Annotated in this window: 44 protein-coding genes, 1 other RNA gene and 1 pseudogene (1 of these 46 running past the window's edge); 34 read left to right on the forward strand and 12 right to left on the reverse strand. The window is 44.7% G+C overall.

Annotated features, from left to right (window positions below; genetic code table 11):
* Positions 1–286, forward strand: a 286-nt coding sequence (locus ABDW33_RS00005) for a hypothetical protein (protein WP_343688009.1), incomplete at its 5' end; no start/stop codon positions are given.
* A 63-nt stretch (positions 287–349) separates the two neighbouring features.
* Here ABDW33_RS00005 and rpmA read toward each other — a convergent pair.
* Both rpmA and rplU read right to left on the reverse strand, forming a co-directional pair.
* Complete coding sequence (gene rpmA / locus ABDW33_RS00010) at positions 350–622, reverse strand: 50S ribosomal protein L27 (protein WP_116851816.1); 273 nt, start codon at positions 620–622, stop codon at positions 350–352.
* Between the two features lie 29 nt (positions 623–651).
* On the reverse strand, positions 652–954 hold the full coding sequence (gene rplU / locus ABDW33_RS00015; protein WP_072359712.1) for a 50S ribosomal protein L21: 303 nt from the start codon (positions 952–954) through the stop codon (positions 652–654).
* A gap of 345 nt (positions 955–1,299) precedes the next feature.
* On the opposite strand from rplU, the gene ABDW33_RS00020 reads away from it, so the two are divergent.
* From ABDW33_RS00020 to rseP, 3 genes are all read left to right on the forward strand, one after another.
* Positions 1,300–2,796, forward strand: a complete 1,497-nt coding sequence (locus ABDW33_RS00020; RefSeq protein WP_343688010.1) for a GH3 auxin-responsive promoter family protein — start codon at positions 1,300–1,302, stop codon at positions 2,794–2,796.
* A gap of 62 nt (positions 2,797–2,858) precedes the next feature.
* Positions 2,859–4,025, forward strand: coding sequence for a 1-deoxy-D-xylulose-5-phosphate reductoisomerase (locus ABDW33_RS00025; RefSeq protein WP_343688011.1), 1,167 nt, complete (start codon positions 2,859–2,861; stop codon positions 4,023–4,025).
* A 97-nt stretch (positions 4,026–4,122) separates the two neighbouring features.
* Positions 4,123–5,457 (forward strand): RIP metalloprotease RseP, encoded by a 1,335-nt coding sequence (gene rseP / locus ABDW33_RS00030; protein ID WP_343688012.1) that lies wholly within the window; start codon positions 4,123–4,125, stop codon positions 5,455–5,457.
* 119 nt (positions 5,458–5,576) lie between these two features.
* On the opposite strand, the gene ABDW33_RS00035 is transcribed toward rseP, so the two are convergent.
* A complete protein-coding gene (locus ABDW33_RS00035) occupies positions 5,577–5,717 on the reverse strand; it encodes a hypothetical protein (RefSeq protein WP_343688013.1) in 141 nt (46 codons plus the stop codon).
* A 170-nt stretch (positions 5,718–5,887) separates the two neighbouring features.
* Between ABDW33_RS00035 and ssrA the strand changes: the two genes are divergently transcribed.
* Both ssrA and ABDW33_RS00045 read left to right on the forward strand, forming a co-directional pair.
* Positions 5,888–6,261: a transfer-messenger RNA gene (ssrA, locus tag ABDW33_RS00040) on the forward strand.
* A gap of 161 nt (positions 6,262–6,422) precedes the next feature.
* Positions 6,423–6,902 (forward strand): IS1595 family transposase, encoded by a 480-nt coding sequence (locus ABDW33_RS00045; RefSeq protein WP_343688373.1) that lies wholly within the window; start codon positions 6,423–6,425, stop codon positions 6,900–6,902.
* A 154-nt stretch (positions 6,903–7,056) separates the two neighbouring features.
* Here ABDW33_RS00045 and ABDW33_RS00050 read toward each other — a convergent pair whose 3' ends face one another.
* Positions 7,057–8,361 (reverse strand): S41 family peptidase, encoded by a 1,305-nt coding sequence (locus ABDW33_RS00050; protein ID WP_343688014.1) that lies wholly within the window; start codon positions 8,359–8,361, stop codon positions 7,057–7,059.
* Positions 8,362–8,883: 522 nt separating this feature from the next.
* On the opposite strand from ABDW33_RS00050, the pseudogene ABDW33_RS00055 reads away from it, so the two are divergent.
* From ABDW33_RS00055 to ABDW33_RS00100, 10 genes and pseudogenes are all read left to right on the forward strand, one after another.
* Positions 8,884–10,206, forward strand: a pseudogene (locus ABDW33_RS00055) (ISNCY family transposase).
* Between the two features lie 692 nt (positions 10,207–10,898).
* Positions 10,899–13,334 carry a TonB-dependent receptor gene (locus ABDW33_RS00060; protein WP_343688015.1) on the forward strand — a complete coding sequence of 812 codons (2,436 nt, stop codon included), beginning with the start codon at positions 10,899–10,901 and terminating at the stop codon, positions 13,332–13,334.
* Positions 13,335–13,499: 165 nt separating this feature from the next.
* Positions 13,500–13,691 carry a hypothetical protein gene (locus ABDW33_RS00065; RefSeq protein ID WP_343688016.1) on the forward strand — a complete coding sequence of 64 codons (192 nt, stop codon included), beginning with the start codon at positions 13,500–13,502 and terminating at the stop codon, positions 13,689–13,691.
* 76 nt (positions 13,692–13,767) lie between these two features.
* The gene (locus ABDW33_RS00070; protein ID WP_343688017.1) at positions 13,768–15,144 is read left to right on the forward strand and encodes a radical SAM protein; all 1,377 of its coding nucleotides are present in this window, start codon (positions 13,768–13,770) and stop codon (positions 15,142–15,144) included.
* A 4-nt stretch (positions 15,145–15,148) separates the two neighbouring features.
* Positions 15,149–17,410: a peptidase domain-containing ABC transporter gene (locus ABDW33_RS00075; RefSeq protein ID WP_343688018.1), complete on the forward strand. Its 2,262-nt coding sequence runs from the start codon at positions 15,149–15,151 to the stop codon at positions 17,408–17,410.
* Positions 17,411–17,416: 6 nt separating this feature from the next.
* The gene (locus ABDW33_RS00080; RefSeq protein WP_343688019.1) at positions 17,417–17,899 is read left to right on the forward strand and encodes a hypothetical protein; all 483 of its coding nucleotides are present in this window, start codon (positions 17,417–17,419) and stop codon (positions 17,897–17,899) included.
* Positions 17,896–18,768, forward strand: a complete 873-nt coding sequence (locus ABDW33_RS00085; RefSeq protein WP_343688020.1) for a beta-1,6-N-acetylglucosaminyltransferase — start codon at positions 17,896–17,898, stop codon at positions 18,766–18,768. The genes ABDW33_RS00080 and ABDW33_RS00085 overlap by 4 nt, the downstream gene beginning before the upstream one ends.
* A gap of 2 nt (positions 18,769–18,770) precedes the next feature.
* Positions 18,771–20,495, forward strand: a complete 1,725-nt coding sequence (locus tag ABDW33_RS00090) for a galactosyltransferase-related protein (protein ID WP_343688021.1) — start codon at positions 18,771–18,773, stop codon at positions 20,493–20,495.
* An 18-nt stretch (positions 20,496–20,513) separates the two neighbouring features.
* Positions 20,514–21,641 (forward strand): hypothetical protein, encoded by a 1,128-nt coding sequence (locus tag ABDW33_RS00095; RefSeq protein ID WP_343688022.1) that lies wholly within the window; start codon positions 20,514–20,516, stop codon positions 21,639–21,641.
* Positions 21,642–22,312: 671 nt separating this feature from the next.
* Positions 22,313–22,456 carry a hypothetical protein gene (locus ABDW33_RS00100; RefSeq protein WP_343688023.1) on the forward strand — a complete coding sequence of 48 codons (144 nt, stop codon included), beginning with the start codon at positions 22,313–22,315 and terminating at the stop codon, positions 22,454–22,456.
* 279 nt (positions 22,457–22,735) lie between these two features.
* On the opposite strand, the gene ABDW33_RS00105 is transcribed toward ABDW33_RS00100, so the two are convergent.
* Positions 22,736–25,132 (reverse strand): ABC transporter permease, encoded by a 2,397-nt coding sequence (locus tag ABDW33_RS00105; protein WP_343688024.1) that lies wholly within the window; start codon positions 25,130–25,132, stop codon positions 22,736–22,738.
* A gap of 889 nt (positions 25,133–26,021) precedes the next feature.
* Between ABDW33_RS00105 and ABDW33_RS00110 the strand changes: the two genes are divergently transcribed.
* Both ABDW33_RS00110 and ABDW33_RS00115 read left to right on the forward strand, forming a co-directional pair.
* The gene (locus ABDW33_RS00110) at positions 26,022–26,375 is read left to right on the forward strand and encodes a BON domain-containing protein (protein WP_343688025.1); all 354 of its coding nucleotides are present in this window, start codon (positions 26,022–26,024) and stop codon (positions 26,373–26,375) included.
* Positions 26,376–26,381: 6 nt separating this feature from the next.
* On the forward strand, positions 26,382–26,798 hold the full coding sequence (locus tag ABDW33_RS00115; RefSeq protein WP_343688026.1) for an SH3 domain-containing protein: 417 nt from the start codon (positions 26,382–26,384) through the stop codon (positions 26,796–26,798).
* A 68-nt stretch (positions 26,799–26,866) separates the two neighbouring features.
* Here ABDW33_RS00115 and ABDW33_RS00120 read toward each other — a convergent pair whose 3' ends face one another.
* Positions 26,867–27,961: a WD40 repeat domain-containing protein gene (locus ABDW33_RS00120; protein WP_343688027.1), complete on the reverse strand. Its 1,095-nt coding sequence runs from the start codon at positions 27,959–27,961 to the stop codon at positions 26,867–26,869.
* A 49-nt stretch (positions 27,962–28,010) separates the two neighbouring features.
* Here ABDW33_RS00120 and ABDW33_RS00125 point away from each other — a divergent pair, with 49 nt between their 5' ends.
* Entirely contained in the window at positions 28,011–28,610 is a 600-nt protein-coding gene (locus ABDW33_RS00125) for a hypothetical protein (RefSeq protein ID WP_343688028.1), read from the forward strand.
* 6 nt (positions 28,611–28,616) lie between these two features.
* The gene (locus ABDW33_RS00130; RefSeq protein ID WP_343688029.1) at positions 28,617–29,699 is read left to right on the forward strand and encodes an erythromycin esterase family protein; all 1,083 of its coding nucleotides are present in this window, start codon (positions 28,617–28,619) and stop codon (positions 29,697–29,699) included.
* Between the two features lie 34 nt (positions 29,700–29,733).
* Here the strand turns inward: ABDW33_RS00130 and ABDW33_RS00135 are convergent, their stop codons facing one another.
* Positions 29,734–30,222 (reverse strand): hypothetical protein, encoded by a 489-nt coding sequence (locus tag ABDW33_RS00135; RefSeq protein WP_343688030.1) that lies wholly within the window; start codon positions 30,220–30,222, stop codon positions 29,734–29,736.
* A 78-nt stretch (positions 30,223–30,300) separates the two neighbouring features.
* Between ABDW33_RS00135 and ABDW33_RS00140 the strand changes: the two genes are divergently transcribed.
* The 4 genes from ABDW33_RS00140 to ABDW33_RS00155 all read left to right on the forward strand — a co-directional run bounded on the left by ABDW33_RS00140 (position 30,301) and on the right by ABDW33_RS00155 (position 38,847).
* Positions 30,301–31,335 (forward strand): chemotaxis protein CheB, encoded by a 1,035-nt coding sequence (locus ABDW33_RS00140; protein WP_343688031.1) that lies wholly within the window; start codon positions 30,301–30,303, stop codon positions 31,333–31,335.
* 53 nt (positions 31,336–31,388) lie between these two features.
* On the forward strand, positions 31,389–35,585 hold the full coding sequence (locus ABDW33_RS00145; protein ID WP_343688032.1) for a CheR family methyltransferase: 4,197 nt from the start codon (positions 31,389–31,391) through the stop codon (positions 35,583–35,585).
* Between the two features lie 87 nt (positions 35,586–35,672).
* Positions 35,673–38,228 (forward strand): TIM-barrel domain-containing protein, encoded by a 2,556-nt coding sequence (locus ABDW33_RS00150; protein ID WP_343688033.1) that lies wholly within the window; start codon positions 35,673–35,675, stop codon positions 38,226–38,228.
* 121 nt (positions 38,229–38,349) lie between these two features.
* Complete coding sequence (locus tag ABDW33_RS00155) at positions 38,350–38,847, forward strand: DUF2004 domain-containing protein (RefSeq protein WP_343688034.1); 498 nt, start codon at positions 38,350–38,352, stop codon at positions 38,845–38,847.
* Between the two features lie 142 nt (positions 38,848–38,989).
* Here the strand turns inward: ABDW33_RS00155 and ABDW33_RS00160 are convergent, their stop codons facing one another.
* Positions 38,990–39,322 (reverse strand): HopJ type III effector protein, encoded by a 333-nt coding sequence (locus ABDW33_RS00160; RefSeq protein ID WP_343688035.1) that lies wholly within the window; start codon positions 39,320–39,322, stop codon positions 38,990–38,992.
* Positions 39,323–39,418: 96 nt separating this feature from the next.
* On the opposite strand from ABDW33_RS00160, the gene ABDW33_RS00165 reads away from it, so the two are divergent.
* Both ABDW33_RS00165 and ABDW33_RS00170 read left to right on the forward strand, forming a co-directional pair.
* Complete coding sequence (locus tag ABDW33_RS00165; RefSeq protein WP_343688036.1) at positions 39,419–42,517, forward strand: glycoside hydrolase family 2 TIM barrel-domain containing protein; 3,099 nt, start codon at positions 39,419–39,421, stop codon at positions 42,515–42,517.
* Between the two features lie 256 nt (positions 42,518–42,773).
* Positions 42,774–44,909, forward strand: a complete 2,136-nt coding sequence (locus ABDW33_RS00170) for a S9 family peptidase (protein ID WP_343688037.1) — start codon at positions 42,774–42,776, stop codon at positions 44,907–44,909.
* Between the two features lie 54 nt (positions 44,910–44,963).
* Here ABDW33_RS00170 and ABDW33_RS00175 read toward each other — a convergent pair whose 3' ends face one another.
* Positions 44,964–45,140, reverse strand: a complete 177-nt coding sequence (locus ABDW33_RS00175; RefSeq protein ID WP_343688038.1) for a hypothetical protein — start codon at positions 45,138–45,140, stop codon at positions 44,964–44,966.
* Positions 45,141–45,167: 27 nt separating this feature from the next.
* Positions 45,168–45,620, reverse strand: coding sequence for a hypothetical protein (locus ABDW33_RS00180; RefSeq protein WP_343688039.1), 453 nt, complete (start codon positions 45,618–45,620; stop codon positions 45,168–45,170).
* Positions 45,621–45,785: 165 nt separating this feature from the next.
* Here ABDW33_RS00180 and ABDW33_RS00185 point away from each other — a divergent pair, with 165 nt between their 5' ends.
* On the forward strand, positions 45,786–46,163 hold the full coding sequence (locus ABDW33_RS00185; protein ID WP_343688040.1) for a hypothetical protein: 378 nt from the start codon (positions 45,786–45,788) through the stop codon (positions 46,161–46,163).
* Positions 46,160–46,540, forward strand: coding sequence for a DUF202 domain-containing protein (locus ABDW33_RS00190; protein WP_343688041.1), 381 nt, complete (start codon positions 46,160–46,162; stop codon positions 46,538–46,540). Before ABDW33_RS00185 ends, ABDW33_RS00190 begins: the two co-directional genes overlap by 4 nt.
* A gap of 60 nt (positions 46,541–46,600) precedes the next feature.
* On the opposite strand, the gene ABDW33_RS00195 is transcribed toward ABDW33_RS00190, so the two are convergent.
* Positions 46,601–49,033 (reverse strand): TonB-dependent receptor, encoded by a 2,433-nt coding sequence (locus ABDW33_RS00195; protein ID WP_343688042.1) that lies wholly within the window; start codon positions 49,031–49,033, stop codon positions 46,601–46,603.
* Between the two features lie 282 nt (positions 49,034–49,315).
* Here ABDW33_RS00195 and ABDW33_RS00200 point away from each other — a divergent pair, with 282 nt between their 5' ends.
* The 6 genes from ABDW33_RS00200 to ABDW33_RS00225 all read left to right on the forward strand — a co-directional run bounded on the left by ABDW33_RS00200 (position 49,316) and on the right by ABDW33_RS00225 (position 57,457).
* Positions 49,316–49,705: a hypothetical protein gene (locus ABDW33_RS00200; protein WP_343688043.1), complete on the forward strand. Its 390-nt coding sequence runs from the start codon at positions 49,316–49,318 to the stop codon at positions 49,703–49,705.
* Positions 49,706–49,817: 112 nt separating this feature from the next.
* Complete coding sequence (locus tag ABDW33_RS00205) at positions 49,818–50,912, forward strand: efflux RND transporter periplasmic adaptor subunit (protein ID WP_343688044.1); 1,095 nt, start codon at positions 49,818–49,820, stop codon at positions 50,910–50,912.
* 24 nt (positions 50,913–50,936) lie between these two features.
* The gene (locus ABDW33_RS00210; RefSeq protein WP_343688045.1) at positions 50,937–54,104 is read left to right on the forward strand and encodes an efflux RND transporter permease subunit; all 3,168 of its coding nucleotides are present in this window, start codon (positions 50,937–50,939) and stop codon (positions 54,102–54,104) included.
* The gene (locus ABDW33_RS00215) at positions 54,097–55,530 is read left to right on the forward strand and encodes a TolC family protein (protein WP_343688046.1); all 1,434 of its coding nucleotides are present in this window, start codon (positions 54,097–54,099) and stop codon (positions 55,528–55,530) included. The genes ABDW33_RS00210 and ABDW33_RS00215 overlap by 8 nt, the downstream gene beginning before the upstream one ends.
* A gap of 147 nt (positions 55,531–55,677) precedes the next feature.
* The gene (locus ABDW33_RS00220; protein ID WP_343688047.1) at positions 55,678–56,649 is read left to right on the forward strand and encodes an aldo/keto reductase; all 972 of its coding nucleotides are present in this window, start codon (positions 55,678–55,680) and stop codon (positions 56,647–56,649) included.
* A gap of 4 nt (positions 56,650–56,653) precedes the next feature.
* Entirely contained in the window at positions 56,654–57,457 is an 804-nt protein-coding gene (locus tag ABDW33_RS00225; RefSeq protein WP_343688048.1) for an AraC family transcriptional regulator, read from the forward strand.
* Positions 57,458–57,503: 46 nt separating this feature from the next.
* Here ABDW33_RS00225 and ABDW33_RS00230 read toward each other — a convergent pair whose 3' ends face one another.
* A protein-coding gene (locus tag ABDW33_RS00230) for a hypothetical protein (RefSeq protein ID WP_343688049.1) crosses the window boundary here: on the reverse strand, positions 57,504–57,671 show its 3' portion. 375 nt of this gene lie beyond the right edge of the window; the window shows 168 of its 543 coding nt (coding positions 376–543); its start codon lies beyond the right edge, outside the window; it ends in the stop codon at positions 57,504–57,506.

Raw genomic sequence — 57,671 nt, forward strand, 5'->3', positions numbered from 1 at the left:
AGCAGCTTTCTTAGCAGCAGCCTTTTTAGGAGCAGCTTTCTTAGCGGTTGCTTTTTTAGCAGCAGCTTTTTTAGGAGCAGCTTTCTTAGCGGTTGCTTTTTTAGCAGCAGCTTTCTTAGGAGCAGCTTTCTTAGCAGCAGCCTTTTTAGGAGCAGCTTTCTTAGCGGTTGCTTTTTTAGCAGCAGCTTTTTTAGGAGCAGCTTTCTTAGCGGTTGCTTTCTTAGCAGCAGCCTTTTTAGGAGCAGCTTTTTTAGCCGCTTTTTTAATTGTTGCCATTGTTTTTTGAATTTTGGGTTAGTAATTAAAATTGGGTATTAAAAAAAACTTTATGGCAAACACTGCGCCAAGCTTACGCCTGGGCAGTGGTGTCAAATGATTTTACAGAAACGATGGTTCTGTTCTCGCGTCCTTTTCTGAACTCAACAACACCATCAGCTACCGCAAAAATGGTAAAATCTCTACCAATTCCTACGTTAGCACCTGGATGATAAACGGTACCGCGCTGACGAACGATGATGTTGCCAGATACAGCAGGTTGACCACCAAATATTTTTACTCCCAGCCTTTTGCTTTGGGAGTCACGGCCATTCTTTACACTACCTTCACCTTTTTTATGTGCCATTTCTATGTAAGTTTTAAAACTTTAATTAATTAAGCAATTTCTGAAATACGGATCTTCGTAAAGTGAGTACGGTGACCAACTTTCTTCCTGAAACCTTTTCTACGTTTCATTTTGAAAGCAATAACCTTATCTCCCTGAACGTGACTCAGGATTTCTGCTTTAACTACTGATTTTACATCAGTACCAACGGTCAGCGCGCCGCCATTATCTATTAACAGCACTTCAGAGAACTGCACTTTATCTCCGATATTTCCCTGCAACTGCTGTACAAAGATTTCTTGGTCTTTTTGTACTTTGAATTGCTGACCTGCGATTTTTACAACTGCAAACATAGTGATCCAAAAATAATTTCCTGCAAAAGTAGGATTTGTTTTTAAATTGACAAAGTTTTCTCCATATTTAAAATGTGTTTGCCTCTGAGACACACGTTTTAAAGGAGAATACCATACATTTTCAAAGATACGTAGTTTATTTTAATATAGTTTGTTATTATATGTAAGTTCCACAACTATCTATGCACAACAATACCTTAAAAGCCACGTTCACTGCTGATCCGCCAATTATTCTGCAAGACTACTCAGCCACAAAAAAACTGCTCGCACACAGTTCATTCCATTCCTTTTATAACAATTTTTATTTTATACATTTGTTCTTTCACATATTCTAAAATAATGGGCATGAAGCTTAAATCACTGCTTGCCAAACCATTTGCTTCCATAGTAGCCAACAGGATCAGGAAGGAGATGCAGAGGGCGGTAGAAGACCAGGAAGCTATCCTGGAGGAGTTGATTAAAACAGGCAGGAAGACCGAATTTGGAAAAGACCACCACTTTGACAATATCCATTCCTATAATGATTTCAGACAGGCAGTACCTATCAGAGATTATGAACAGTTTAAGCCTTATATTAATAAAATAAAAGAAGGCAAACAGAACATCCTCTGGAAAGGCTTGCCGATCTACCTTGCCAAAACATCTGGTACGACCAGTGGCGTAAAGTATATTCCAATCACCAAGGAATCTATCTCTAATCATATAGATACTGCCAGGAATGCCCTGCTCAACTACATGGCAGAAACCGGCCATACTGATTTTGCCGATGGTAAACTCATCTTCCTTTCCGGTTCTCCCGTGCTGGAAAGAGTGGGAGGTATTCCCTATGGCCGCCTCAGTGGTATCGTGAACCACCACGTACCCCGCTACCTGCGTACCAATCAGCTACCCACTTACGAAACAAACTGCATCGAAGACTGGGAAACCAAGCTGGATAAAATAGTAGATGAAACCATCAATCAGGATATGACGCTCATCTCTGGTATTCCACCATGGATGCAGATGTATTTCGACAGATTGATAGAGCGCAGCGGAAAACCTGTAGGTGAACTATTCAAAAATCTGAATGTACTCGTATATGGTGGTGTGAATTTCGAACCTTATCGTGCAAAACTCATGGCATCTGTAGGCCGTCCTATTAATACCATCGAGACTTTTCCTGCATCCGAAGGTTTCTTTGCCTTCCAGGATACACAGGAGCACAAAGGGCTTTTGCTCAATACCAATTCCGGTATTTTCTATGAGTTTATACCTGCCAACGAAATTTTTAACGAACATCCAACCCGTCTTTCTCTGAAAGATGTGGAAGTAGGTGTCAATTATGCGCTTGTTGTAAGTACCAATGCAGGTCTCTGGGGTTATAACATCGGGGACACTGTAAAATTCGTATCTACCAGTCCATATCGCCTGCTGGTAACCGGCCGTATCAAACATTTTATCTCTGCTTTCGGTGAACACGTGATCGGAGAAGAAGTAGAGCATAGTCTGATGACCGTAGCGAAAGAAGATAACATACAGATCACAGAGTTTACCGTAGCACCTATGGTTAGTCCTGCAGCTGGCGAGTTGCCTTACCACGAATGGTTTGTGGAGTTCGAAACTCCGCCGGCAGACCTCAGCGCCTTTGCAAAAAAGGTGGACGATAAGCTCCGTAAAAAGAATATTTATTATGATGACCTGCTCACCGGCAACATTCTGCAGCCACTAAAGATCAGAACCGTGAAGAAGCAGGGCTTCATAGATTACATGAAATCTGTTGGCAAGCTTGGCGGCCAGAATAAGGTACCAAGATTGAGCAACGACAGAGCATTAGCCGACGAGCTGATGAATTATCTGGCATAAAGCAGGATCAATGTCGGACGACTCATGTCCGCATTTCTTGTAATTCCCTTATTATTGCAACAATGAGTAAGAAAAATATAGCCATTTTTGGCTCCACAGGATCTATTGGTATACAGGCGCTGGAAGTCATTGAGGCGCATCCTGACAAGTTCAGTGTTGAAGTATTGACCGCTGGTGTCAATGCTGATCTGCTCATTGAACAGGCCCTCAAATTCAGACCCAACGCAGTAGTCATCGCGGACGAATCCAAATATGAAAGCGTAAAGGAAGTGCTCTTTGACAAAGGCATCAAGGTATTTGCCGGTGCTAAAGCCATGGTAGAAGTTGCTTCCTGGAGCTCTATCGATATGATGCTGGCTGCCATTATGGGCTTTGCCGGTCTGGCACCCACCCTGGCTGCCATTGAACAAGGTACCCCTATCGCGCTGGCCAACAAGGAAACCCTGGTCGTAGCGGGGGATATTGTTATGGGCGCCGCCAGAAAAAGGAACGTACCCGTAATCCCTGTAGATTCTGAACATTCAGCCATCTTCCAGTGTATGATGGGCGAATCTTCTGCCAAAGTGGAAAAGATGATCCTTACTGCCTCAGGCGGACCTTTCCTGGGCAAGAAAACAAACTTCCTTATCAATGTGAAAAAAGACCATGCCCTCCAGCATCCTAACTGGCGCATGGGGCCGAAAATCACCATTGATAGCGCTACCCTGATGAACAAAGGACTTGAAATGATCGAAGCCCGCTGGTTGTTCAATATTGATCCCGATAAGATCGAAGTCGTAATCCACCCGCAATCCATCATTCACTCCCTGGTTCAATTCGTAGACGGCAGTATGAAAGCCCAGATGGGATTACCTGATATGAAACTGCCGATCCAGTTTGCACTGGGATATCCTGAAAGACTGGTGAACGATTTCCCTCGTTTCTCTTTCAGGAATTATTCTAACCTGACATTCGAACAACCCGACACCAAAACTTTCCGCAACCTGGGTATCGCAATGGAGGCGATGATGAAAGGCGGAAATGCGGCCTGTGTCATGAATGCCGCAAATGAAGAAGTAGTACATGCATTCCTGAAGAACCGCATCGGCTTCCTGCAGATGACAGATGTAATAGAAGAAATCATGGGCAAGGTGCCATTTATTGAAAAGCCTACCCTGCATGACTATTATGAAAGTGACCTGGCAGCAAGAGAATATGCGAACAATATGATCAATGCTATCATAATTTAAGAACTTTATAACATGTAATAGCTGCAATATCGCAGTAATACAGGCTATCTTTGCCCTTCCTGTTATAGAGAAAAAACAACATATATTTACTGTATACATGACAACAGCACAAATATTGATAAAAGCCGCTCAGTTAATACTGTCATTATCTATCCTGGTAGTATTACATGAGCTTGGACACTTTATCCCTGCAAAACTGTTTAAGACACGCGTAGAGAAATTTTATCTCTTTTTTGACCCCTGGTTTTCATTATTCAAATTCAGGAAAGGTGAAACAGAGTATGGTATAGGCTGGTTACCACTGGGTGGTTATGTAAAAATCTCCGGTATGGTGGACGAGAGCATGGACCGGGAACAGCTGGCTAAGCCGCCGGAAGCATGGGAGTTCCGCTCTAAGAAAGCATGGCAGCGTCTTATCATCATGATTGGTGGTGTGACTGTGAACCTGATTTTAGGTTTCCTGATCTATTCCATGATGTTATGGCATTGGGGAGAAACCTACCTGCCTACAGCCAATGCTGCCTATGGTATTGCAACTGATTCCCTGGCACAGTCAATTGGGTTAAGAGACGGAGATATGATCCTGGCAGTGGAAGGCAAACCTGTAGAAAACTTCAAGGCCATCCCTGGCCAGATCGTTCTGCGTGAGGCAAAAACGATCCAGATTTCCCGCGACGGACAAAAGATGGATATCGCAATACCTGAAGGTGTTGTGGGAAAGATGATCAAACATAAGAACTCACTAGTAGATATAAGGATACCTTTCCTGGTAGATACCGTGGTAGCTAAGACACCGGCAGACAGTGCCGGGATCCGTAAGGGTGACCAGATTCTTACCATGAACGGTCAGCCCGCCTATTACTATCATGAATACAAACGGGAGATAGAAAAGGATAAAAATCAGACAGTGCCACTGCAGGTTTTGCGCAATGGAGATACTGTGAACTTAACAGTTCATGTTCCTGAAAAAGCCGTGTTAGGTTTGAATGTGAATCCTGAGAAAATGTTCAAATTCTCTGTGAAGCACTTCACTTTCTTTGAAGCAATTCCGGCTGGCTTTAATAAATGTATTAATACACTGGTAGGATATGTTCAGCAGTTGCGTTTGATCTTTGTATCTAAAGAGGTGAAAGCAAGTGAATCCCTGGGTGGTTTTATGACGATCGCGAACCTCTTTCCAGGTGCATGGGATTGGATGGCCTTTTGGGAAATGACGGCGCTATTGTCTATTATCCTGGCGTTTATGAATATCCTGCCGATTCCGGCGTTAGATGGCGGACATGTGTTGTTTTTGATTTATGAGATGGTGACCGGGCGTAAGCCGAGTGAGAAGTTCCTGGAGTATGCACAGATCGTGGGTATGGTGATATTGTTTGGCTTGCTGTTGTATGCGAATGGACTGGATGTGTACAGACGTATATTTGGGAAGTAAGTATAAATTTAAATGTTAAAGAAGGAAGAGGTCGAAAGGCTTCTTCCTTCTTTTTTTATGCTAATTATTTTCTTTGGGATAGGTCTGTGCCGGATGATTTTTGAATTTCGTAGTGCGTTTCAGGCTATCTTTTTTTCGATTTCCTGAATGCGTAGTTCCAGCTTATCCATCTGGTTTTTAATAGCCAGGAATCGCAAGGCAAGTTTTTCCTCCATTGACCGGAGAGCGCCCAAAACTATTGTGAATTGTGAGTCTGACATGGTTCTCTCTTTTCCAGTAATTTACTCCCCTTCCCTTATCTTTCCAAATAATAAACCTCTTAAGTGAATGATAATCATTTGGTTATTATGTTGATTCGCTCACAATCACATGCTGATATTTTATTTATATCCAAATGTTCCTTATCTTTGTAAGCTGCGAAAGCAAACCTGGGGCTGCCCGGTTTTGACAGCATAGGTCTTTGAAAGTGTAAGCATGTCGTGCGTTGGATAATTAGCACGTAAATCTGAATACCCAAACTCTAAATGGCGAATCTAACTACGCCATGGCTGCCTAATCAGAGATTAGACACCCATTATAGCCGCCGCACGCAGGCCGTTTACTCCTGCAGCCGCCGCCGAATCAAAACTATGTAAAATAGGTACTCATGGTTTCTGTGAGTGAGTGCTGAAACAACAACGGATAAGGACAAGGTTGGTTAGTTATGCCCCTGCCGTGTCTCGAAAAAATAATGCATAAATAAGCATGTAGAAGCCTTTCGGAGGATGTGTTTGGACGCGGGTTCGATTCCCGCCAGCTCCACAAATCGTTGTAAATTATCTGTTTGCAGCTTTTATTTCATTACTAAAAGGTTCATAATCAATGATTGTGAGCCTTTTTTGTTTATTATACCCCCGTGAATTAATAGGAACTAAAAACACCAATCTGGTTACCTACGCTTCAAATTTTAGTTGCCTATTAATTTATTGATAACGAATGTTTTAAATACAAGATATAATTTCTGTCAAACAAGTGCATGGTATTTTAAGCGCAAAGTGCAGGAGGCCATGCAAAGTAGTGAACAGTTTCCATTACAAGGTCGTGTAGAGGTAGATGAATTTGTGATTGGCGGCAAGGAAGAAGGGAATCAAGGTCGGGCTAAAGGAGATCGAAAAATTATCCTGATAGCAGTTGAAAAAGTATGCCGTAATAGAAAGACAGGCAGAGCTTATGCCCAATGTATAGAGGATTACAGCTCTACATCATTTCAGCCATTTAAGGAAAAACACATTGATAAAAAATCACGGGTAGTGACGGATGGCTGGACAGCTTACGCTCCACTAAAGAATATATTTCCACGGTTGGAGCAGATAGAATCTGGGAATGGCAAAAATTTTCCTCATTTACATACTCATATCATGAATTTTAAAGGTTGGTTAAGAGGGGATTCATCATCGTGTTTCTGAAAATCATATGCAGGCATACTTAAATGAATTTCATTTCCGATTTAACAGAAGAAATCACTTGGACAGTATAATGCACAAACTTTTATCCGGAATGGTTGCTACTGCACCTTTATTTTTAACATTATGAGAGCTAAATTGGTAATGCTATAAATACTTAATGTTTTTCTCTATGCCTGATTAATTTCATAGCTTCTTTCAGGGCCATTTCGGCCGGTACTGTCTTATCCGGTACAACCCCTCTCCAGTCACTTTCTCCGGCCCCGATATCATAATATAATGCACTGGATATGGTCATGTCCAATTGTGTATGCGGCAGGCGTGCCGGTACAATGTCTCCATAGCTCTTAATCAGTCCGCCTGTTTCTTCCCCTATAATGGTTCCCCGTTTGTAATGTTTAAAACACTGGGCGAAATCTGCGGCAGAGGAATACGTTTGCAGGTTAACCAGCAGGTAAACTGATCCATCGAACCTGAGCGGGTTGGGTTTTAGCGGAATGTCAGCATAAACAACGGTGTCCACTGTGCCATCAGGTTTGGCTAATAAGGCTATGTCTGAACTGTCCAGGGTTTTGCCTTCCCTGTGTGCTTTTAGCCGTTGCTTTAAAAAACGACTGTTTTTAACGACGACTTTTTCGTATTGTCGAAAAGGTTGGTCCAGAAGATATTGAAAAAGATCGTCGCCCACGTCTGAATCGCCCCCGGCATTATCAATTAAATTGATGATCAGATGTTGTATGCCTTTGTGGCTGATCACCGTAAAAGCAGAATCAGCAAAGGCCGTATATCCGTTCCAATCAAAGTTTTTGAAGGCTATGATGGCGGTCTTGTCTTGTTCTATAATGGAGAGTGAATAATTAACTTCATGCGCTGTACTTGTCTTGATAGGGGAGTCTTCCTTCCGCTTGTCCAGCTCTATTTGGCGCATTCCTTTTATGTGTACTGTTTTGTCGCCTGCCTTGTCTTTGTATTTTATTTGATAGTTTCCATTGGCTTTATAGAGCGCTTCCAGGTAGAAGTAAAAACGGCTGCTGCCAAAATCAGCTCTGAATGCGCGGTTTTCGCCGGTATTTAAATTGATGATGTCGTCGACGATTTTTTGAGCCGGGATATTATTGATGCTTACTATTTTAGATTTAACAGGAAACTGAGCGTCGATGGTCTGATAGGGGCCTTCGCAGATAATAAAGGGGGCCGCAGGGGAGAGCTTAAAAGAGTAGGGCAGTACCACCGGGTTTTCCGCATCATAGTCCTGAAGTATATGAAAGTCTGTATGACCGTCATCCAACTTAGCTAACAGCGGTTCTGCTTTTAAATAAAAATCCAGTAGGCTTAAGTCTTTGCTGAAGCTGTTTTTAGTAGCCTGCACATCTTGATAAAATTGCGCTTTGGGATAACGGTAGTAGGGATTAGGATGGGTGTCTTCTAAATATTTTACCAGTGTGTCGATGTCTTCCTTCATCTGTTGAGGACTATACTTCCTGTATATTCTCTGTCCGGATACAATATGATAAAATGAAATACAAATAACTAAAATCAACAGTCGTCTCGTCATGATTCCTGATAGTATAAAATGGGTTATTAATAGAGGTATCATTGCTGTGCTAAAGTTTGCGCACTTGCTTAATACATATCTGCTGCTGAAATGCTTGCTGGTACGATGTGCTATTTCATTGTTCAGATATTATTATGCCATGTTTTCAAAAGACAGCGCTTTGTGTTCGTCATGATTTCCTGTCAGGGCATCAAAATAAGATTCTTTTATTTTGTAAAAAATGTTTTGTTTTTTATAAAGAATATTTTACTTTCGGAATAACAACGAGAGAAGTATTAAATCCTACTACCTTGTTTGCCGATATTGATTTGATAATCCATTTTGTTAACATGAATACATACCTCTATATAGAATCTTTCTATAAAATTATTAAAACATTGATAATCAATTTACAGTAGCATTATTTTGCTGTTTGGGGCGATATGAAAAATGAAGCTATTTGAATCGCTACGCTTGAAGTTTGAGAAGCCTAATTGGGCCAGAAATCCAGAATTTGCCTATTGGATACTATTTTAGAACAGCATCCTGAGTTGATTAAAATATTAGCAGCTGATGTATTGTAAGGTAGTAAGCAAAGTGAATTTGGACGTCAGGATATGCCCAGCGTAGAACAGATAGTGCGTGCAGCGATTTATAAGGAGATAAAATACCGTGAACTTGAATTTGTTCAGATCGACTCACGCATCTGCTAGCAGTTTGTAAAGCCTGATGACCGCCATCCACTTAGCTTTCACGTATTCCAGAAATATATTTCAAAGATAAGTGAAGAGAGTTTGCAACAATTACTGGTAGCATTGTACAAGATTGCGATCGGGGAAGGACTGGAGGATGTCGCGTAACTACGTCAGGATAGTACCGTTGTTGAAACCAATATACATTATCCAACTAACAACTCATTAGTATGGGATTGTATTAAAGAAAGTCATCGGCTACTCACGCAATTATCTGAGGAAGTTAAAAACTAGATTGGCGCGATTATACAAAAAATACCAAAAAGACATTTTTCAAAATTAACAATACAAAGAGCGGGGATAAACGGGTGGATCTGTTTAACAAGTATTTAATCACATTTACAAAATGTATTAATCAGGTGACCAACGTGGTCAAAAAAAAGTCCGGTTGTAGCAGGAAGGCATTGACTGTAATATTAGAATTGAAAAAGCTGCTGCCTTTGATGGAACAAGTGTATGATTTCACCTGGCGCAAACAAATAAACGGAGAATAGGTCTCTAATGAAGAGAAGATATTTTCCATTTATGAGCAGCATACCGACATTATAGTAAAAAGCCAAAGACAAATTAAGTTCGGTCACAAGATAAACCTGACAAGTTGCAATAGCAATCTGATATTGAGTTGTGAGGTGTTGAACGGTAATCCATTGGATTGTACGCTGTATCAAAAAACTATAAATAAAATAATTGAAGCTTACCAGATAGTTCTACGGGACAGTGTTACCGATGGTGGCTATGCCTCCAAAGAGAATGCGGACTATGCACAAGGCAAAGGAATTGTTAACATTGTATTTAATAAGATAGTAGGTAGCTTGAAAAACATTGTGAGCTCACAGAATATGGAAACACGATTGAAGAAATGGCGAAGTGGAATCGAAAGTGTTATTTCAAATTTAAAGCGCGGCTACAATTTATCGAGGTGCAACTGGAAGGGAGAAGGACATTTTAATAAAAAATATTATGGAGTGTGTTTGCTTACAATATCAGGGGGATGACCACCGCCGTATTGGCTGGATTATAACAAAGCTATTGTGAGAAAAGCGATAAAACAGTAGGTCTATAGAGCTTACTATGCCCTGAAAGCATCTAAAACAGTACTTTTTGATGATTTTAATGCCCTAAACCGCTTCCTATAGGAATGAAGAAATTTAATGATCAGATAAACCCAAGAAATACAAATAAATCGGAATACTAAATAGGAGGTTCTATTATAGTCGCAGACTTTATAGACAGACGCTATATATACTGCAACGTCAACTTAAGGTCAACTATTAAATACTGTGGTTCCGCTTTGCAAACAGGCAATAGCATACGTTTTTGAGTTTTGATAACCTGTATTTTACCTGTTAGCCGGATGTGAAAAAAGTTTCTTTTTTTGGTGCACTATTAAGAACTGCGACTGATAGTATAACTGATATCATAAAATTTATTTTTAGACTGCTGATGTAAACCCGTTTTCTCAAAATAAACCCGTTTTTCAAAATGAACCTTTTTCCTTTAATTCATTAGCCCATGTTTTAACGAACATTCCTTTTGCCATGAAGCACTCGTGAGTGCCGGTGTGCAGTCTTTTTCGTCATCACAATACTGGTGATATATGCCCTGTGAGTTGCTGTCAACGGACGTTTGTCCCTGGTCGGGGTTTGCTGCGCGCTATTGTCTGTGTATTGAACGGGACGGTCATTATGAATCATTGAAAATGCCATGCTGTAAATGTTGACACGACCAATATTAATATGTCTGTTGTTTATCCTATCGGAGAATGTATCAGCGCAACAAGCCGCTGTTGAGCAAAAGAAGGGAGGAGACCACATTTTTATCGTGCGATTGACGGATGGCGCAGGACAATCTGTTGCGGATGCCACGCTGTTGCTGTACAGGCAGACGGACAGCATGCTGGTAAAAACAGCCATCAGCAATGCAGATGGGAGTTTTAGATTTACAGACCTGATGGAAAATAAATACTTCCTGAAAGTATCACACCTGGCATATAAGGACACCACATTGTTCATCAACAGCATCATGGCAATAGCAGAAACGCTTCGCATCACGTTGTCGCAGGATAAGGGGAGGAAGCTGGAAGGTGTTACCATTACCAGCCGGAAACCGCTGGTAGAGCGGAAAATAGACAGGGTTGTGTTTAATGTGGAAAATAGTGTATCCGTTACTGGTAGTAATGCATTGGATGCACTGAGAAAAGCGCCGGGTGTAAGAGTAAGTGGTGATAACAGCATCGATATGATCGGAAAAGGCAGTGTGCAGGTGATGATCAACAATCGGCTGATGCAGATATCCGCAGCAGATCTGCTCAACATGCTGAAGACGATGCCGGCAAGTGATTTATCAAAGATTGAGGTGATTACGAATCCTCCCGCACAGTTTGATGCAGCCGGAAACACAGGCCTTATCAACATCATCACGAAGAAAAACAGGACTGCCGGTGTGAGTGGAAGTATACAGGGTTCGTACAAACAGGCCGTGTTTCCTTCTTATGATGGCGGCGGAACACTCAATTATCTGCAGGGTAAGTTGTCTGTCATGGCTACCGCTACCGCAGGCAGGCAGATGAATTATGGAGTGAATGGGAGTGAGATATATTATCCATCGGCGACATGGATCAACAAGGGAGAGAGCAGTTCAACTACCCGTCAGTTCAGTGGCTCCCTGGGTGTCGATTATGAGCTGAATAACAGGCAGCTGCTGGGCGTGAAATACACAACAACCCAGGGGAAGGGCGATACCAGATCTGAAACATCAACAGAGATCTTTGCGCTGAAAGGCTTACAACCGGACTCGTTGATACAAACAAAAAACAACACGCCGGCAAACAAACAAAGCCACAGTGTCAATATGTATTTCGAGCATAAGTTTGATTCGACGGGAAAGAAGATGACCGCGGCAGTAGACTACTTTTATTACGATAAAACGCAGGACCAGACATTCGAAAGCTATAATTTTTTCCCCCATGGCGGAAAAACCGGTGATTCAGCGTTGGCGAACAGCCAGGCGGGACAGAAGATACATGTCTACACAGGACAACTGGATGTACAATTGCCCAACAAGTGGATAGACATGTCTTTCGGAGGTAAGCTCACCTTCATACAGAACGATAATAACACAGGTTATTACAATTTATCGGCTGGAAAGGCTTATTATGATTCGTCAAGAAGTAATGGCTTTGATTATTCAGAAAGAACACAGGCCTTGTATATCAGTGCCAATAAGCACTGGAAGAAGTTCGAATGGCAGGCAGGCCTGCGCGGGGAGTTTACACAAACGAGGGGCTTCTCGCAAACCTACGGGCAGACTAACAATAACAGTTATTTCAAATTGTTTCCCACCTTATACATGTTGTACAAACATAGTGAGGAGCATGTATATGCATTCTCTTACGGCCGCCGGATCAATCGGCCGGGATATGCAAGACTGAATCCTTTCCGGTGGTATGCGAGCCCTTTTACCTATTCCGAAGGTAATCCGTTTCTGCAGCCTGCTTACAGCAGTAATTTTGAGGTAAGGTATGACTACAAAGACTGGTTATCGTCGCAGATATACCTGAACATCCTCAGTAATGGCTTTGATCAGATCGGGATACCAGACCCGGCTACGAAGATCACTGCTATCATACAGCGCAATTTCCTGAAGGGATATAACTATGGCGTGATTGAATCCGTGAACCTGACGTTGGCAAACTGGCTGGAAAGTTATAATCAGGTGCAGGTATATCACAACCTCACCGTTTCCTCCGATCCGAACACACAAGATCGGATCAGCGGATGGAGTGCCTATCTGTCAACGGACAACACCATCCAGTGTAACAAGCAGGGCACGTGGCAGGCAAATATCAGCTGCTGGTACCAGTTTCCGGAAGTTGACGGCGTAGACAGGGTGGGAGCTTACTATAGCCTGGACATAGGCACGAGAGTGATGCTGTTCCAAAAGCGGTTGACCCTGGGAGTACAGGCAACAGACATCTTGAAAACCAATAAGGTAGTCATTCACAGCTGGACCAACGGTATGCAGCAGGTGTATGACAGTTATCCGGGCAATCGCACGGTGCAGTTATCGATGGCTTACAGGCTCGGGAAAAAGGGGAAAGTGAAGAAACAACACGAAACCAATACAGAAGAAAAAAGCAGGACTAACTGATAAATTTTTTACCGGTAAATGCAGGTGGTTGACCCTAAGTGGCCATTAAAGGTCGCTATCCTGTGACAATCAATCCATCTTTTATTAGATGTGTTGCGTTCCATAACTGGCTTAACAACGTAAAACTTCAGCCAAATTTCTTTATCGCTTCAAAATTTTAAAAAAATGGGAAACAAAAATCTGCAAGACTTACTGAAAAAAGTAATGATCGAAGAAAACCAAAAAGAAATCTCTAACCTGGATGACGCAGCTTCTTACATGATCCGTGGTGGTTATGATGAATTGGAATTAAGCGGTTGCTCTAAGATCAAAGGTTGTGTGAAGTCTAAAACTTTAGAAACAACTACCAGCCTCTAATCAACTGGCGGGGGAGCAGGGATTCATTCCTGTTCCCTCGTTTTATCCGTTTTCCCTCTCATTTAAATCTCTCGTCATGGCTAAGTATAAAGCGTCATTTTACCTGGTGAAGTCCCGTGTTCTCGACGATACCAATCTCCATCCGCAACAGGTGATATTTGCCACCCGCACCGGCAGCATCATGGTGGTGCGCAGCGAATACCTGGAATATATGCAACGGCATGAATTCGAAAAAATACCGGCAGATGTAATGAGCGACCTTGTTGCCATAGAGGCAGTGGTACCTGCAGACCAGGACGAATTATCCTACGTGTTGCAGGAAAATCAGGAGGCCGTAGATGCCGACGAGGCGCTGGACATTGTTATACAGCCGGGTGCTTCCTGCCAGCTGGGCTGCCATTATTGTGGCCAGGAACATACGAACCACTATATGAGCAAGCCGCTTCAGGATAAGATGATCGACCGTATCATCGGCAAACTGAAGGAGCCTAATAGGAAGGAACTGGCCATTACCTGGTATGGCGCAGAACCTTTAATGGCGGTGCGGCAAATTCGTGAAATGAGCGCCCCTCTCCTGGAATATACCACGGCCATGGGCATCAGGTATTCCGCCAGTATGGTCACCAACGGCCTTAGCCTCAAAGAGAATATTTTCAGGGAAATGGTGGAGCAGTGGAAGATCACCAACTTTCAGATTACCCTCGACGGTATAGCCGAATACCACGACAAGAACCGCTATACCAAACAAAACAAACCCACATTCGATATTATTTTCAACAATATCCTAAGTATTGTTAACGCCCCTTCTTATCTGGCCGGCAACGGCAGGATTATGATCCGCTGTAACGTAGATAAGAACAACGAACCCGGCCTCGAAGAATTTATTGCTTTGATGGCTTCACATAATCTGCAGGATAAAGTAGGCTTTTATGTCATTCCTGTACATAACTGGGGCGACAACCACGCCGGCGACGAAGTAGGGGTGGATAAAAGCGGCTTCGCCGTAGCGGAAATAGACTGGTTGCTCCGCCTTATGCAACATGGATTTACCATAGATATACTGCCGGAAAGAACAAAGATCGTTTGCAGCACCGTCAAAAAAGGAGCCGAAGTATATGATGCCTTTGGTAACGTTTCCACCTGCTGGGAAGTGCCCTATACACCGTTATATTCGGGCACTGCCTATGAGATAGGTCATCTCAGCCTGCCTTTTACAGAAGATGTCAGCAAAACACCTATGAGGGCCTGGAACACAGAGTTGAAAGAAGGAAAAACCTGGTGCGCAAAATGTAATCTCCTGCCCGTATGTGGTGGCAGCTGCCCCATACATTGGGAACATGGTATTCCCGCCTGCCCTTCCTTTAAATTCAATATTGAAGACCGCCTGGTACTGGCTTACCTGGCAGATCGCAGGCAGAAAAAGGGAAAGCTCTCTCCTCAGGCTGAAAATTAAATTCATGTTCCTTAGAAAGAAAATAGCATTTCAACGTCAGTATGATGCCATGGACTGTGGCTCCACCTGCCTCGCGATGGTGGCCAGGCACTATGGGAGGACCTATTCCCTGGAATACTTACGGAAGTTATCCTACATCGGCAGGGAGGGCGTGAACCTGCTCAATTTAAGTCACGCTGCCGAAAAGATCGGCTTCAGGACTTTCCGGGCTAAACTAAGTGCCCGTTCGCTGGCAGAGGATTGTCCATTACCCTGTATTCTGCACTGGAACCAGCGTCATTTCGTGGTGTTGTACGAAATCAAACGTTCCTTCTTTTCCCGCAGGCCCAAATACCGGATCGCTGATCCGGCGCATGGCGTAGTAACGATAGACGAGGCTACTTTTCTCAAAAGCTGGACAAGTACCGCTGATGACAAAGGAATGGCGTTGTTGCTGGAGCCTACGCCGGCACTTTATGAACAACAGGAAATAAAGCCTAAAACAGGTTTTTCTTTTATATTTAAGTACCTCACGCCGCACCGGCGTTTTATCACCCAGTTATTCATCGGAATGTTGGCCACCAGTGCGATATCACTGGCGTTTCCCTTCCTTACGCAATTATTGATAGATTATGGTGTGCAGGGCAGCAACATGCACCTTATTTATCTTATCCTGATATCGCAGCTGTTCCTGTTTACCGGCAATATGGTCATCGATATGCTACAAAGCTGGCTGTTGCTGCATGTAAATGTGCGTATCAATCTAAACATCATTTCAGATTTCCTGATCAAACTGATGCGGCTACCCATCAGGTATTTCGATACCAAAGCTATCGGAGATGTATTGCAGCGTATCAATGATCATCATCGCATAGAAACATTCCTGACAGGTGTTACGCTGAGTACCCTGTTCTCTTTCATAAATATCATCGTCTTTTCCGTTGTACTGGCATATTACAGCCTGTTCATCGTTTCCCTCTTTTTTGCGTGTAGTTTGTTGGGTATCACCTGGATTTTCCTGTTTCAGAAGAAACGAAAACAACTGGACTATAAACGTTTTGCCAGCAATAAAGAAAACCAGGACCGCCTGGTGGAAATGATCGTTGGCATGCAGGAGATCAAATTGTATGGCAGCGAGAAAACGAAGCGATGGGCCTGGGAACAGTTACAGGTAAAGCTGTTTGGGTTAAACATCCATAGTCTCGCGCTGGAACAATACCAGAAAGCCGGGTACGTCTTCCTGAACCAGGTAAAAAATATCCTGATCTCTTTTGTCGCCGCCAGGGCTGTGATGCAGGGAGATCTGTCGCTGGGCGTGTTGTTGAGCATCTCATATATCATCGGGGCCACCAATGGTCCGCTGGAGCAGCTGGTCGCTTTCGTACAGTCGGCGCAGGATGCCAAAATCAGTATCGACCGGATGAATGAGATTCATTCCCAGGAAGAGGAAGAAGAAAATGTGCAGGCCGCCATGGACCTGGAGCCTACGCCTGCGTTTTCGCTGGACAACAATGGCGCCCTTACAGCATCAGTGGTGCCGGAAGGCCAGCAGGACATCGTGCTGGAAAATCTATCTTTTCAATATGAAGGGCCACATTCGCCTTATGTACTGAAAGATATCAGTTTACGGATCCCGCAGGGAAAAATCACCGCGATCGTTGGCGACAGCGGCAGTGGTAAAACCACGCTGATGAAACTGCTGCTGGGATATTATCTGCCCTCAAAAGGACGTATCATGATCGGCGATCATCCCCTGCAAACGATATCTCCCAAATATTGGAGGACATGCTGCGGCACCGTGATGCAGGACGGGTATATTTTTTCGGACACTATTGCCAACAATATAGCATTGGACGGTGAAAAGATAGATCATGCGAGGATGCAGCTGGCGGTGGAAACCGCCAATATCCGCAGTTTTATCGAAGGGAGGCCGCTGGGGTATACTACCCGGATCGGTAATAATGGTACCGGTATCAGCGGAGGGCAGCGTCAGCGCATCTTCATCGCCAGGGCGGTATATAAAGACCCGCATTACCTGTTCATGGATGAAGCCACCAGCAGCCTGGACGCCAACAACGAGCGCTTGATCATGAACAACCTGAGCGCCTTCTTCGGCGGAAAGACCGTCGTTATTATTGCACACCGGCTCAGCACCGTGAAAAATGCAGACCAGATCATTGTATTACATCATGGCGCTATTGTGGAGCAGGGCAATCATCAGACACTCACGCAGAAACGGGGATATTATTATGAGCTGGTGAAAAATCAGCTGGAACTGGGAAATTAAACAGCCATGCCGGATCAATATCATCAAAATATGTATGAGCTGCGCAGCAGCGCCGTGCAGGAGGTCCTCAGAAAACCGCCCGCTTACCTGATCGTATGGGCCAATATCGTTATCCTGGTTATTATAGCCGTAGCTTTCATCCTTTTGTCAGTTATTACCCTTCCTACAGATAGTAGTGGCATTTACCAGACAAAAGGTCTTCCTGGTGCTAACAGGATATTGCTGGCCACTTCATTGCCGGCTGGAGAAATGGATAAGCTGCTTCCGGCAGCTACGGTGTCCCTGTATCCTCCCGGAGATAATATCGATACACGAACGGCTGCAGGAGCACTTTTTACGATTGATTCCGTTTATCGCCATACTGATACCATATACCTGCTGGGTAATGTAAGAGGACCTTTTATACAGGCCTATCCCTCAGGAAAGATCCAGGTGGCAGGTGCGCCGGAAAGTTTGCGCCATCGGTTATTTAAAAAGATAGGTTTATGAAGATAGCATACCTGATCACCGCATACCGCGATTTTGACCATCTTACCAGATTGATCGATAACATACAGGGCGAGGATACAGAAATATTTGTACATATAGACCGCAAATGCAGCTATGTGTTGCCTGACACCCTGCGCCGGCGCACACATCTGTTGGAAGACCGCTTCCTGGTCAACTGGGGCGGCTTTAGCCTTACCCTGGCGTTTGTATCATTGATGGATGCATGCCGGCAACAGGGATACTACGATTTTATACTGCTGATCAGCGGGCAGGACTTTCCCGTTGCCAGCAATGAGGAGATACAACGTTTCCTCTCACTTCACCGGGGTTGCGAGTTTGTAGCCCATCACCAGCTGCCTTTCGATGGATGGTCCCACAGTAACGGGGGACTGGACCGTTTTCAATATGAATGGCCGATAGATGAAATGGGTTTTGCCGCGGCCCGGGAAGTAGTAGCAGAGCAGCAGAGACGAGGTGTATGCCGGAAGTTTCCATCGCAGCTATCGCCTTACGGCGGCAGCTGCTGGTTGACCATCTCTTATGGATTGATGGCGTATGTGTGCGATTACATTGCCGCTAACTTTGACTGGATATATCCTTTTTTCCGGAAGGTATTATTGGCAGACGAGATATTGTTGCATTCCATCATCATGAACTCTCCTTACCGTCATCAGGTGGTGAATAATGATTTACGTTATATCGACTGGTATTCCGGGCCGGATTTTCCGCGTACGCTTACCATGGAAGATGCTGATAAAATAGCACAGTCGGGCTGCCTGTTTGCCCGGAAATTTGACAACAACGTAGATGCGGCCGTCATTGACCAGCTGGAGCAACGCCGCTGGTCCCAGGTACAGAATAAAATATAATTATGATATACTTATCAGCACAGCCGGACAGCCTGTATATGAAGTGGCAGCTGGAGGTACAGCTTTTTAATTTTAAGGAGCTGGGCATCCCGGCAGATCGTATACACGTACTCATTGGTTTTGATCCAAAGAAAGGCCTGTTGCCAAAATTTGCGGAGCTGCTACAGACGCACCGCGACTACGCTACTTTCTTTCTGTATGAAGACCAGCGGACAGACCGTGAGTATTTTCCGACCATACGGCCACATATCATCAAACAGCATTTCCTGTCTTACCCTGAACTGGAAGATACCTGTGTGTTTTATCATGATGCAGATATCATCTTCCGTACACTTCCGGACTTCGAAACGTTGTGCCGGCCGGAAGATAAATGCTGGTATGTTTCAGATACCCGTTCTTATATCAATGCAGAGTGGATCAAACAAACAGGACGTGTGGTGTTGCAGGAGATGTGTATGGCCGTTGGCATGGACCAGCGGCAGGTGGAGCAACACAGCGAACATTCCGGCGGCGCGCAATACCTCATGAAAGGCGCCAACTATCAGTATTGGCATAAAGTAGAAGTGGATTCCAGGAAACTATACAAACATCTGTCGCAGCAGTACGACCGCTATGCCGCCTTATACGCCGAACAAACAGGAGAGGAGGTAGCGGACTACAAAGGCGTGTTGCCTTGGTGTACGGACATGTGGACGGTTTTATGGAGCGCTATTGCACTGGGCCATGACGTAAAGATCCATTCCGAGCTGGATTTCTGCTGGCCGGAAGATGACCTGCACCGCTGGGAGGAAACCAAAATATTTCACAACGCAGGGCTGGATAAAGAACATGCACATGAATACTTCTTTAAGAACGATTTTAAACAGTTGCCTCCTTATCATACTTCATTGGATTATGTCCGTAAAGACAAGTGTACCTATCGTTATATAGAAGCCATCATGAAAAGCGTGGAGGTTTTTAAAACCGATCTGTCTGATGTGACTTTTCTGATTCCCGTGAGGATAGATTCGGAAGACCGGCTGAATAACCTTAAGACTATTACGCGTTATCTGCATAAGTATTTCAGGACAAACATTATGATCCTGGAGGCAGACAGCGTTTCAAAAGTAGACCTTTCGTTACTCCCCGAAACCGTTCAGCATCTTTTTGTGCAGGATGATCAGTTCTGGTTCCATCGTACCAAATATAACAACGAGATGATACGGCGCTGTAACACGCCATTTATTGCGTTGTACGATACCGATGTTATCATTGATCATACACAACTGACGGAGGCCATAGCCCTGCTGAGAAGTGGAGCCTGCCATATCGTATCGCCTTATGACGGTACTTTTGCCGCAGTGTCGGACGCCGGACAGAAAAAGCTGTTTATGGAGCAGCTGGACATCAAGATACTGGCCAACGAAGCCATACCCCGCCGGATCAGGTTTCATAAGTCATGGGGAGGCGCCATCCTGATCAATAAACAAGCCTTTGTCGAATGTGGCATGGAGAATGAAGCCTTTTATAAATGGGGGCCGGAAGATATGGAACGTATCCGGCGGATGGAGATCCTGGGCTATCGCTTTGCACGGATAAAAGGGCCGCTGTACCACATTGATCATGTCATCCTGCACAACTCCGAGTATTCCTCCTATGATGATTACTACGAATTGATGCAGCTACAGCTCGATATCATCAGTATGAACAAAGAACAGCTGGAAGAACATATCAAAAGCTGGAGTTGATCACTATCCGTCAGGAAAATGAAACAGAAAGTTATGAAAGAAAAATATGCAGGCACCCTACAGCAGATAGCCGATGTACTGCTGGAGAAACATACACTGACAGCGGAAATGGGGTTGTTACACGGACAGGCAGGCATGTCGCTGTTCCTTTTTTACTATGCCGCAAAGGCGCAGCAGGAAGCGTATGGAAATGCGGCGCAGGAGTTGCTGCTGGAAGCGTATAAGGCTTTGGTACAAAAGGATAAACGGGAGGTAAAGGATGATATTCCGGGTATCGGATGGTTTTTTCTGTATCTGACGCGTCAGGGACTGATCACCATTGACACCGACGAACTGCTTGAAAGCGTGGACACCTTTATATTCGATGGCATACAACACCGCTTCAGCCCCGTTTCCGCGGCAGGAGGGCTGTTAAGCAAGGGGGTTTATCTGGTAGAAAGATATCAAATCACCACGTCTGTGTATAAGAAGATCATGATCGCAGAAGTGATCGCATCGGTAGTGGATGAGATAAAGACAAAATTCCATCAGGGATGGCCGGCACTGATAGGGAAAGCTTATGATCGTTACTATAGTAACGACCCGCAGATGATTTGGCAACATAAAGCCAATAATATATCCGCTGTCTTCTATTTTCTGACTACGCTGGTGCCGCTTAAAATTTATGTCCCCATTGTACAGAAACTGATGAAGGAAACGTGCGCATATCTGCATGCCCTGTACCAGGAATGGCCGTTTGCGCAGGGACCGACCATAGGGGCTTATGCCGCCTTACTGCGCATCTATCATGCGCTTCAGGCCGGTGGCGCTGCCTATATAGGTGATCTGGAAGCCCCGATGTCCGAACAGCTGAAAGGTTTTGGATCGGTATTGGCAGCCAGCGGGGAGCTGAACGGTATCCGGCAGCCAGTGCTGATCTACAAATTACTGCAACAGTTATCCATCGCTCAGCCGGAAGAAAGCACCTGGAAAACACAGGCGCTGTCTGTTCAGGAGAAGCTGGTGCCGTTGATGAACAAGCGCCTGGCCGGCTTACCTAACCTCGGATTGGCAGAAGGTATTGCAGGAGCAGGAATGGCGCTGCTGGAGGCATGGGAAGGGGAGACGATCCCCTGGGAGGGAGTGTTGTTGTTACAGGGGAACTAGCTGCCTATGACCTTTAAATCGAATTACCGGTATTTTTCCCAGCTCATCTTTTCAAATGCGGAAGCCGATTGATCGCGGCTTCCAATATTTCCAACGGCATTTTCTGGTCACCCATTATCCTGGTCATGTGCGCTTTCATACCGTCTAGTGAAAAGTCCGGATGTGTAAAAGCTCCATGCCGATAGCAGTATTTGCAATAGTCCTGACTAAAAGGAACCATCTTTTTCTGTTTCCAACAGTGCCGTTGGGTCCAGCGGCATGCTGCAGCTCTGGCAAAATTTCCTGTTGTCCATATGATGCTTTTTGATGTTAAAAATTATTTATCTGGCACTATACACATGAACCAACAATTCCTGGCTCATTAGCAAATGCAAATTTCATCCGTAATTGTAGACATCTCTTTTGGTTTGTTTTTTTGCTATTCCCCCTTCCGCCAGCTTACAGCGCAACTAAATCAGGCATTCATGCTTACTCACAGGTCCCGCTTTTACAATTAACAAAAACAAATGTAAAAGTATTTGAGCTTGCGCCACCTCTTACTGACACCACCTTGATGACCGCTTTTACAAAAGATATAGATAAAGACAGTGCCCAACCAGTTATGAAAGTGGAAAAATGTTACATAGCCATTAATGGGTTGCTAAAAGACAAATTTGAGATCAATCCCCGGCATGTCAAAACAGCTGGACGCAACAGGGCAAGCCACAGCGGTTACTAAACAATGCGATTATGATGGCAATGCACATGTGATGTTGAATGTGAGCATCGTCAATGTGGCAAAAACCATTTTTGACTATTTAACAGGTGTGGTTTGAAACCTGTATATACACTGATATGACGCTGCTAAAGCTCCAACTCGTTATCCAGTTGTTTAATAAAGCTTAATTGGTAACGTGCTTGTTTGAAATTGCCCTTAATATCTGTCACATAAGCACAGGTGTCACGTTTCTTTACAAGCTGGTGAAGGCAACCAATTTTGCGCCTGCCTTCACCAGCCTATCAAACGCTGCTCATCTTATCTCCATGAAGTAATACCTTCTTTCAAAAAAAACTCACCCAATCACCCGGCTTTAACCATTCTCCCCCACAACCATTCATTCCGACCTCAGACTCCTGACCGGATTCGCAATAGCCGTCTTTATCGACTGAAAACTAATCGTAATCAACGCAACCACTATTACTATTACTCCACCTGAAACAAACAACCACCAACTTAATGTAATACGGTAAGGATAATACCGCAACCACTCATGAATCGCCAGCCACGCAAATGGTAGCGATACCGCCAGCGAAATCAATATCAATTTCAAAAAATCAGCAGACAAGATGGCAAGGATACCACCCACTGAAGCGCCAAGCACCTTACGTACACCGATCTCTTTTGTCCGTTTTTCGACCGCTAATACCGACAAACCAAACAAGCCTATGCACGAAATAAAAATAGTCAGTAAGGCGCTGTAAAAGATAATTTGCTTCCAACGGGCTACCGCTGCATAACTCTGTTCATTTTGTTCCTGCTTGAACACATACACGAATGGGCTTAACGGGAATAAATCCCGGAACGTCCTGGAAATATATTGCACACTGGCCGTTGCTGTACCGGGCCTGATCCTGATATACATCATACCATAGCTACCTGCTGCGCTCATTGTAAACAACTGTGGTCCGATCTTCTCAGTAAGCGGTTTATAATGATGGTCTCTCACAACGCCAATCACGGTATACGTAGCTTCATTCCCAAAAGCACTTAACTGTTGCCCTATCGGCTGTGTCCAGCCAGCCTCCTTCACAAATGCTTCATTGACCAATGCTGATCCCGTCCGATCTGACGGGTACTGCGCAGAGAAATTTCTACCGGTCATCACCGGCACTTTCAGCAATGGAAGGTAGGAGGGGTCAATGGTTTCTACAGTAGTATTTACCTGCCTGTCACCAGAAAGTTTGAACGTATTGTTCATGTCACCACCGTTCTTCGGTGCTGCGTCAATGATATCCGCGTTTTTCATCAATTGCTGCTTCAATAGCATCGCTTCGTCCGGACTGAGTGGAAATTTGTTAACTGCAATCAAATTGTGATCATCATAGCCCAGGCTTTTTGTCGTCAGAAAATTAAATTGCAGGAATACAGCTATAGCTCCAATGATGAGAAAAGAGGCAAGGGCAAACTGAAATACAACCAATGATCGCTGTAAATAACTTTTGCCAGCCAGGTTAAAACGCCGGTATAAAGTCTGAACCGGTTGGTAATTTGACAATACCATTGCCGGATAAATGCCGGCTAATAAACTGGTGATCACGAAAAGCGCCAGGTAATAAGTGGCAAGTTTCCAGTTGAACAGGTAGGAAATTGCCAGCGCTTTATTTGCTAATTGATCAAATACCGGCAGAATAAAGACAACGATCACCAAAGCGATGGTAAAAGCGATGAGGCAGAGTATAAATGACTCACTTAAAAATTGCAGCCGCAATTGTTGACTTGTACCGCCAATCACTTTTCGTATGCCAATCTCTTTTGCCCGCTTTACAGAACGTGCCACGGTAAGATTGATGAAATTGATACATGCGATAGCCAGCACAAATATGGCTATTGCTGAAAGAATATATGCATACTCCGGGTTACTTTTGTCTCCCAGTATCTCGTTCTCATCAGGTACCTGCTTTCCGAGGTGAATGGCTGTCAGTGGTTCCAGCAGGTAAGATATACCGATATCTTTTATCCGGTATTTTTCTTTTATTTCACTGATGGCTTTACTACCATCAGATATAAACACCTCGTCCATTTTTTTCTGAACAACCTTCAGATCAGCATCCTGAGAAAGCACGACAAATGTGCTTAGAAAAGAGCTGAACCAATTACTGTTATTCTTTTCATCGGCAACTGACACCTTTAGTGGTAGCAATACCTGGAATTTGATGGAAGAATTTTGCGGACAATTTTTTGCAACCCCTGTTATCACATATGGACTAAATACACTGTCCGTTTTAATGGAAATTGTTTTGCCAACAACATCTGAACTACCAAAATATTTTTTTGCTGCCGCTTCGCTGATTACTGCGGACTGCGGGTCGGTGAGCGCAGTTAGCGCATTACCACTTAGCAATGGAAAATTGAAGACGGAAAAGAAGTTAGCGTCTGTAAAGCAAATGGCCTGCGAACGGACCTCTGCACCTGTTTGAATATCCGCCTGCGATGGCTGGAAACGGACAAAACTTTTTATCTCTGGTATACTGGCAGCAAAGCGCGGCCCGGGGAAATAGCCTGTATAACTGCCAAAGGATACATTGCCATCTGCTCTTGTCGTTTGCTTGTCTATACGATAGATCCTGTCTACATGCTGATGAAAACGGTCATAACTGACCTCATCCTGTACATACAGCAGCATCAACATGGCACAGGCCAGCCCAATACTTAGTCCCGCAATATTTATGAAAGCATACACCTTATTTTGCAACAGGTTCCTGAATGCAGTTTTGAAATAGTTCCTGAACATATAATTGGGTTTATATTGGAAAGGCCAGGGAATAATATGTGAACAATAGGAATTTCGATAATTTCAACCACTCAATTGCTGTTCCAGAATTCATTTGATTGATTTACATGGTGTTATATTGTGTTTCCGCCGCTGATTTGTATCAAAACCGAACGGGGCGCGTTCGGTAACGATCAATCATCTAAAAGTGAACCCCACTCAGAGAACTAAATGACTTCCCTGCCGGTCAGCTAAGAACCCCTTCTTGTAAGCACAAAAAAAAGATCGCCTCTTTCAAGACGATCTAAACACATTGTAAGGTAACAAACGAATAAAGTACATGGTGCTCTACCAATTGAGCTATTTCGCGTTTTACCGCAAAAGCAGGACTCGAACCCACAACCACCCGATCCACAGTCGAAGTAACTCTACTCTACGACACTTACAAATACGCCCAGGGCAAATTGTAAAACGAAAAGCGGGGCACTCACATGCCGGAGTCGAACCGGATAGCTGTTACACTATTCCTCCCCTTCATTGGAGCGAAGTATTTCGTTTCCACGGCACCTGAATATCTTAAGAAAATTAAACCGGGTAATAAATCGAAAAGGCACTTACGGCGGCGTTTATCATCCAACACCTCCTTTTGAGGACAGGACTGGTTACCTGCATTTCCGCCCTGGAACGAAGAACTCCTTTCCTACGACACCGTTTAATTTTATTATCATTCCGTTGACAATACAAAGATATCACCACATGTGCGCACTCTTTTTGCGCAGATTAAATTTTATACTAAAAAACACCTGAAAATAACCTGTTTTAAAAGAGTTGTCACCCTCTTTTTATTTCATTATCAATCATTTGGCATGTTTTTTAAGGCCATATATCGAAACCATAAAATTTTAATCACATGAAACATTCGAAAACCTTGCTGCTCTCAGTAGCCGTAGCTACCTCCGTTACATTATTCTCCTGCAAAGGAAACAACACGAACAACAATGCCGATACAACGACCACTACCGTAGCACCGGAAGCTCCTGATACGAATACGACGCCGCCACCACCAGTAGAAGCCGCTGTTGATGACTCTCTGACCACAAAAGCAAACGACGCTGTCAAAGATTACCCTGGCGTAACAGCATCCGTAAGCAATGGCGAAGTCACCCTCACCGGCGAAATCTCCAAAGCTAAACTGCCAAAGCTGTTACAAGCCGTAAACGCGACCAATCCTAAAAAAGTAAATAATCAGCTGACTGTTAAATAATCTTCTATGGCTTTACAGGAAAAATACAAAGCGCTCATAGATGCTGCCCAAGCCGCCGGGATAAGCGATCTGCAGGTGAAAGAAGAGAACAACGTGCTTCACATCGACGGCACCGCGGCCAGCGGCCAGGTGAAAGACAACCTCTGGGCGATCTATGACAAAATTGATCCTGACTATCGCGCCGGCGACCTTATCCTTAACATCGATGCCTCCGCCGCAGCAGGATCAAAGGCAAAAGTGATTACACAATCATCTAACTTAAATATCCGCAAAGGCCCCGGCACCGACCAGGAAATTCTGGGCAAAGCCGCCCACGGTGAAATCATCACCGTCATTAGCAAACCTAATGATCAGTGGAGCCTTGTGAGAACTGACAAAGGTATTGAAGGCTACGCCTATTCTCAATATCTTGAACAGGCATAAGATACAACGCAAAAAAGAGGCTGGCTCATATCCGTGAGCAGCCTCTTTCTAATTATAATACATGCATATTATTTTACCCGATAAATACTGAAACATCCATAATCTGTCCTCACGCCCAACCTCTCATTATCAATAAACTCAACCCTTGCCGTCTTCACACAATGCTGCAAAGGAAACTCATACAAGAACCGCTTATTCACAAAATCAAAAACATACGCCCGCGTACGCTGCGTACAAACCAACAACGAATTATCCTCATTCAAACTACAATCACTCACATCCTTCGAATACCCCGGTATCACCAGCCCTTCCTCACTCACCTCATCTCCTGTAGATATCTCATAGAAACGTACTGCCTTGTACAATTCCTGCATGATTAACTGACTACTATCTTTCGTCCATAACAATTGCGCTGCTATCCTGAAATCTCCTTTTATCGTTTGCGCCAGACTATAGTCAGCCGTATTGATAATTTGTATCTCGCCTTCTCTATTGTGCAATGCTAACAACTGTCCGTCTGGTGAAAGACTGGCACAAATTGCAATAGATCCATTGATGATGGTTACCTCCAAAGGAAACTGCTGATCATTGATATAATAAGATGGATGCGTACCATATGCCCAGGTATTCCCGCCCACAGTTGCAAAGCTGGCAGGCTTATCCAGTGTATCTGTTAATGCGGTAAATGACGCTGTCCCGAAATCATACTGGTAAATGTAATGATCAAGATCCAGCAATAGCTGGTTCCGTTGCGCATCGTAGCAGATTTCCCATGCCAGTAACCGTGGTAGTGTCAACACTTCCGCTATATTCCCATCCGCAGTGATACGCAGCAATTCATCTCTCACCTCATCACCCGGCCGGTACACATAAATGCCGTGTGGTGTCGCGGTAAACGATAGGCACCCGGTATAACCTCTGCCAGTATAAAGATGTAATAATGGATGTCCCAACGCTGCCTGTTGCGCTTTCATCACACTTCCTTTTTTCAACAGCTCCCATTCCTTTTTCAGTAATTGTGTGACCGCTTCTTTATGGTCGGCAAAGGATTTACTGGTGCTCCTCACTTTTCCATCTGTATTCGTCTCCGTCTTCAGCGTTGTTTCCTCGCAGGATAACGTGGTTGTTTTCCCGCTTTTATCATCAAAAATTAGGTGTTGCATAAAAATTATTCTTTACTTTGATCCATCATAAATCAAATTACTACAAAAAATGACCCAAACCCCTATTCAGACGTTAGCCTATGCACTTTCAGATGTAGGTTCCCTGACATGGATCAACATAGCAGATGCATCGCTGGTGCAATTGGAATTTGGAAATGCAATGGTCAATATGAATACGCCAGAAGAGGGGAAAGCGCCTAGTCACAGGCTGGCACTCGTCTTCAGGGATCCCGTATCCTTAACAATTCTCTATAATAATGACACACAGTTACCGGCTGACTGGCTGCAATTATTTACCGAAGACAAGCTGGAACCTTTCTCTATTGACTACGAGAATTTTTCTTTTGAAAAAGAAAAGATACAGGATATGCTGACAGCTGCTGACCGGACGGAAATCATTCTTGGCAGCAACTATGCTGATCATGCAGACAAAGAATGCCAGCTGGGATTCTGGACAGAAGAAATGGGTATTGTAATAGTCGCCGACAGCATGGATATCTATTCCCATGCAGGTGAAATTACACTGGATGAGATCGTTACCTGCCATCAGGTATGGTGGGAATACTGGAAGAAATATTGGGATGTAAAAGATACGCCCGAAGCATTGCCATATGATGCCTTATGCGAAATTACTATACCTGTTAAATAATACTGAATGAACCGTTATATATTCATTACTGTAGTATATATCACGTCATTTACCGCGTATTGCAAAGCGCAGTATAGCTATATTAAAAGAGATTACAAAAACGATACGCTATCAAAAGAACAGGTTGATCTCGTAATAGAAAACACAAAGCAACAAACGATCATAGGCCTCGGTGAGGCAGAACATCTCAAAGGTACCTTCTACAGGATCAAGTCCCAGCTGGTACGCGAACTTATTCTAAAGAACAATATCGATCTCCTCATATTTGAAGCCGACTTAAATACCTGTGCGCAGTTAGATAAATATGTAAAGGGAGACAATAGTATTCAACTAAAAGATTTGCTCCCGCAAATGAATGCTACCAACAATTACATCCTGCAGAATATATTGAACACCCCGGAGATAGCTGCGTTAATAAACTGGATCAAAGATCACAATACTACCCATCAAAAAAAGGTAGCTGTCGCAGGCATAGATTTCCAGATGCCTGCAAACTTCGGGAAGATACTCAACAACCACCTTCCTCCGGAGCTACAGGCAGCACTCACTGATGTCATCAATACATACAGTAAATTCTATCACGGTTACATGGATTACAAAAATATCTTCCGCCTCTTTACTGTTGATAGCCTTAAAGAACAAGCTGTTGCAGCCGCAGATAAAGTACAACAGATTAACAACTATCTCCGCACAAGCGAAGATAAATGGTTACAGGCCAACCTCGCTGCGCTGGTATGCATGTCAAAGTTTTTCATCAATCCTAACGGTTTTACATTGCGCGATGCTATCATGTACAACAATCTCTGCTTGCAGGTCAACGCACGCAAAGCCATTGTTTGGGCAGCCACACAACACCTGCAGGAAACATCATTTTGGATGGGAAGCTACATACGTAAAAAATGGGGACAGCAATTCTGTAATATAGGCGTATACAGTACTATCGACTGTCTCCCCGCTCCCGTAACAAACGACAGCATAGGGCTGGAACTATTCATAAAAGACAAAGAAAAAAACTGCCTGGAAAACAACAACGAAAGTATCATCATCAGCGTAAAAGCAAAAGAAATACCTGCTGCCACCGTATTATAAAAAAAAGGGGCTGGAAGCCACCCTTTAATAACCTTTAATCCATCGGACCATACCAGATCATTGCCCGCTTCCCATATGCATCTTTATATACCTTCTTCACAGCCGCCAGCTGCTTCTCTGCTGCCGGTCCGCTCACGTCCGTAATCCCTGCCACTACAATGTATAATCCTTTGGCAAAGCCTTTATAGCCATCTGAATACTCCACAGAAATGTAATCATCATTATCTGCATTCCCATCTCCCCGCGCCGGATAATAAGGAAAATCCTTTTCATCACTTTCCCCCGTTTTACATAATTTTTCCGGCCAGGTCAATCCTATCTTTGCATCCGGTACCAGGTCACGCAGATCCAGTTTCTTTCCCAGTTGCTTTGACGCTTCTTTAGCAGTTGTCAATGCCTCATCATAACTTTTTGTACTTCTTATAATAATGATTTGCTTGGGAACTTCTGTATTCCATTTTTTTTGTGCAAAGCCATTTAACGAACACATGAAGATGAATAAAATCGAAAGGGTTGTTTTCATTACAAAATATGGGTTTAATAATACCCGTGAATATATAATAAATAACGGAGATGGCTCCTTTATTGTGGTACATTAAAGATGGATAAAAGGAATATCATTGTTATAGGCGCCTCAGCAGGTGGTTTTGAAGCTATCAAACAACTGGTCAGTGATCTTCCTGCAGATCTCGATGCAACTATCTTTATCGTATGGAATATGTCACCGGATGTACGTGGTATTCTCCCGCACGTTATTAACAAACTGGGCAAGCTCAAGGCCACCCATGCCCTGGATAGAGAGAAATTTATCAGGAAACATATTTATGTCGCTCCGCCAGATCATCATTTACTATTGGAAAATGATATGGTTCGCGTTACGCACGGACCCAAGGAAAACCTGTTCCGGCCCGCTATTGACCCACTCTTCCGGTCAGCTGCGTTCGCCTATGGCCCCAGGGTAATTGGCGTTATATTGTCCGGTGCGCTGGATGATGGCGTAGCGGGATTGTGGGCTATAAAGCAACAAGGTGGGTTAGCTATAGTACAGGACCCAATGGATGCGGAGGTTTCTTCCATGTCTACAAATGCGATCAATGCCGTGCATGTGAACCATATAGTTCCCGTAAAAGAAATGGGAACGCTACTTACTCAGCTTGTTCAGGAACAGGCACCTGCCAACATTGAAAATATTGATCATGAAAGAACTGAAGTAGAAGTTCGTATAGCTATGGATCAACAAATGTCACAAAAAAAGATCTTCGATTATGGAGAGCTTACACCATATACCTGCCCGGAATGTCATGGTGTGTTAACCGCCCTGCACGAAGGCGACCGTATTCGCTTCCGTTGCCATACAGGGCATGCATTTTCAGCTGATAGCCTTTTAGCGGGTATTACCGGTTATGTGGAGGAAACTTTGTGGAATGCCTTGCGTAGTGTGCAGGAGAGTATCCTGCTGCTCAATCATATGGGGGACCATTTTGCAGAAGCCAATCAACCTAAAATAGCAGCCATGTATTTCAAGAAAGCACGTGATGCAAACCGGCTGGCAGACACTCTTCGGGAGGCAACATTCAATCACGAACAACTGAATACAGATAATATCAGGGACCAGGCCAATGAAGGAGCTAATTAATATTCGGGCAAAGTATTAACTTACAACATCTTTTGCAATAAGATACAACATTCATGAGAGACCAACAATCTTTGCCGGAACAAAGCATGCTGGCAGGAAGACCAGATAAAGGAGATTTACTGGTCGTAGGTATAGGAGCATCGGCAGGTGGCGTACAGGCTTTGCGTACATTCTTCGAAAATGTACCGGCTAACCCCGGTATGGCCTATGTAGTTATCCTGCATTTATCGCCGGACTATGATAGCCAGCTGACAGAAGTGCTGCAACAAGTGACTTCACTGAAGGTCAAACAGGTAAAAGAGAGTACACCGGTGCAGGTTAATCATGTCTATGTAGTGCCTCCCAATCAGCACCTTTTGATGACGGAAGGACATATCGTTGTAGCAGAAAATGCGGGGTTAGAAGAACGAAGAGCCCCGGTTGATATTTTTTTCCGGACAATGGCTACCGCACTCGGGCCCCGTGCAGTTTGTGTGATCCTTTCTGGTACAGGTGCCAATGGCTCTATGGGTTTACGCCGTGTGAAAGAAGGCGGAGGTGCTGTTTTCGTGCAGAATCCGCGCGAAGCAGAATTCAATGAAATGCCCCGTAATGCCATCGCTACCGAATTGGTAGATGACGTGCTGCCGGTAGCAGAGATCCCCGGAAAAATAATCGCTTATAAACTAAACCTCGGTTCTGTAGAGATACCGCTGGATAGAGAGAATCGTGCCGAGGAGCAACAGCATGCTTTACGTGAAGTATTTACACACCTGCGCCTGCGCACTGGCCACGACTTCTCAAATTATAAACGTCCTACATTGTTACGCCGTATAGAACGGCGTGTCAATGTACGCAACCTCCATGGATTAAAGGAATATGCCGCTTATCTCCAGCATAATCCTGACGAGGTGACCTCACTGCTCAAAGACCTTCTCATATCTGTGACTAATTTCTTCCGTGATAAAAAAGCTTTTGAAGTAGTAGAACAGGAGGTCGTACCAACCATACTGGCAGCCAAAAAAGCAGAAGACCAGGTCAGGATCTGGATTGCAGGATGTGCAACCGGTGAAGAAGCATATTCACTGGCTATCCTGTTTGCCGAAAAGACATTGGGCATAATAGACGCCCCTAAAATTCAGATCTTTGCTACAGATATTGATGATGCAGCTATCGCCATTGCACGCGAAGGGCTTTATACGATCAACGATGCTGCCGATATGTCTGTAGAACGCTTACGTCGCTTTTTCAACAAAGAAGGCGACGGCTATCGCATCAGGCGCGAAATAAGAGAAATGATCCTTTTCGCTAATCATAACATCCTGAAAGATCCACCGTTCTCACACCTCGACCTGGTATCATGCAGAAATGTACTGATCTATCTGAACCATACCGCACAGGAACGTGTAATGGAAACATTCCATTTTTCGCTGAAACCCGGGGGATATCTTTTCCTCGGCTTGTCCGAATCTGCCGAAAGCACGACCGACCTGTATATCACCTCCAACCGGGAATTTCATATTTTTCGGTCACGTCAGATCAAGTATAGCAGCTACCCTGTACCTGACTCAATTCCTAATCTTAAATTCCCGGAACCCATTCATTTTCCCCCGGTTATTCCCCAGGAAAGCCGTTCCCGCGAACGGGTAGCCATGAATGATTTACACCAGCGCCTGCTGGAAGAATACGCGCCTCCTTCACTTGTGATCAATGAAGAGTTTGATATTTTACATATGTCCGAACGTGCGGTTAAATACCTCCAGATGACAGGCGGTGAATTATCCCAGAACCTCCTCAAATTAGTGAGACAGGAAATTCGCCTGGAACTACGATCAGCACTCTATCAGGCAATACAACGCCAGACAAGTGTTGAAGCCAGGGGGCTCAGTGTGAACATCAATGGACAGGTGGAAACCCTGAACATACACATTCGCCCGGTATTTAGACAGGGTGATGCTGCAAACGGGTTAATGCTGGTAATTTTTGAAAGAGGTGCAAACGAAATGCCTGAACAGGAAGTGATCGTCTCCTCAGATGAGCCGGTAGCCCGCCAGCTGGAAGATGAGCTGATACGACTGAAAGCACAGTTACGTGCCTCTGTAGAACAGCACGAATTCCAGCAGGAAGAACTGAAAGCCTCCAATGAAGAGTTGCAGGCGATGAATGAAGAATTACGTTCCGCTGCGGAAGAACTGGAAACAAGCAAGGAAGAACTGCAATCTATCAATGAAGAGCTGAGAACCGTTAACCAGGAACTGAAAGTCAAAGTAGAAGAAACAACCATTGCGAGCAATAACTTGCAAAACCTCATCAATTCTGCCGAAATAGGTACTATATTTTTAGATCGTAGCTTCAGGGTAGTGCTGTTTACACCGCCAGCCAGAACCGTTTTCAACCTCATTCCTAACGATATTGGCAGACCTTTGTCGGATATTACTAACAAACTCACCGATCCTAATATCATCAGCGATGCAGAGATAGTGCTTGATAAATTGCAGACTATAGAGCGGGAAGTGGTCTCTGTAGACGGGCGCATATTCCTGATGCGTCTATTGCCTTACCGTACAGAAGAAGACCGTATCAATGGCGTGGTGATCACCTTCGTAGACATGACCCAGCACAAACAGGCTGAAACAGTACTACGGGAAAATGAAGTCTGGATCAATGGCCAGAAGGAGGCCTTTCAGGCAGCTATGAACGGACAGTCTCTGGCCTCATCACTGGCCCCGCTGATACGTACCATTGTTACGCAAACCAAAGGCGAAGCCAGGGCCGCATTCTATCGGATATCTCCGGATAAAAAAAGTTTACATCACATCGTGGGTATGTCCGAAGAATATGCAAAAGATGTAGATGGATTTAAAGTCGGAGCTGATTCAACAGCGTGTGGTTTTGCAATGCATACAGGAGAACCTGTAATCACAACTGATGTGGAAAAGGAGGAACGCTGGATACCGTTTATTGCTTTAGCCCGTAACCATGGATACCGTGCTTGCTGGTCTTTCCCGTTAAAAACCCTTGGTGGCCCTGTAGTAGGTACCCTGGCAATATATTTTACTTATCCCCGGGAACCATTACCCCGCGAACTTGAACTGACAGGCGTCATTACACATGCTGCTGCCATCATCATTTCACGCCATACTGAATTGACAGAGCGGGCACAGGCCGAAGCAGCCCTGCGCCAGAGTGAAGAACGGTATAAAGCTATCGTCAGGCAGGCGACTGCCGGTATTTGCCGCACCTTGCTGGATGGCAAACTGACCTTTGTGAATAAGATCCTCTGTGAAATGCTGGGCTATACTGAAGAAGAACTGATCGGTAAAACAATCTGGCACTTCGCACATCCTGACGACCTGGATGAATACAGGGAAATGTTCAAAAAACTGGAATCTACTGCTGAACCTTTCGGTATAGAAAAGAGATTGATCCGGCATGATGGGAAGGTGATCTGGGCCAATATCAGCATGGCACCCATCAGGGATATAAACGGGAAGTCTGAATCAACTGCGGCAGTGATCATTGATATTACAGAAAGGAAACAGGCAGAAAAGGCCTTACAAAACAGTGAACAACAACTAAAAGTCCTGCTGCGGCAAAAGGATGATTTTATCGGTGTTGCCAGCCATGAATTAAAAACACCGGTGACCAGTATGAAAGTCTATGCTGAAATCGTACAGGAAAAATTAACCGAGAGCGGGAACGTTGAAGATGCTGAGTTACTGAACAGACTTAATACCCAGATAGACCGGCTTACACACCTGATCAATGACCTGTTGGATACGACCAAAATATCTGAAGGCAAGATGAGTTTTTCCTTTGCTCCCACCAATATCAATGATATTGTAAGGGAACGGGTAGAAGAAATGAGCAGAATTACCAATCATCACCTGGACCTGCAAATGGAAGACCTACCGCTTATTAATGCTGACCAGGAACGTATCGGGCAGGTGGTGGTCAACCTGTTGTCCAACGCAATAAAATATTCTCCGGACACATCCAGTATCAAAATCAGGACAGAACGGGTGGGCAATGAAATCAAGGTAAGTGTACAGGACGAAGGACTCGGTATTTCTAAGGAGGAACAGCAGAAAATATTTGACAGGTTTTACCGGGTGATGTCCCGTAATTTAGATACCTACCCGGGAGTTGGTCTTGGATTGTATATATCCGCCCAGATCATCAGCAGGCATCAGGGTACGATCGCTGTGCAAAGCGAAGAAGGGCAGGGAGCGACATTCTCATTTGTATTGCCTGTAAACGGGTTAGGATAACGATCTCCTAACCCGCTGATCACCATCATTCCCCCCACCCCCAAATCTCCCTACCTTCCCGCCTTACTGAAATTTCCGCGTCAAACCATGAATCACAGCGTACTCAACATTCTCCTGCTTTTCCTCACCCTATCTGCCCGGTCTCAAAATCCTGTCGCCAACCCGGCCTCACAAGTGACTACCGGAAATGCCCGCTTTACCATTCTTACACCCAGCCTCATCCGCATGGAATGGAATGAAAAAGCCGCTTTCGAGGACAAAGCCTCCCTCGTTTTTATCAACAGAAACCTCCCTGCCACTACTTTCCAGAAAAAGGAATCAGGGGATTATCTCGAAATAAAAACGACCAACTTAACCCTGCGTTACAAAAAGAACACAGGCAAATTCTCTAAAGACAACCTGAAGATCTCTTTCATGCTCAATGGGCATAAATCAGACTGGGTGCCAGGCCTTAAAGACTCCCTGAATCTAAAAGGTACCACCCGCACACTCGATCAAACCGATGGTGATGCAAAACTGGAAGATGGCCTTCTCTCCCGTAGTGGCTGGACACTCATCGACGACTCTCACCAACTTCTGTTCGACGGAGATAAAGACTGGAATTGGGCCACCGCCAGGAATGAAGGCGATCAACTAGACTGGTACTTCTTTGGTTACGGTCATGCATATAAAAAAGCCTTGTACGATTACACACGTGTAGCCGGAAAAATTCCCATGCCACCTAAATACGCTTTCGGCTATTGGTGGTCCCGCTACTGGACATATTCTGATGCAGAACTCAGAAGTCTGCTCAATGACTTTACTACTTACAATATCCCGATCGACGTCCTGATCATCGATATGGACTGGCACTACACCTGGGGATTAGATAAAGCGTGGAAAAGAGATATGATGGGTGAGCCTACAGGATGGACCGGCTATACCTGGAATAAACACCTCTTCCCAGAGCCGGAAGCATTTCTCTCCTGGGCGCATCAGCGTGGCGTAAAAACGGCACTGAACCTCCACCCGGCCTCAGGTATCGCCCCGATGGAAATACAGTATAATTCGTTCGCAAAAGCCTATAGTTTCGATACCACCGGTAAAAAGAATATTCCTTTCAGGATAGAAGAGAAGAAATGGACACAGATCTATTTCGACAGTGTACTCCATCCTATCGAAAAACAAGGTATTGACTTCTGGTGGCTCGACTGGCAACAATGGCTGGAAAACCGCAACCTGAAAGGCCTGAGCAATACATGGTGGTTGAACTATACCTTCTTCTCCGACAAACAACGGGAGGGGGGCAGACCACTCTTATTCCACCGCTGGGGCGGCTTAGGCAACCATCGTTATCAGATCGGCTTCTCCGGCGATAGCCGTAGTACATGGGCGTCTCTGGCATATCAGCCCTACTTCACCGCCACTGCCGGCAATGTTGGCTATGGCTACTGGAGCCACGATATCGGTGGCCACGTAGCAGATAATCCTGATCCTGAATTATATCTCCGCTGGATCCAGTTCGGCACCTTCAGCCCGATCTTCAGAACGCATTGTTCAAAGAGTGCATTCAATGAACGCCGCATCTGGAAATTCCCTGACCATTACAAGATGATGCTGAAAGCATACCAACTCAGGTATATGCTGAACCCATACATCTACACTGCATCCCGTGAAGCATATGATTCAGGTATATCCATCTGCCGTCCTATGTACTACGATTATCCCGGGGCGGCAGAAGCGTATACTGCAAAAGAACAGTACATGTTTGGCGATGATATGATCGTAGCACCCATTACAGCAAAGGCAGATAGCATCACACATCTTTCTTCCAAAAAGGTATGGCTGCCCGCCGGACAGTGGTTTGATTATTTCTCCGGGGCTCTCATACCTGGTAACAGGTTTGTAGAAAATAAATACACCCTGGATCAGGTGCCTGTATTTATAAAAGGAGGAAGTATCATTCCCATGTATGGAAATATCAAAAATCTGCAACGACAACCCGATACACTGGTATTGACTGTAATACCCGGTGGTAGCGGCGCTGTTAAGGTGTATGAAGATGATGGCAACTCCGAAGCATACAAAGACAATGGTTACAGCATCACACCTGTAAAAAATGTAGTGGCTGCCGACGGCGCAATGCTGTTAACAATCTCTCCACGTGAAGGTGCTTACAAAGGAATGCCTGCAGGCAGAAGCTATGAGATCAGGTATCCCTCCATTTATCCACCCTCAGCTATTACTGTAAACGGTCAGCCTGCCAGCTGGACTTATTCCGCCGATGGATTGATGGCCCTGGTCACAATTCCTGCTACCTCCTGTGCAGAAAAGGTTGAGGTGAGCGTATTACCCAATGTAGCAGGAAAAGGTAAAGAGCACCTTTTGTATCAGGCTGCTGTGATCCTGTCCCGCTTGCCACAGTCAACAGAAGATATGAAGTATGAAACAGCAAGGATAGATTGGGTAACGAATACTGCCGATTGTATCCTCTCGCTGTCTGCCATCCCCTCACAAATTCAGTATCATCCTGAACAAACAGTATCACTGATCGAGCAACTGAATAAAGAAATTTTGCCTTGCATAGAAACGATGAAAAACTATCCCGGTGCAGATGCTGATCATCTCAGGAAAATAACAGAACCGTTAATATCTGGTAAATAAAAGTTAAATAAATGGGTCAGTAAGTGAAAAGGGGTTCATGAATGATTGCATTCGTGAACCCTTTAATTTTTTTTGACTATCTTTTCAAAGAAATAACATTGTTTAACCAATAGATTGTCAAATGGCTCAATTTACATTACCCTACTTTGGATCCATTGATTCCAACGCCCTGGAGAGTAATTATGATACAGAAGTCCGCCTTGCAGGCCAGGATATTCGGCTGAACCTGAACTTCCCCGCAAAAAGTATGGAACTCTCCAGCTTGTCAATACTGAATAAATATCTTGGTAATCTTGAAGAACATCTCGCGAAAACAAAAGAATATATCAGGGACAATTACCACGATGAAGATGCAGCGGATGGCGTGCGCTTCTATTTCGAATTTCACAAAGACGAATTCGGAGAAGAAGTGTTCAATAATCAATTGGGGATAAACAATGTAGATGATCCGGATGAGCAATTGTTAAGTAAACTAAATCCTGTACGTATCGGGTTATATCCCGGCCACCTCGATTTTGCAATATTTGATTATACTGTAGGAGAGGAGCTGACAAATTATATGGCCGTTGTCAAAACTGACGAAGATGGCGACCTGGCTAACGTTTCTGTAGAAAGCTAAAAAAAGAAGAGGTTACCTCAAAAGTAGGCTGAAGCAGCGCAAATCGTTTATACGTTTTTTGTTACTTCAGGTACCCGGATACAACCGGGTTGTAGTCACCTTTTGAGCTAACCTCTTTTATGTATTCGAAAAAATCTTTTAATTATTTCACCGTCAGCGCTGTCCCTTCAAACACAATTCCATCCCATCCATGCTGCATAAACTGTCTGATATTCTGGTGATCTGTTGCATCGGGATGACTTAATACCGCCTGGTAATGCTCTGCAAATAATAACAGTGTTTCTTCCTTACTCCAGCCATTCAACTTTGCAAACGCAAAGACCTTCGCACTACCCTGATTCTGCGTCGCTTCATTATACACTGCTCCATTCTTAAAAGCTGTAGGCTGATGTGTATAACCCGCTTCTATCAATTCAATCACCTCTTTAAATGAAATTGAATTTTCTTTTAATTTATTCAATAATGATTCTTTCATATCCCCAAAAATATAATTTTTTAATCGCTTTCGTCTATGGTACTAGCGATACTTTTATTATATTTAACGCCATGCCAATATAATACTTGTTAAAATATGAAAAACGGTCTCAACGGAGTAGCACTGATGGCCACCATGCTTTGCTGCTCTTTATCACCACACAACCTGTATGCGCAATCCAATGAATGGCTCGACCCAAATGTCAATGCGGTAAACCGCTTGCCAATGCATACTAATTTTTTTGCCTATGAGAATGAAGCCCTTGCCAGGCAAGGTGTGAAGGAGAACTCGGCTAACTTCCTTACCCTGAACGGATATTGGAAATTTAACTGGGTGCCTGATGCAGATGCACGTCCTACGGACTTCTTCAAGCAAGGTTTTAATGACAGGGGATGGAAGGAAATGCCGGTGCCAGGCATCTGGGAACTGAATGGTTATGGTGATCCGATGTATACCAACATCGAATATCCATGGCATTTTCAGGCACCTGTCAATCCGCCCGTTGTGCCTGCAGAGAAGAACCATGTAGGCTCTTACCGGAAGGAATTTACAGTCCCTGCGTCCTGGTCAGGCAGGCAGATAATCGCTCATTTCGGCTCTGTCACCTCCAATATGTACCTGTGGGTAAATGGTCAATATGTAGGGTATAGCGAAGATAGCAAGCTCGAAGCAGAGTTCGATCTCACTAAATACCTGAAGCCCGGTCAACCCAACCTGATCGCTTTTCAGGTATTCCGCTGGTGTGATGGAAGTTATCTCGAAGACCAGGATTTCTGGCGCCTTTCTGGTGTAGGTAGAGATTGTTATCTCTACGCAAGAAACCCTGTACACGTAGAAGATGTCAGAGTGACACCTGAATTGGATGAACAATTCAAAGACGCGAACCTGCTGGTAAATCTCCAGCTCAAAGGAGATGCCGCTGTAGATGTTCAGTTGTTTGATAAAAAAGGAACGCTTGTTACCAGTGCGCAGGCAAAAGGTACCGGCTTACAAAAACTTGCGTTGAAAGTAAGTGCACCTGAAAAATGGTCAGCTGAAAATCCTTACCTGTACCAGGTGCTGATAACAGTAAAAAATAAAGATAAGGTAGCAGAAGTAATCCGCCAGCAGGTGGGTTTCCGCAAAGTAGAAATTAAAAATGCACAACTGCTGGTAAATGGACAGCCAGTGTTAATAAAGGGTGTCAATCGTCATGAAATGGACCCTGACTTCGGGTACGTTGTTTCCAGGGAAAGGATGCTGGAAGATATACGTTTGATGAAGGAACTGAACGTGAATGCAGTTCGAACCTGTCATTATCCTGACGATAACCTGTGGTATGAACTCTGTGATGAATATGGTATCTACATGGTGGCAGAAGCGAACGTGGAATCTCACGGTATGGGATATGGCGAAAGAACGCTGGCGAAGAATCCTGCCTACGCTAAGGCGCATCTTGAGCGTAATGAACGCAACGTACAGCGCAACTATAATCATCCTGCAGTGATCATCTGGTCATTGGGCAACGAAGCAGGATTCGGCCCCAACTTCGAAGCCTGCTACAAATGGATAAAGGCGGAAGATAAAACACGCCCGGTACAGTTTGAACAGGCAGGTACCAACGATTTCACAGATATCTACTGCCCGATGTATTTGTCTCCTGATGGTTGTGAGAAATATGCACAGGGCAATATAAATAAGCCACTCATCCAATGTGAATATGCACATGCCATGGGCAATTCAGATGGTAATTTTAAAGAGTACTGGGACCTGGTACGCAAGTATCCTAAATACCAGGGTGGTTTTATCTGGGACTGGGTAGATCAATCCCTGCATATAAAAGATGCTCAGGGCCGTACGTTTTATGCATATGGCGGGGACTTTAATAAATATGACCCTTCAGATAATAATTTCCTGGATAATGGTCTTATTTCTCCCGACAGAAGACCAAACCCTCATGCATATGAGGTCGGATACTTTTACCAGAATATCTGGGCGTCAGCGGCAGACCTCACAAAAGGACAGGTGACTATTTACAATGAGAATTTCTTCCGTAATCTGGATAACTATTATGCAGAATGGGAGTTGTTGGCAGATGGAGAGAAGTTACAGTCAGGTGTTATCTTAAATCTGGATATCGCGCCTCATGAGAAGAAGGTTTTCACCCTCGATTATGACACACCATCAGGTAAAGAAGTATTGCTCAACATCAGCTTCAAATTGAAAAAAGCTGAAACCCTGCTGCCTGCTGGTTTCGTTGTGGCTAAAAACCAGTTGAATGTAACAGGTTATCATTTCAGCCATCAGCTCTCAGTGAATAACAGGGCAGATTCGCTGCATGTGCAGGATAATGATGAAAACTACCTGATAGTGAACAATAGCAAGGTTGACATTCAGTTTGACAAACACAATGGTTTCCTGAATCAATATGTAATAGCAGGACAGTCCATGATGAAAACAGGTAGCTACCTCACACCTAATTTCTGGCGTGCCCCTACCGACAATGATATGGGAGCTGGCCTGCAATACAAATATCATGTATGGAAAAATCCTGAACTGAAACTCACTTCCTTCAATAGTCAGCACAAAGATGGCATTGTAACTATTCAGGCCGCCTATGATATCCCTGCAGTATCAGGAAAATTATCACTGACATACGAAATCTCTAACGAGGGTGTGATCAAAGTAACGCAGGATCTCACCGCAGATAAGAACGCAAAAGTAGCCGACATGTTCCGTTTTGGTATGCAATTCCAGATGCCGAAAGATGCAGACAGAATTAAATACTATGGACGCGGTCCGGGAGAAAATTACGCTGACAGGAACAATGCTGCACAATTAGGAGTATACAGCCAGACAGTAGACCAACAGTTCTACCCATATATACGTCCGCAGGAAACCGGTACCAAAACAGATATACGCTGGTGGAATCAGATGACAGCAGGAGGAAATGGATTACGCTTTACAAGTGATACTACGTTCTCAATATCTGCATTACATTATTCAATTGAAACCCTGGATGATGGTAGCAGAAAGCATCAGCGTCATAGTGAGTTGTTACAACCTGAACCACTCACAAATATCTGTATCGATAAAGCGCAGATGGGGTTAGGTGGTATAGATAGCTGGGGACACCTGCCGCTTGAAAAATACCGCTTACATTACCAGGATTATCACTTTACATTTATGATCACGCCAATCAAAAATGGCTTTTAAAAATTAACAGTGGTTGTCTTAACAGTAGGCTGAACACTTCAAAAGCCGGTGCTACCAGGCTCCTCGTGGAATGAGGTAGCACCGGCAAGATTACGCCTGAGACAACCACTGTATCCTTTGCATAGCCCACTGGCTGTGTAATCATTTTATCCTTCAGTGAACCATACTTCTTCCCGTACTTAACGCCAGGGGCTGCTTTTTTTTATTCTATTTATTTCCTATTTTTCATAAGCACAACACTCAACCCAGATCGCTTATGAACATTAAAACGGCCATACCGGCACTCCTTTGTTTGACTGCCTTGCATGTAAGTCATGCCCAGAAGAAACCTGTCGCTGTGACAGATATGCTCAGGATAAAACGCGCATCCGAGGTAAAGCTCAGCCCCGATGGTAAACATGCTGTTTATACCGTAACCAGTATCATTCCGGATACAGCTAAGAAAAAGGACTATACCTACCTGAAGCAGATCTATCTGACCGATCTCTCAGGTAAAGCACAGTTGCTCGATACAGGCGCAACTTCTTCACCGGCTTATCATCCTTCAGGCACCTCAATCGCTTTTGTAAAAGCAGTCAAAGGTGTATCCCAGATCTTTCTCTACTACACCTCCACCGGCAAGGTGCGTCAGTTAACTGATTTTTCTTACGGTTGCAGTGAACCGGTTTGGAGTCCCGATGGACGAAAGCTGGCCTTCACCGCAGAGATCACCCTGCAGGAGCTGGTGAATGACAGGGAATTAAACCCCGGTCGGATGGTGCCATCCTGGAATGATGGTGCACCTGGCTTTTCACATAACGAAGACCTGCTGACAGATACTGCTCATCCCGATCCGGATGGTGATCTGCGGGCTATCAGGGCTTATTTGTACGATAATGCCAAAGACAGGAAAGCGAAAGTCATTACCCATTCCAGGTTTCAGGCAGAGACCTCTGTAAATCCTGATGTGAACCTGACTCATATCTTCATCACAGATACAGCAGCAGGTGCCAGACCCAGAGAACTGACACATGGTTTCTTCTCTTATAATAATCCTGTTTTTGCCGGCAATGACAAGTTGCTGGTGGCTGGTACTATGAATGCCCATAAGCACCCGGATGATACAGAGGAAATGGAGATCTTCTCTGTAGATACTGCCGGTGCCGTGCTGTCCCGTCTATTACATGCACAGGACTCGTCTTACTTTCTGGAAGCAGTCTCTCCTTCGGGGAAGTGGCTGGTGTTTCAGCGGGCCAGTGAAAAGCAGATAGACGTGCCAGCGATGTACGTTTGCCCCCTTGCAACCCTGGCTAATCCCGTACTGATTCCTGTAGATCGCGTCAAAGGTAAAACCAGGTTCTCAGCAGATGAAAAGACCATCTATTTTACCGCGGTGAATAATGGTGGCACCAGTTTATATAAAGCGGATGTGAAGACCGGGAAGGTGGAAAAACTAACCTCAGCAGATGAAGGGATCAGTGAGTTTGATATTCGTGGCAATCAACTGATCTTCCCAAAGACATGGATTCAGAATCCATCCGAAGTATTCATTGCAGATCTGAATGTGAAGACGCCCAGAATGATCACCAACTTAAATACAGGTTGGTTAAGTGAGCGTGAATTGTCTATTCCGCAGAAATTCACATTCACGAATAGTATAGGGCTGACGGTAGAGTATTGGGTAATGAAACCTGTGAATTTCGACCCGAATAAAAAGTATCCTGTATTACTGGATATGCATGGCGGCCCGTCAGCCATGTGGGGACCCGGGGAGCCCAGTATGTGGCACGAGTTCCAGTTCTTCTGTGGAAAGGGATTTGGGGTAGTATATTGCAATCCGAGAGGCTCTGTTGGGTATGGCAATCAATTTCTCCGGGCAAATTATCGTGACTGGGGAGTGGGGCCTTCCAGTGATGTACTGACAGCCCTGACAAAAGCAGAGGCACAGGGATGGATTGATACGACAAAACGGTTTTTGAGTGGGGGCTCGTATGCAGGATATCTCACGGCCTGGATCGTAGGGCATGATCAACGGTTTAGAGCAGCCAGTTGCCAGCGTGGGGTGTATGATTTCAAGACATTCTTTGGAGAGGGTAATGCGGGGAAGATGCTGGAGAATTACTTTGGTGGGTTTCCCTATGAGGATAGCGTGAAGGCGGTATTGGAAGAGCAGTCACCAATCAATTATGTGAAGAATATAAATACGCCATTGTTGATTTTTCATGGGGAGAGTGATTTGAGGACGGGGGTGTCGCAGAGTGAGATGTTGTTTAAGAATTTGAGTACGTTGGGGAAGCCGGTGGAGTATGTGCGGCATCCGGGAGCGAGTCATGAGTTGGTAAGGAGTGGGGATAACAGGCAAAGGATAGATCAGATGTTGAGGACGTATGAGTTCTTTAGTAGATTCTTATAGTTGTTTTTATTACTTGCGAATGCATTGCATTCGCAAGTAATAAATAAAAATGATTTATTTAATAGGCAGTAGTTCTAACGGCACAGGATGCTTTTTCATAAACTCCTTGGCCATTTTAAATTGCTTAATAAAAAACGGGCTTTTTCTTGGATCAGGCATGTTTGATTCTTTTTTTGCAAACGAAACCGTTTTTTTCTTTTCACTCACTTTTCTGGAAAATTTAGATGCCATATTTTTCCTGTTTATACAAATTTACAATTAATTTTTAATCGCGATAAACGCATCATAGTTAACACCTGACTCAAAATTCTCCCAATTATCATTTCTATTCCCAAGGATTGTATAGTGATTTACTATTTCTGTTTTAAATGTATTTATTCCAATCTGATAAAGCCTTGTTCTTGCGGGAGTGCTTCCTTTTGCATGGATGGCCACCTTGTTGTAATTTGCTGAAAAATCCAATACTGTACCAGCTACAGTAGCCAGTACTTTATTTTTATCTTCATTGTTGGTTATTGTAAGATCACTATAACTTCTTTTTCTCTTGTTATAGTCTCCAAATGCCAGGTTGAAAAGCGGGGTACCATCCTCTAAATGACCCATTAATTCATATTGAATGATCTTTTTTATTTTCCCTTTTGGGCCAAGACTTTCAAACTCAAAATTGGCAGAAAGTTGTGTGTTTTTGTAAGGATATTTTTCAATATTCATAATCGCGAATTTAGCTCTTCCCCTAACTCACATTTTGTTCATTTCCATCCATTCTGTAGCACCCAAAATCAGGGCTGTCACTATCAAAACAACGGTCTGTATACTTATCCTTTAAAACTGTGAGTCATCTTCAGAACGTAGCACATTTTTTGTGCAAACATCCCCATGAACCAAAAACTCTACCTCGTCCTCGCCTACCATGTCATTCTCTTCCTCGAATCCATGGTACTCGTTACGGCAATAGAAGGTTATAACTCTCCTTTATTCCACACCGTCCTATATTTCAACCTTCTCTACCTGCCCATTGGTGGCATCCTGAACTACGCCGCGTGGTGCTTACTCCAATCCTTCCTTAAACACAATAAAGTCCTCCTGCAAGGCCTCCATATCATTGCGGTCTTATTATTGCTAAACATCATTGTGTACTTTACTGAACACGACTGGCTCTTTCACGATAAATGGACAGCTTTATTAGCCCACGTGCTCGTGGCAGACTGCTATATACTAGCCATCCTTTTAACCCGAAAAAAAATGCAGCAATGAGTACAGAACCGAGAAAGGGTAATACCAGCGACCATCTGGCAAATGAACGAACCCTGCTTGCCTGGGTGAGAACCGGCATCGGGATCATGGCCTTTGGATTTGTTGTCGTGAAATTTTCCCTGTTTGTAAAACAGATAAGCCTGGTTCTGGGCAAACCAGCTACCATACATCAATATGGTTATTCGGCGCCCATCGGTATCTTAATGGTCGTTACCGGGGCATTAAGTCTGCTCTTATCTTTGGTTCGATATAAGAAAACAGAACAGCAGATCAATAATAACAGCTACCAGCATTCCTCCGTTTTTTTATACGCATTGGTCATCACGTTGATGATCGCCAGTATTTTCCTGATTGCTTACCTGGTAGAATCAACCTGAGTCCCCATAAAAAAAGGCCGCCTCAAAAGGCAGCCTTTCCTCTCTATATGATCTAAACACTTAAAACTTATACGATACACTCGCTGACAATCTCCTCGGCAGCTGCTTCTCTACTGTCGTCCAACCTGAGAAATACTCTTTGTTCGTGATATTGTCCAGCTTCAGCGCTATACGATATTTAGGTGCATTGTAAAACACGGTCGCATTCAGGACCACATAAGAAGGCAACGTAAACTTACCAGTCACACTATTATTCGTGATCATATTCTCACTGGCATAGTTACCACCAAAACCTGCTCCCAGTCCTTTCACACTACCCTTTACAAACGTATAACTTGCCCAGAGATTGGCCAGTGTAGCCGGACCTGCACTAACTGGTCTTCTACCCGCAACCGTTGCATCCGCCTTCACCATCTTACTGTCATTATAGCTATAACCAGCTACGATGTTCAGACCCGGTACCGGGTTAGCTGCCAGTTCCAGTTCCACACCCTTACTGGTCTGTGTACCATCCTGGTAAGTTACATTATACGCTGTATCACCCATTGCTACTGTCTTCTGCAAACTCATATTGCTTACCTGGATATCGTAGTAGCTGGCAGTGAAACCCAGCTTGTGATCCAATACATCCAGTTTCACACCACCTTCCCACTGATTCGCCTGCTGTGGCTTCAGCACATCTGAGTAACCCGGTACCCCATTGTTATTCACAGGAGATACGTTTTTGAAACCATTCATATAGTTACCAAACACACTCACCTGATCCTTCACCACCTGGTACACAAGACCAAATTTAGGTGATACCGATGTCTGACCATATGCACCTGTTGTAGCACCGGTTAAGTAGTTGGTACTTCCTTTACTCTCAAAACGGTCTACACGTACACTTGCCATTACCAGCAATGCATCGGTGATGTTGAATACATCAGACACATAAGCACTGTATACCTGTGCACTGTTACCATTCTTTGCACCGGTCGCACCTGCAAGTTTAGCATCTACTGAAGCCCTGCTCAATGTGCCATAACTGGCATCTTTAGGATTGGTCACATCTACAATATCAAATCTTGGTGATGCACTGTTATTATTGGTAGTACTCTGATCATTGAAGTCCAGGCCCAGTACTACGCGATTGCGCAGGCCACCGATCCTGAAATCACCGATAAAGTTCTGTTGAATATCTGTCGTAGTTGTAATAGAATTCTGTAAGTAAGCATAACGGCTGGCGAGTGAATCACTTGGCTTTACGGGACCTGCATCCAGGAACATGACGTAAGAATAATAACCATCGCTCTTACGTGAACTTCTCGAGAGGTTAGTCTGTGAAGTCCATTTATCAGAGAGCTTATAATTGGCCTGACCATAGAAGTTTACAGTAGGGTTCTTATAAGTCAGGTCATTGGAAGTATAGGATTTATTCCAGTTCATATGGAGCTGATCCGGCGTATGCGCAATCAATGCACGGCTACGGTTCAGGAACAGCATCATGGTATTGGTCGATTCACTATTGTAAATCTCTGCATTGATCAGGAAAGACAAGCGGTCATTCGCTTTAAACGCCAGGCTGGGTGCAATAAAGAATGACTTCCTGAACCCGGCATCCTGGAATGAATTTTCTGTATGATAAGCTGCATTCACGCGCAGGATCGCCGATTTATCCTCATTCAGGGGCGCATTTACATCAGCAGTAAAACGGCTCAGGCCATAACCACCAATCGTATAACCTACCTCACCACCAAAATGATCGTAAGGACGCTTCGTCACAATATTTAATAAACCCCCGAATGAAATATAACTGCTGCCAAACAAGGTGCCACTGGGCCCCTTGATCACTTCGATCCGCTCCACATTTGCAGGATCAATGCCCCCGTTGGTCAGTCCCGGTACACCATTGATCATGGTCGGCTGTACAGAGAAGCCCCTGATCGTGAAGTAACCCGCACCATCGTTCGGGCGACCGGTAGATGACCATAACTTTGTGATACCCGGTGTATTTTTCAACGCATCGTCGAAGTTGGTGACTACCTGCTCTTTCAGTAATTCCTTTGAAATAGAACTGTATACCTGCGGATTTTCGAGGTTCTTAATAGGCAAACGTGCTACCTGCTCTGATTCTTTCTTCCCGAACTTCGCACGCCCCGTAGCAATTTCTACCTCCTGCAGCTGGGTGTCAGAAACTTCCAGCACCAGGCTTACCTGTGCAGTATGATCTTCCGAAACAGTCACTGTCTCCTCCCGGGTACCATAACCTACCAGCCTCACCTGTAAAGTATAAGTGCCTGGTTTTACGTGGTTAATGACAAAAGTACCGTCATCTTCAGTAAGTGCAGATTTCCGGGTGCCTTTCAACATCACCGTTACCAGGCCAGCTGGTTTACCATCTGTAGTCGTAATTTTCCCCTTAATGGTACCGTTTCCATCTAAATCATTGGCTGACAAAACGCCGGAACATAATAACAAGAACGTCGAAATAAGTAATAGAATGGATCTCATCGCTGTATAAGTTTGCGCCGCAAAGTTGAAACTTATCAAGGCGAGGTGTTTTAACATTCGGGAATAATGTTTACGCTATCGGGAAAAAATCCCTGGAAACCAGTCCAGAATTTAAAGAAGGAGAAATCTCTGGCCCTGTTTAAAATCTTTTAAGGACTTTTTAATAATCACCGTGTAACCACCTACGGTACTGTATTCCCCTGGAAAAAATCGCATTTCTCATTTACCGCTCATCCCAGCCAGCTTTGTATGTATAATATAACTTATCTATTTTGCGTCCGGATGAAAAAGCTAATAAGAATTTTCCTCTCACTCTGTATCCTGATTCTAACCGGGTATAGTCACCTGAAGGCCACCACACCACGGGACCATGTCTCCACGGCGGCCGCCAGGATGCTTATGCTTATGGATCAGGAAGACAATGTGTTGAACATCCGCAATCATCCACGCAGCTTCCAGCGGTTGAATTTAAAATTTACCGAAACTAACAACGAAGATGATACCGATGAGATGACAGGGTACAAAAAGCACCTCTCCACCGGTAATAACTTTACCACTGTTTTTTCCCCGCCCGCTCTCATTTACCACAATTCTTATACACTTTCCAGCTCATATCCTGCAAATAGTCATGCCCAATGTCTTTACATAAGACACGGTGTACTACGTATCTGATATATTTTTTCCAACCAGTGTTTTTTTACTGCTTAAAACTTCCACGTCCACAGGATACGGAAGTTTATTGTCATTCGCACACCACTTAAAAAAATAGAATCGCATCCTTATTATGAAGAGAACGTCAATGCTCGTCGTGGGCTTGTATGCACTGTTGTGCTTTGCAAGCTGTAAATCATCCAAAAAAGAGGAAGAAAAGGAAGGGGAAATCAAGTACCTCGTAACCACTCCTGTTAAAATGGACACCTCTGTTACCAGGGAATATGTATCCCAGATACGTTCTTTCCGTAACATCGAACTCAGGGCACAGGAAAAAGGCTACCTGCAAAACATCTATGTAGATGAAGGTCAGTTTGTAAAAGAAGGTCAGCTCCTGTTCAAAATTATGCCTAAGGTGTATGAAGCAGAACTCGAGAAGGCGCAGGCAGAGGCACAGGCAGCGGAAATAGAACTGCAGAATACCAAATCCCTTGCTGACAAAAATGTCGTTTCAAAAAATGAACTGGCAATGGCACAGGCTAATCTTGCCAAAGCCAAAGCAGAACTGTCCCTGGCTAAGGTACACCTGGCATTCACCGACATCAAAGCTCCTTTTGATGGTATCATCGACCGCCTGCCACTGAAATTAGGTAGCCTCGTAGATGAGGGTGAGCTGCTGACCAGTCTCTCCGACAACCGCCAGATGTACGTTTACTTCAACGTATCTGAACCCGAGTACCTGAATTATGAAGAAGGGTTAAAAGAGAAAAAAGGTAAGGTGCCTGTTAACCTGCTCATGGCTAACAGCGAAGTGTTCAAACATACCGGGAATGTAGAAACAATCGAGAGTGAGTTCAACAACGAAACCGGTAACATCGCTTTCCGTGCCACTTTCCCCAATCCTGAAGGCCTGCTCAGACACGGAGAAACCGGTAAAGTCCAGATGGTAGTACCCCTGAAAAATGCCCTTGTGATTCCGCAGAAGGCAACTTTCGAAATCCAGGACAAGCACTACGTGTTCATCGTAGGCAAGGATAACAAAGTAAAGTCACAGGAAATCACCGTGGCTGCCGAAATGCCTGACCTGTTTGTAGTAGGAGACGGACTGTCCGAAACTGACAAAATACTGCTCGAAGGTGTGCAGAAGGTGAGAGACAATGATAAGATCACCTACGAGTTTGAGGAACCAGCTAAAGTAATCTCGCATCTGAGACTGAAGGCTGAATAGTCTAAGTATCCAAAAAGTATTTAAATGTTCAGTAATATTCTAAAAAGGCCTGTCCTTTCAATAATTATATCCGTCCTGATCCTCTTCTTAGGGGTATTAGGTATGACCCAGCTGCCCATTACGCAGTTCCCCGCTATCTCGCCTGTTACAGTAAAAGTATCTGCCGAGTACCCGGGTGCGAATGGTGAGCTGCTGGTAAAAACTGTTATCATTCCGCTGGAAAGAGCGATCAATGGTGTGCCGGGCATGAAGTATATGACTTCTGATGCAACCAACACCGGTGAGGCAAACATCCAGGTTATCTTCGACCTGGGTACCGATCCAAACACCGCATCACTCAACGTACAGAACCGTATTGCCAAGGTGTTGAACAAACTTCCACCCCTGGTAATCCGTGAAGGTCTGCTCACCTCCCTCGAGCAGCCTGCGATGTTGATGTACCTGAACCTGTATTCAAAAGATCCAAAGACGGATGAAAGGTTCCTGTACAACTTTGCCGATATCAATATCATGCCTGAGTTGACCCGTCTGCAGGGCGTGGGTAGTGCCCGTATCCTGGGTACACGTGAATACTCTATGCGTATCTGGCTGAAGCCAGACCGTATGCTGGCATACAAGATCTCTTCTGAAGAAGTACTGAAAGCACTGGGCAACCAGTCTCTCGAAGCATCTCCGGGTAAGACCGGTGAGAGCTCCGGTAAAAGATCCCAGGCATTTGAGTATGTAATGAAATACTCCGGTCGTTTCAGCACCAAAGAAGAATATGAACAAATCGTACTGCGCGCCAATCCAAATGGTGAGTTGCTGCGCCTGAAAGATGTAGCAGATATAGAATTCGGTAGCTTGTTCTACGATATCTATTCTAACCTGAACGGCAGACCATCTGCTGCGATCGTTGTAAAACAGCTGTATGGTAGTAATGCGAGCAAGGTGATTGAAGAGGTGAAAGAGAAACTGAAGGAACTGAAGAAAACCACCTTCCCTCCGGGTATGGATTACGCCATCAGTTATGACGTATCTAAATTTCTCGATGCCTCTATCGAAAAAGTAATCCACACACTGGTCGAAGCATTCGTACTGGTAGGTATCGTGGTATTCCTCTTCCTGGGTGACTGGCGTTCTACATTGATCCCTGCATTAGCAGTACCGGTATCGCTGGTGGGTACCTTCATCTTCATGGGCATGTTTGGGCTGACGATGAACATGATCACACTCTTTGCATTGGTACTGGCTATCGGTATCGTGGTGGACAATGCGATCGTGGTAATGGAAGCCGTGCACGCCAAGATGGAAGAAGATCACCTTTCCCCATATATGGCGACTAAAAAGGTCGTACATGAAATAGCCGGTGCCGTTATTGCCATCACCTTCCTGATGGTGGCGGTGTTTGTACCAGTGGCGTTCATGACAGGTCCGGTGGGTGTGTTCTACAGGCAGTTTGCTATCACAATGGCAGTGTCCATCGTACTCTCCGGTGTGGTAGCATTGACCCTCACACCTGCATTGTGTGCGATGTTGCTGAAGAACAATCACGGGCAGCCAAAGAAGAAAACATGGCTGAACAGGGGATTGGATGCCTTCAACAGGAGCTTTGAAAAACTCACAGGCAGATATACCGGTTTACTGAGGAAAATCGTGAATGTGAGAACCGTGACCTGGGGTATGCTGATTGCATTCTGCGTGGGTACCTGGGCTATCAGCTCTACATTGCCTACCGGTTTCATTCCTGCGGAAGACCAGGGTATGATCTACGGTATCATCCAGGCTCCTCCGGGTTCCTCACTGGAAAGAACAAATGAAATCGCAGAACGCTTACAGAAGATCGCTGAAAAAATCGATGGTATCAGCTCCGTATCTGCACTGGCAGGTTATGAGATCCTGACGGAAGGTACAGGGTCCAACGCAGGTACCTGTCTGATCAACCTGAAAGACTGGACAGAACGTAAGCAATCAGCAGAAGAGATCATCCGTGAACTGGAAGAAAAAGCCAAGGATATTCCGGGTGCTACTATCGAGTTCTTCCAGCCACCAGCCGTACCGGGTTATGGTGCTGCGGGCGGTTTGGACTTACGCCTGCTGGATAAAACAGGTACTGCTGATTATAAGAAGTTTGAGAAGGTCAACAAGGACTTTGTAGATGCGTTGATGAAACGTAAGGAACTGACTTCCATCTTCTCTTTCTACAGTGCATCTTATCCACAGTACATGCTGAAGATAGATAATGACGTAGCTCAACAGAAAGGTGTGACCATCGAAAATGCGATGAACACTATCTCCACACTGGTAGGTAGTAACTACGAAACCAGCTTTATCCGCTACGGTCGTTTGTACAAAGTGATGGTACAGGCAGCGCCGCAATACAGAGCATTACCCGAGGATATCCTGAAGTTGTATGTGAAGAATGACAAGGAAGAAATGGTACCAATGTCAGCATTCATGCGGATGGATAAGTTCTATGGATTGAATGAGATCACCCGTTACAATATGTTTACCTCTTCTGCAATCAAGGGTGCACCGGCACCGGGTTACTCCAGTGGTGACGCCATCAAGGCTATCCAGGAAGTAGCAGAGCAGACCTTACCCAAAGGTTATGGTATTGACTGGGGGGGTATGACGAAAGATGAGGTAGGCCGTGGTAACGAAGCTGCTATCATCTTCCTGATCTGTCTTGTATTCGTATACATGGTACTGGCTGCACAATATGAAAGTTTCATGTTGCCATTTGCGGTGATCCTGTCTCTGCCTGCGGGTGTGTTTGGTTCCTTCCTGCTGGTGAAGCTGATGGGCCTTGAAAACAACATCTATGCACAGGTAGGTCTGGTGATGCTGATCGGTCTGTTGGGTAAGAACGCCGTCCTGATTGTGGAATTTGCTGTACAGCGCCATCGTTCCGGTGATACGGTATTGAATGCCGCGATCGAAGGTGCAAGAACGCGTTTCCGTCCGATCCTGATGACCTCCTTCGCATTCATTGCGGGTCTCATTCCGCTGGTGTATGCTACGGGGCCGGGTGCGATCGGTAACCGTACCATCGGTACTGCTGCTGCAGGTGGTATGTTGTTCGGTACTGTATTCGGTGTGATCGTAGTACCAGGCCTGTACTGGATCTTCGGCAAGATTGCAGAGAAACGGAAGCTGTTGAAGAATGAAGAAGAGAATCCATTAACTGAAGAATTAGATCATAATGTTTAAGAACAAGATATATCATTGCTTAGGGATCGCCTGTCTCTCGCTGACGTATTCAGCGTGTAAAATCCCGGCTATTGTCGACAAACAAGAAAACAAAAATCTTCCTGCGAGTTTTATTAACTCGCAGGATTCTACCAACACCGGGAAGATTCAGTGGAAACAGTATTTTACAGATCCTTACCTGGCAGCGCTGATTGATACTGCACTGCAGAATAACCAGGAACTGAACATCACCCTGCAGGAAATCGAGATCGCGAACAATGAAGTGAGAGCCGCCAAAGGAGAGTACCTGCCGTCAGTAGGTGTGAAAGTAGGAGCAGATGTGGATAAAGTAGGCAGGTATACGAATATCGGTGCCATGGAAGAACATACCGAGATCCGCGAGGGACATTCAATGCCTGACCCGGTGCCTAACTTCCTGTTAGGACTGTATGCGAACTGGGAAGTGGATATCTGGCACAAGTTGCATAACCAGAAGAAAGCAGCAGTCGCCCGTTACCTGGCAAGTGTGGAAGGAAAGAATTTTGTAGTGACCAGCCTGATCGCTGAGATCGCGAATTCTTATTATGAGTTGCTGGCATTGGATAACCAGCTGGAGATTGTGCAAAAGAATATCGAAATTCAGACGAATGCACTGGAAATTGTAAAACTGCAGAAAGAAGCGGCCAAAACAACAGAACTGGCCGTACGTAAATTTGAGGCAGAGGTGTTGAATACGCGGAGTTTACAGTACGACATCAGGCAGCAGATCACAGAGACGGAGAATAAGATCAACTTCCTGTTAGGTCGCTATCCACAGCCGATCGCCAGAAATACACAAGGCTTCGATGTGCAGGTGCCTGCTATCGTGCATGCGGGTATTCCGGCAGACCTGTTGTCTAATCGCCCGGATATCAGGAAAGCAGAGTTGGAACTGGCAGCAGCAAGACTGGATATCAAAGTGGCAAAGGCAAGGTTCTATCCTTCGCTGGGGTTAAGTGGTGGCGTTGGTTATGAGGCTTATAGCCCACGTTACCTGTTTTCAACACCTGCTTCGCTGATGTATTCACTGGCAGGTGATCTTGTGGCGCCTCTGGTGAACAGGAATGCCATAAAGGCTTCTTATTTAACAGCAAGCAGCAAGCAGATACAGGCAGTGTACAATTATCAGAAAACAGTGCTGAATGCTTACAGGGAAGTCACGAACCAGTTGTCGAAGATTGGTAACCTGGAGAAGAGTTATGAGTTAAAATCAAAAGAGGTGGATGCGCTGACACAGAGCATAGATATTTCTAATGACCTGTTTAAGTCGTCCAGGGCAGAATATTTGGAAGTTTTAATGACACAGCGCGATGCGTTGGAGTCAAAGTTTGAGCTGATCGAAACGAAGAAGCAACAGATGAATGCTGTGGTGAATATTTACCAGGCATTAGGAGGTGGATGGAATTGATCGCGGTTTTAATTTTTACGAGGTGAAGGCCGGGGAATTTATTCTCCGGCTTTTTTGTTTATTAGCCCACCATCCCTGAACCACCCGCGCATTATATTTGAACCGTACACGAAACCACCGGTATCTCTTAATCCTGAACTTTGTATCATGAAAAATATCACAAAAGTTCAGTTAGGGCAAAACGGCCCACTCGTATCCAACATCGGTTTAGGCTGTATGCGCATGTCCGCTATCTGGGGCGGTACTACACCCGATGAAACCGAAAGCATTGCTACCATACAGGCAGCGCTGGGCAGCGGTATCAACTTTTTAAATACCGGTGACTTCTACGGTGCCGGTCATAATGAACTGCTCATAGGAAAGGCTATCAAAGGAAGGCGTAACGACGCTTTCATCAGTGTTAAATTCGGCGCCATCTTTCACAATGGCCATCCGCTTGGAATGGACCTGCGCCCCATCGCCATCAAAAATTTTATTAACTACTCCCTGACCCGCCTGGGGGTGGAAACGATTGACCTCTATCAGCCCAGCAGGATGGATGGCAGTGTACCCGTGGAAGATATCATCGGCACCGTAGCTGACCTGGTCAAAGAAGGGAAAGTACGCTACATAGGCGTATCTGAGATTACTGCGAACCAACTTCGCCAGGCCAATGCTGTCTACCCGATCAGCGCACTGGAAATTGGCTATTCGCTGGCCGATCGGCAGATTGAAAGTGAATTACTGCCAGTAGCAAAAGAACTTGGAATTGCGGTAGTAGCGTTTGCCAACACGGCCGAAGGATTGTTGACCGGCGAAATGAAAGCACCACTTGCGGCTAACGATTACCGTAATTATTTCCCCCGTTTTCAGGGTGACAACTTCATTCATAACCTGGAGAAAGTAGCCGTATTAAAGCAATTAGCCCGCGACAAAAATTGTACACCCACGCAGATCGCCATCGCCTGGGTGAAAGAGCAGGGCGATTATATCATACCATTAGTAAGCATGGGCCGCAGGTCACGCCTGCCGGAAAATATCGCAGCCATGGACATTGAATTTACCGCCGAAGAAATGAACACATTAAACACTACCTTCGCAGTAGGTGCAATACGCGGTGGTACCTATCTTCAACGTTAAACTAATGACCAGTCCGGAAGAAATCATCCCAGGTGTAATCTTTTACAATTACTACTCAGTTGAGCGGACAGAGAAGGTGTGCTTCTGGAAGGACCATACGTTGATCCTACAGGTCGCAGGAGAGTTGTGCCTGGAAAGTGCCGGGCAAAAGATCTCAATGGGCGCAGGAGAAATGCTGCTGATTAGAAAAAACCAGGTGGGTATGCTGCGTAAAACACCGCCGCCCGGCTCCCGCTATGAAACAATCGTAATATCGCTGCAGGAAGAACTGTTACGGAAGATTGCTTTGGAAGAAAAGTTGGAAGCCGTAAATAAATACGCCGGCCCGCCGAACGTTTTAATTCCATCCAACGATTTCCTGCAGGGATATTTTCAATCTGTCGTTCCATACGCCCGCAATACCGCTGCGAACATGATAGATGAACTGGGTGTATTGAAAGTAAAAGAAGGCGTTAAATTGTTACAGCTTGCCCTGCCGGGACTGAACAATTTTTTATTTGACTTTTCGGCACCTTATAAGATTGACCTGGAAAAGTTCATGGTCAGTAACTTTCATTTTAATGTTCCTGTTGAGAAGTTTGCACAGCTCACCGGGCGAAGTTTGTCAGGTTTTAAACGTGACTTCCAGAAAACATTTGGTGCACCACCACGCCATTGGCTGCTGGACAAGCGGCTGCATGCGGCTAAATATCTCATTGAAACCAGGCAACAAAAGCCGTCAACAATTTACCTGGACCTGGGTTTTAAAAGCCTGTCCCATTTCTCCCATTCATTCAGGAAGAAATTTGGTAAATCACCGATGAGCTGATGTAGCCAGTCCATAAAAGCTATCCATCATAAACTGATGTAAAAAATCATTCCAGCAGTAACTGCTTTTCACATACATTTCCCGGCAGGTCTTCCACGAACACTTTTATTTTCCCTTTTTTCGGCAGGTTGGCTGCCTGATACACCCAATCTACCCCATTCCTCGCCGGTACCGCCTTTCCGTGTTCCATCACTTTTCCCGCAGCATCCAACAC

Source organism: Chitinophaga sp. (assembly GCF_039596155.1).
Taxonomy (GTDB): domain Bacteria; phylum Bacteroidota; class Bacteroidia; order Chitinophagales; family Chitinophagaceae; genus Chitinophaga.

Excerpts from the sequence above, each read along its gene's own strand:
- ABDW33_RS00085 (WP_343688020.1), top strand. The coding sequence starts at position 17,896 with ATGAAGATAGCATACCTGATCACCGCATACCGCGATTTTGACCATCTT.
- ABDW33_RS00090 (WP_343688021.1), top strand. The coding sequence starts at position 18,771 with ATGATATACTTATCAGCACAGCCGGACAGCCTGTATATGAAGTGGCAG.
- rseP (WP_343688012.1), top strand. The coding sequence starts at position 4,123 with ATGACAACAGCACAAATATTGATAAAAGCCGCTCAGTTAATACTGTCA.
- ABDW33_RS00060 (WP_343688015.1), top strand. The coding sequence starts at position 10,899 with ATGTTGACACGACCAATATTAATATGTCTGTTGTTTATCCTATCGGAG.
- ABDW33_RS00100 (WP_343688023.1), top strand. The coding sequence starts at position 22,313 with ATGTCAAAACAGCTGGACGCAACAGGGCAAGCCACAGCGGTTACTAAA.
- ABDW33_RS00135 (WP_343688030.1), bottom strand. The coding sequence starts at position 30,222 with ATGAAAACAACCCTTTCGATTTTATTCATCTTCATGTGTTCGTTAAAT.
- ABDW33_RS00175 (WP_343688038.1), bottom strand. The coding sequence starts at position 45,140 with ATGGCATCTAAATTTTCCAGAAAAGTGAGTGAAAAGAAAAAAACGGTT.
- ABDW33_RS00110 (WP_343688025.1), top strand. The coding sequence starts at position 26,022 with ATGAAACATTCGAAAACCTTGCTGCTCTCAGTAGCCGTAGCTACCTCC.
- ABDW33_RS00115 (WP_343688026.1), top strand. The coding sequence starts at position 26,382 with ATGGCTTTACAGGAAAAATACAAAGCGCTCATAGATGCTGCCCAAGCC.
- ABDW33_RS00180 (WP_343688039.1), bottom strand. The coding sequence starts at position 45,620 with ATGAATATTGAAAAATATCCTTACAAAAACACACAACTTTCTGCCAAT.
- ABDW33_RS00020 (WP_343688010.1), top strand. The coding sequence starts at position 1,300 with ATGAAGCTTAAATCACTGCTTGCCAAACCATTTGCTTCCATAGTAGCC.
- ABDW33_RS00130 (WP_343688029.1), top strand. The coding sequence starts at position 28,617 with ATGAACCGTTATATATTCATTACTGTAGTATATATCACGTCATTTACC.
- ABDW33_RS00155 (WP_343688034.1), top strand. The coding sequence starts at position 38,350 with ATGGCTCAATTTACATTACCCTACTTTGGATCCATTGATTCCAACGCC.
- ABDW33_RS00160 (WP_343688035.1), bottom strand. The coding sequence starts at position 39,322 with ATGAAAGAATCATTATTGAATAAATTAAAAGAAAATTCAATTTCATTT.
- ABDW33_RS00125 (WP_343688028.1), top strand. The coding sequence starts at position 28,011 with ATGACCCAAACCCCTATTCAGACGTTAGCCTATGCACTTTCAGATGTA.
- ABDW33_RS00105 (WP_343688024.1), bottom strand. The coding sequence starts at position 25,132 with ATGTTCAGGAACTATTTCAAAACTGCATTCAGGAACCTGTTGCAAAAT.
- ABDW33_RS00145 (WP_343688032.1), top strand. The coding sequence starts at position 31,389 with ATGAGAGACCAACAATCTTTGCCGGAACAAAGCATGCTGGCAGGAAGA.
- ABDW33_RS00080 (WP_343688019.1), top strand. The coding sequence starts at position 17,417 with ATGCCGGATCAATATCATCAAAATATGTATGAGCTGCGCAGCAGCGCC.
- ABDW33_RS00065 (WP_343688016.1), top strand. The coding sequence starts at position 13,500 with ATGGGAAACAAAAATCTGCAAGACTTACTGAAAAAAGTAATGATCGAA.
- ABDW33_RS00200 (WP_343688043.1), top strand. The coding sequence starts at position 49,316 with ATGAAAAAGCTAATAAGAATTTTCCTCTCACTCTGTATCCTGATTCTA.
- ABDW33_RS00050 (WP_343688014.1), bottom strand. The coding sequence starts at position 8,361 with ATGAAGGAAGACATCGACACACTGGTAAAATATTTAGAAGACACCCAT.
- ABDW33_RS00220 (WP_343688047.1), top strand. The coding sequence starts at position 55,678 with ATGAAAAATATCACAAAAGTTCAGTTAGGGCAAAACGGCCCACTCGTA.
- ABDW33_RS00210 (WP_343688045.1), top strand. The coding sequence starts at position 50,937 with ATGTTCAGTAATATTCTAAAAAGGCCTGTCCTTTCAATAATTATATCC.
- ABDW33_RS00120 (WP_343688027.1), bottom strand. The coding sequence starts at position 27,961 with ATGCAACACCTAATTTTTGATGATAAAAGCGGGAAAACAACCACGTTA.
- ABDW33_RS00195 (WP_343688042.1), bottom strand. The coding sequence starts at position 49,033 with ATGAGATCCATTCTATTACTTATTTCGACGTTCTTGTTATTATGTTCC.
- ABDW33_RS00170 (WP_343688037.1), top strand. The coding sequence starts at position 42,774 with ATGAACATTAAAACGGCCATACCGGCACTCCTTTGTTTGACTGCCTTG.
- ABDW33_RS00205 (WP_343688044.1), top strand. The coding sequence starts at position 49,818 with ATGAAGAGAACGTCAATGCTCGTCGTGGGCTTGTATGCACTGTTGTGC.
- rpmA (WP_116851816.1), bottom strand. The coding sequence starts at position 622 with ATGGCACATAAAAAAGGTGAAGGTAGTGTAAAGAATGGCCGTGACTCC.
- ABDW33_RS00025 (WP_343688011.1), top strand. The coding sequence starts at position 2,859 with ATGAGTAAGAAAAATATAGCCATTTTTGGCTCCACAGGATCTATTGGT.
- ABDW33_RS00150 (WP_343688033.1), top strand. The coding sequence starts at position 35,673 with ATGAATCACAGCGTACTCAACATTCTCCTGCTTTTCCTCACCCTATCT.
- ABDW33_RS00070 (WP_343688017.1), top strand. The coding sequence starts at position 13,768 with ATGGCTAAGTATAAAGCGTCATTTTACCTGGTGAAGTCCCGTGTTCTC.
- ABDW33_RS00075 (WP_343688018.1), top strand. The coding sequence starts at position 15,149 with ATGTTCCTTAGAAAGAAAATAGCATTTCAACGTCAGTATGATGCCATG.
- ABDW33_RS00165 (WP_343688036.1), top strand. The coding sequence starts at position 39,419 with ATGAAAAACGGTCTCAACGGAGTAGCACTGATGGCCACCATGCTTTGC.
- ABDW33_RS00215 (WP_343688046.1), top strand. The coding sequence starts at position 54,097 with ATGTTTAAGAACAAGATATATCATTGCTTAGGGATCGCCTGTCTCTCG.
- rplU (WP_072359712.1), bottom strand. The coding sequence starts at position 954 with ATGTTTGCAGTTGTAAAAATCGCAGGTCAGCAATTCAAAGTACAAAAA.
- ABDW33_RS00225 (WP_343688048.1), top strand. The coding sequence starts at position 56,654 with ATGACCAGTCCGGAAGAAATCATCCCAGGTGTAATCTTTTACAATTAC.
- ABDW33_RS00140 (WP_343688031.1), top strand. The coding sequence starts at position 30,301 with ATGGATAAAAGGAATATCATTGTTATAGGCGCCTCAGCAGGTGGTTTT.
- ABDW33_RS00035 (WP_343688013.1), bottom strand. The coding sequence starts at position 5,717 with ATGTCAGACTCACAATTCACAATAGTTTTGGGCGCTCTCCGGTCAATG.
- ABDW33_RS00185 (WP_343688040.1), top strand. The coding sequence starts at position 45,786 with ATGAACCAAAAACTCTACCTCGTCCTCGCCTACCATGTCATTCTCTTC.
- ABDW33_RS00095 (WP_343688022.1), top strand. The coding sequence starts at position 20,514 with ATGAAACAGAAAGTTATGAAAGAAAAATATGCAGGCACCCTACAGCAG.
- ABDW33_RS00190 (WP_343688041.1), top strand. The coding sequence starts at position 46,160 with ATGAGTACAGAACCGAGAAAGGGTAATACCAGCGACCATCTGGCAAAT.